Source organism: Segatella sinensis (assembly GCF_040095255.1).
Taxonomy (GTDB): Bacteria; Bacteroidota; Bacteroidia; order Bacteroidales; family Bacteroidaceae; genus Prevotella; species Prevotella sinensis.
Map to the genome: position 1 here is coordinate 57672 of NZ_JBBNGE010000005.1, position 51475 is coordinate 109146.

The 51475-nt window shown below is 45.4% G+C and carries 35 protein-coding genes, 1 tRNA gene and 1 pseudogene (1 of these 37 running past the window's edge); 18 read left to right on the forward strand and 19 right to left on the reverse strand.

Annotated elements, in window-relative coordinates:
* Positions 1–1606: the 3' portion of a family 43 glycosylhydrolase gene (locus tag AAAT87_RS02455; RefSeq protein WP_349225523.1), read on the forward strand. 533 nt of this gene lie to the left of the window's left edge; 1606 of the gene's 2139 nt are visible here — the last part of the coding sequence; the start codon falls outside the window, past its left edge; it ends in the stop codon at positions 1604–1606.
* 1 nt (position 1607) lies between these two features.
* Here AAAT87_RS02455 and porT read toward each other — a convergent pair whose 3' ends face one another.
* Complete coding sequence (gene porT / locus AAAT87_RS02460; RefSeq protein ID WP_349225524.1) at positions 1608–2354, reverse strand: type IX secretion/gliding motility protein PorT/SprT; 747 nt, start codon at positions 2352–2354, stop codon at positions 1608–1610.
* A gap of 228 nt (positions 2355–2582) precedes the next feature.
* Between porT and fdxA the strand changes: the two genes are divergently transcribed.
* The gene (gene fdxA, locus AAAT87_RS02465) at positions 2583–2750 is read left to right on the forward strand and encodes a 4Fe-4S ferredoxin (protein ID WP_006849139.1); all 168 of its coding nucleotides are present in this window, start codon (positions 2583–2585) and stop codon (positions 2748–2750) included.
* 158 nt (positions 2751–2908) lie between these two features.
* Here the strand turns inward: fdxA and AAAT87_RS02470 are convergent, their stop codons facing one another.
* The 9 genes from AAAT87_RS02470 to AAAT87_RS02510 form a co-directional block, all read right to left on the reverse strand.
* On the reverse strand, positions 2909–4330 hold the full coding sequence (locus AAAT87_RS02470; protein WP_295023829.1) for a tetratricopeptide repeat protein: 1422 nt from the start codon (positions 4328–4330) through the stop codon (positions 2909–2911).
* A gap of 23 nt (positions 4331–4353) precedes the next feature.
* Positions 4354–5313: a PstS family phosphate ABC transporter substrate-binding protein gene (locus AAAT87_RS02475; RefSeq protein WP_089544803.1), complete on the reverse strand. Its 960-nt coding sequence runs from the start codon at positions 5311–5313 to the stop codon at positions 4354–4356.
* 4 nt (positions 5314–5317) lie between these two features.
* Positions 5318–6166 (reverse strand): energy transducer TonB, encoded by an 849-nt coding sequence (locus AAAT87_RS02480; protein ID WP_295023828.1) that lies wholly within the window; start codon positions 6164–6166, stop codon positions 5318–5320.
* A gap of 33 nt (positions 6167–6199) precedes the next feature.
* Entirely contained in the window at positions 6200–6847 is a 648-nt protein-coding gene (locus AAAT87_RS02485) for an ExbD/TolR family protein (protein WP_119249028.1), read from the reverse strand.
* Positions 6848–7492: an ExbD/TolR family protein gene (locus AAAT87_RS02490; RefSeq protein ID WP_089544800.1), complete on the reverse strand. Its 645-nt coding sequence runs from the start codon at positions 7490–7492 to the stop codon at positions 6848–6850.
* Positions 7493–7522: 30 nt separating this feature from the next.
* Entirely contained in the window at positions 7523–8359 is an 837-nt protein-coding gene (locus AAAT87_RS02495) for a MotA/TolQ/ExbB proton channel family protein (RefSeq protein ID WP_153091134.1), read from the reverse strand.
* A 265-nt stretch (positions 8360–8624) separates the two neighbouring features.
* Positions 8625–9818 carry a pyridoxal phosphate-dependent aminotransferase gene (locus AAAT87_RS02500; protein WP_118311579.1) on the reverse strand — a complete coding sequence of 398 codons (1194 nt, stop codon included), beginning with the start codon at positions 9816–9818 and terminating at the stop codon, positions 8625–8627.
* A 116-nt stretch (positions 9819–9934) separates the two neighbouring features.
* Entirely contained in the window at positions 9935–11143 is a 1209-nt protein-coding gene (locus tag AAAT87_RS02505) for a bifunctional 3,4-dihydroxy-2-butanone-4-phosphate synthase/GTP cyclohydrolase II (RefSeq protein ID WP_295023825.1), read from the reverse strand.
* Positions 11144–11163: 20 nt separating this feature from the next.
* Positions 11164–13053, reverse strand: coding sequence for an LptF/LptG family permease (locus AAAT87_RS02510; RefSeq protein WP_295023824.1), 1890 nt, complete (start codon positions 13051–13053; stop codon positions 11164–11166).
* Positions 13054–13310: 257 nt separating this feature from the next.
* Between AAAT87_RS02510 and AAAT87_RS02515 the strand changes: the two genes are divergently transcribed.
* Positions 13311–13384 (forward strand) — tRNA-Met (locus AAAT87_RS02515).
* Between the two features lie 269 nt (positions 13385–13653).
* Entirely contained in the window at positions 13654–14502 is an 849-nt protein-coding gene (locus AAAT87_RS02520; RefSeq protein ID WP_349225525.1) for a helix-turn-helix domain-containing protein, read from the forward strand.
* A gap of 136 nt (positions 14503–14638) precedes the next feature.
* Here the strand turns inward: AAAT87_RS02520 and AAAT87_RS02525 are convergent, their stop codons facing one another.
* The gene (locus AAAT87_RS02525; RefSeq protein WP_349225526.1) at positions 14639–16057 is read right to left on the reverse strand and encodes an aspartate ammonia-lyase; all 1419 of its coding nucleotides are present in this window, start codon (positions 16055–16057) and stop codon (positions 14639–14641) included.
* A 281-nt stretch (positions 16058–16338) separates the two neighbouring features.
* On the opposite strand from AAAT87_RS02525, the gene AAAT87_RS02530 reads away from it, so the two are divergent.
* Both AAAT87_RS02530 and AAAT87_RS02535 read left to right on the forward strand, forming a co-directional pair.
* Complete coding sequence (locus tag AAAT87_RS02530) at positions 16339–19140, forward strand: substrate-binding domain-containing protein (protein WP_349225527.1); 2802 nt, start codon at positions 16339–16341, stop codon at positions 19138–19140.
* A 54-nt stretch (positions 19141–19194) separates the two neighbouring features.
* Positions 19195–21468 (forward strand): GH92 family glycosyl hydrolase, encoded by a 2274-nt coding sequence (locus tag AAAT87_RS02535; protein WP_349225528.1) that lies wholly within the window; start codon positions 19195–19197, stop codon positions 21466–21468.
* Between the two features lie 505 nt (positions 21469–21973).
* Here the strand turns inward: AAAT87_RS02535 and dinB are convergent.
* Positions 21974–23095, reverse strand: a complete 1122-nt coding sequence (dinB, locus tag AAAT87_RS02540) for a DNA polymerase IV (protein ID WP_349225529.1) — start codon at positions 23093–23095, stop codon at positions 21974–21976.
* A gap of 267 nt (positions 23096–23362) precedes the next feature.
* Between dinB and AAAT87_RS02545 the strand changes: the two are divergent.
* A pseudogene (locus AAAT87_RS02545) lies at positions 23363–23551 on the forward strand (hypothetical protein); the annotation flags it as partial.
* A 39-nt stretch (positions 23552–23590) separates the two neighbouring features.
* Here the strand turns inward: AAAT87_RS02545 and AAAT87_RS02550 are convergent.
* The 4 genes from AAAT87_RS02550 to AAAT87_RS02565 form a co-directional block, all read right to left on the reverse strand.
* Complete coding sequence (locus tag AAAT87_RS02550; RefSeq protein ID WP_349225530.1) at positions 23591–24121, reverse strand: hypothetical protein; 531 nt, start codon at positions 24119–24121, stop codon at positions 23591–23593.
* A complete protein-coding gene (locus AAAT87_RS02555) occupies positions 24102–26156 on the reverse strand; it encodes a TonB-dependent receptor (RefSeq protein ID WP_349225531.1) in 2055 nt (684 codons plus the stop codon). Before AAAT87_RS02555 ends, AAAT87_RS02550 begins: the two co-directional genes overlap by 20 nt.
* A 112-nt stretch (positions 26157–26268) precedes the next feature.
* Positions 26269–26655 carry a LytTR family DNA-binding domain-containing protein gene (locus AAAT87_RS02560; RefSeq protein ID WP_181976471.1) on the reverse strand — a complete coding sequence of 129 codons (387 nt, stop codon included), beginning with the start codon at positions 26653–26655 and terminating at the stop codon, positions 26269–26271.
* A 663-nt stretch (positions 26656–27318) separates the two neighbouring features.
* On the reverse strand, positions 27319–27480 hold the full coding sequence (locus tag AAAT87_RS02565) for a hypothetical protein (RefSeq protein WP_233904483.1): 162 nt from the start codon (positions 27478–27480) through the stop codon (positions 27319–27321).
* 161 nt (positions 27481–27641) lie between these two features.
* Between AAAT87_RS02565 and AAAT87_RS02570 the strand changes: the two genes are divergently transcribed.
* The 8 genes from AAAT87_RS02570 (at position 27642) to AAAT87_RS02605 (ending at position 42230) form a co-directional block, all read left to right on the forward strand.
* A complete protein-coding gene (locus AAAT87_RS02570; RefSeq protein WP_349225532.1) occupies positions 27642–29408 on the forward strand; it encodes an ATP-binding protein in 1767 nt (588 codons plus the stop codon).
* Positions 29409–29413: 5 nt separating this feature from the next.
* Complete coding sequence (locus tag AAAT87_RS02575) at positions 29414–30919, forward strand: AraC family transcriptional regulator (RefSeq protein WP_349225533.1); 1506 nt, start codon at positions 29414–29416, stop codon at positions 30917–30919.
* A gap of 179 nt (positions 30920–31098) precedes the next feature.
* A complete protein-coding gene (locus tag AAAT87_RS02580) occupies positions 31099–34212 on the forward strand; it encodes a SusC/RagA family TonB-linked outer membrane protein (RefSeq protein ID WP_349225534.1) in 3114 nt (1037 codons plus the stop codon).
* A 31-nt stretch (positions 34213–34243) separates the two neighbouring features.
* Positions 34244–35980, forward strand: a complete 1737-nt coding sequence (locus AAAT87_RS02585; protein WP_349225535.1) for a RagB/SusD family nutrient uptake outer membrane protein — start codon at positions 34244–34246, stop codon at positions 35978–35980.
* 44 nt (positions 35981–36024) lie between these two features.
* Positions 36025–37743: a DUF4980 domain-containing protein gene (locus tag AAAT87_RS02590; protein WP_349225536.1), complete on the forward strand. Its 1719-nt coding sequence runs from the start codon at positions 36025–36027 to the stop codon at positions 37741–37743.
* A gap of 162 nt (positions 37744–37905) precedes the next feature.
* The gene (locus tag AAAT87_RS02595; protein WP_296973443.1) at positions 37906–39057 is read left to right on the forward strand and encodes an MFS transporter; all 1152 of its coding nucleotides are present in this window, start codon (positions 37906–37908) and stop codon (positions 39055–39057) included.
* 49 nt (positions 39058–39106) lie between these two features.
* Positions 39107–39997, forward strand: a complete 891-nt coding sequence (locus tag AAAT87_RS02600; protein ID WP_296973446.1) for a carbohydrate kinase family protein — start codon at positions 39107–39109, stop codon at positions 39995–39997.
* 316 nt (positions 39998–40313) lie between these two features.
* The gene (locus AAAT87_RS02605; RefSeq protein WP_349225537.1) at positions 40314–42230 is read left to right on the forward strand and encodes an HD-GYP domain-containing protein; all 1917 of its coding nucleotides are present in this window, start codon (positions 40314–40316) and stop codon (positions 42228–42230) included.
* Between the two features lie 673 nt (positions 42231–42903).
* On the opposite strand, the gene AAAT87_RS02610 is transcribed toward AAAT87_RS02605, so the two are convergent.
* The 3 genes from AAAT87_RS02610 to hflX all read right to left on the reverse strand — a co-directional run bounded on the left by AAAT87_RS02610 (position 42904) and on the right by hflX (position 47798).
* Positions 42904–44562 (reverse strand): fumarate hydratase, encoded by a 1659-nt coding sequence (locus AAAT87_RS02610; RefSeq protein ID WP_298532224.1) that lies wholly within the window; start codon positions 44560–44562, stop codon positions 42904–42906.
* A gap of 110 nt (positions 44563–44672) precedes the next feature.
* Complete coding sequence (locus tag AAAT87_RS02615) at positions 44673–46529, reverse strand: DUF4954 family protein (RefSeq protein WP_349225538.1); 1857 nt, start codon at positions 46527–46529, stop codon at positions 44673–44675.
* Between the two features lie 21 nt (positions 46530–46550).
* Entirely contained in the window at positions 46551–47798 is a 1248-nt protein-coding gene (gene hflX / locus AAAT87_RS02620) for a GTPase HflX (RefSeq protein WP_089544780.1), read from the reverse strand.
* A gap of 327 nt (positions 47799–48125) precedes the next feature.
* Here hflX and AAAT87_RS02625 point away from each other — a divergent pair, with 327 nt between their 5' ends.
* The 3 genes from AAAT87_RS02625 to AAAT87_RS02635 all read left to right on the forward strand — a co-directional run bounded on the left by AAAT87_RS02625 (position 48126) and on the right by AAAT87_RS02635 (position 51255).
* Positions 48126–50126 (forward strand): glycoside hydrolase family 97 protein, encoded by a 2001-nt coding sequence (locus AAAT87_RS02625; RefSeq protein ID WP_349225539.1) that lies wholly within the window; start codon positions 48126–48128, stop codon positions 50124–50126.
* 783 nt (positions 50127–50909) lie between these two features.
* A complete protein-coding gene (locus AAAT87_RS02630) occupies positions 50910–51125 on the forward strand; it encodes a hypothetical protein (RefSeq protein ID WP_295346167.1) in 216 nt (71 codons plus the stop codon).
* Positions 51112–51255 (forward strand): hypothetical protein, encoded by a 144-nt coding sequence (locus AAAT87_RS02635; RefSeq protein WP_349225540.1) that lies wholly within the window; start codon positions 51112–51114, stop codon positions 51253–51255. The genes AAAT87_RS02630 and AAAT87_RS02635 overlap by 14 nt, the downstream gene beginning before the upstream one ends.
* Positions 51256–51475: the final 220 nt, after the last annotated feature.

A 51475-nucleotide genomic window follows, 5' to 3' on the forward strand; every position in this document is an offset into this window, starting at 1 on the left:
TGGCAAGATTTATGCCGTGCACAAGTATGGCAACGTGACAGTAACGGAGTTGAAGCCCGATTTGAGTGGTCCGGTAGAGGGCAGCAGCAAGGTGGTGATTCCGGAAGGCAATGCGATGGGGGAGGGACATCATGTGTATAAAATCAATGGTATGTACTATATCCTCTCTGCCGATTATTCTCCGATGGGGCGCATGCAGTGTGCCCGAAGCAAGAGTATCTGGGGACCTTACGAAACCTGTGTAATCAGCGAACGCGAATCGTATGGTTATGCTGCTGGATGGAGCGTAGGTAACATGGGTATCGGTAGGCCGCTTCCTGAAGATGGATATCAATTTAATAACAACAGACCGAATGGCGTGAACCTGGGGTGTGCTACCATTCATCAAGGGGGCATCGTCCAGGCTCCTGATGGCAAATGGTGGGGCGTATCGATGCTGGATTTCAATGCCGTGGGCAGAACGGTGTGCCTGTCGCCTGTCACATGGGTGGATGGCTGGCCTTACTTCGGATTGGAGAAGAACCTGGGTCGCTCGCCTCGAACCTGGTTCAAACCGAATGATGCGGTGAAGACACCACAGGCTCCATACGACAGATGTGATGATTTCTCGGGAAAGACTTTCAAGCCGGTTTGGCAGTGGAATCATAATCCGAACGACAAGATGTGGTCGCTGAACAAGGAGCGAAAAGGATGGCTCCGTTTGCATTCTATGCCTGCCAAGCAGCTGCTCTGGGCAAAGAATTCGTTGACGCAACGTGCCATCGGTCCTGTATCTTATACATCTGTCAAGCTGGATGTATCCCGACTGAAGATGGGGGATGAGGCTGGACTCGGTGCTATGAATACGCCATACGCTTCATTGGGCGTGATGAAGACGGAAAAGGGATTAAGCCTGAGATGTTACGACCAGAATACCAACAAGGAGGTGCTGAAACCGATTGCCAAGAATAAGGTGGTATGGTTGCGCCTTTGGGGTGATTATGATAAGAGTCTGCTGCAATATTCCTACTCTCTTGATGGAAAGACTTGGGAGAATATCGGAGAGCAGATGCTTTCTCCTTATCAGTTGAAGACCTTCCAGGGTGTGCGTGTAGCGCTGTATGCCTTTAACAAGGCGGGAGTGAACGGCGGCGTGGCTGATTTTGATGACTTCAAGGTAGAGGAACCGATGGCTGACAGAACAGCTAATCTGCCTATAGGAAAGACCATCCGACTCTTTAATCTTGCTGATGGTAACCTGATGAATGCTACCGCTCATGGTCTCATGCACAGCTCCTCGAACATAAAGGAGATGAGCAATGGAGTGAAATTCATCATCGAAGACCGTGGACAGGGCAAGATTGCACTGAAAACTGCAGATGGACGATATGTATATATCGCAGGTGCTGGCTTGTCGGGCGATGTGCGTCTTACTTCTGATGCCTCTCATGCTGAGGAGTTTGTATGGCAGGATATGCTTTACAACCGCTGTATGCTTCTATCACTGAAGACCCAGCGGTATATAGGCAAGCATCCTACCGACGGAAGTCCTTATTCTGCTGATTTCAAGGGTGCTGATGCCGGTATGAAGAATGGCTGTGTCTTCTCTTGGGAAGTGGTAGAGTAGGCTATTCGAAATAGAATGTCAATGCAATTATCTTACTATGAGCTCCTTTAGCTGCCAAGGCATAAGGGAGCTCATTCTTGTTTTTGATGTGCTCGGGATGTTTCTTGTCGAAGGAATCTGTCAATCCATACATAAACTTGAGTTCCGGACGAAGCTTGAAAAATGGCATGTAGAAATCGCAGCCTACGCCCAGTTCGAGAAATATTTCCGATTTCTTGAGCTTGATGTAGTCTGACTTGCTGCTGTTGAGGTTCATCATCGGATTGATGCCCGCCATCACGTAAGGTCGGTGATTATTGAACCGCTCGGCTGCGAAAATCAGGTCTATAGCGGAAGAAATATAGGCAGTCTTCATCTCCTGATGCTGCACGATGGCATTTCCGGCACCATCTTTCTCCAAGAGGTTATAAAAGGTGAGGTGGCGAGTACCGAAGTACATGGCAGGGGCTATGCGGAATTGGAAGCTTCTGTTGAGACGGAATTCTCCTAGTACGCCAACGGTGAATCCCATATCCCAACGGTCTTGATCTACAGTGACATGAGAAGGCTGCTCGATACCGTTGGCATCGATGTATTGGGTGATTCCGGTATTCTGGAATTCCATATCTTGTGCATGTGTTCCGATGAGTACACCGAAATGGAATGGGCGCAGATCGGTATATGGGCGATTTTCTACCGTCCTAAGCTGTGCCATGCCATTGATACCTGTATAAAAGGCTATTAGAGCCATCAGTATGATTCTCTTCATATTTGCTATTTGTTCTTCGTTATTATTAATAAACGGCAAGGTTGGCTTCTTATTGTACTAATTTATTTCGATAAAGTATAAATTGAGTAAAATCAAGAAAAAAGTCATACCTATTTGTAGGTATATCGAAAATAATTGTTATCTTTGCACCATCAAAAGTAGGTAATAACCTATCTCTAGATTAGCATAGATACATAAACATTATTAACATTTTAAATATTTATAATTATGGCATACGTAATTGGTGACGATTGTATCGCTTGCGGTACATGTATTGACGAGTGTCCATCAGGTGCAATCTCTGAGGGCGAGAAGTATTCAATCAACCCAGATCTCTGCACTGAGTGCGGTACTTGTGCTGATGTTTGTCCTAATGAGGCAATCAGTCTTCCATAGTTTATTATGGAAAGATACTTTTAGTTACAATAAAACATTGAGAGCGGTTCCTTTGGAATCGCTCTTTTCGTTTATGGTCTGATTCATATCACAAAAAAAGGGGCGAAAGCCATATCACATAGCTATCACCCCTTTAATTATGTTCTTATTTCGTAATTTTACTGTGCCTGCTGCTCCTCGTCAAGACCTAAAGCCTTCTTGGCGAGAGAGTTGTTTGGATCAAGCTTGATCAGCTTCTCGAAGTATGGCTGAGCTGTTGTCAGGTCCTTCTTAGAACTCCAGTAGATGTAACCGGCGTTCTTGTAAGCCTGCATCAGGTAGCCCTTCTCATCCTCATCATACTGCTTGCTCTCAAGTTCCTTGATAACCAATTCATAGTTAGCAAGAGCCTTGTCGTCCAACTCGTTCTGGAATGCGATGTTGGCAGCCTGGAGGTGAGCGTATGCCTTCAGCTGTGGATACTTCTCAGCGAAGCTGTTATATACGTTGATAGCCTTATCAACGTTAGCCTCCTTCTGATCGCCACCCTTCTGAGCCTTTGCATTGTAAATCTCTGCCATCTTTACATAGTCTGATGGTGACACGTTAGGGTTCTTATCCATATATGCCTGTGCAAATTCGATAGCCTTATCCTCGTTGCCCATACCCTTGTATGCCTCAGAGATGTACTGATATGGCTTGTAGTCTTCCTTATTTACCTCCAGAGCCTTGTTGTACTGCTCCAAAGCCTGGTCGAACTGCTTGTTGCCAGCGAGTGCCAGACCATAGTAAGAGTAGATACTAGAGTTCTTCTTGATATCGTTGTTAGCCATAATGCTGTTAGCATACTGGAGAGCCTCAGTAAAATTCTGTGTATCAACAGATGCACGCATAGCCAGAATCAAGAAAGCTGTATCCTTAGGATACTTCTGCATACCCTTCTTGCAAAGGTTGAGAGTTTCATCCTTCTTGTTCAATACGTATGTAGTGAAGCAGTACTCGTAGAAGATGTACTCTTCCATTGTATTCAAATTAGCCTTAGAGAAGTTCTCGTATGCCTTGTCGTAGCTACCGATAGAGTAGTAGTTGTGACCAGTTTCTGCCTCGATAGGGTAGTTAGGATCTACCGTTCTCAACTTGTTCAAAGCCTCTGCTGAAGCCTGTGGGTCAATCTTGCGGTAAACGTTAGCGTAGCTGATATAACCCTGAGGATTCTTAGGGTCCATAGTCATACAATTCTTATACCAAGAAGCAGCCTCACCACCATTGTCCTGCATTGCGTAGATATCGCCCTTGAGGATATAAGCATCACCACAGGTCTTGTACTTAGCGATGACAGCATCAGCTACAGCCAGGGCATTGGTGTAGTCCTTGTTGATGACGAGGGCATTACCCAAAGCAACGAGTGCCTTAGGATCCTTTTTGTACTCCTTCTGATACTCCTTGAGAACCTTGGCAAAAGCCTTGGCATCTACGTTACCAGCCTTCAAAGTTGCTTCTATTGGCTTCAGAGCATCCTTGTAGTTAACGTCCTGAGCCATTGCAGGAGCCGCCAAACCCATGACGAGCAAACCTGCTACTAAATATTTAACTGCTTTCATAATTCTACTTTCTATCTAAACTTTTAACGTTTAACATTAACTGTCTTAATCGTAATATCACCTCTGTAAGGAAGTAAGCCTGTCTTGAAGAGGATAAGCTGTCCCTTAGGATTGGAAATGTAGTTGGCAAAGCTCCAAGGCAAAGCCTTATGAGGGTCAACCACGATAGCGTATATAGTTCTTACGAATGGATATCTTCCATCCAACAGGTATGCCTGGTAAGGTTTCCAGCTGTTCATAGGGGTAGCTTTCTCCTTGATGGATACCTGCATTACATGAATATTCTTCTTAAAGGTAGTGTTGGTGGAATCGCGTCGGTCGTTCAACCAATTTGATCCGATAACACCGATAGAACCTGGATTCTGGTCAACGAAGTCGATGACCTGCTTGCTTGTTTTGGCAGCCATGATCTTCGCACCCATCTTTTCGCCGTGGAGAACGGAATCTACCACGAAGTTGGTGGTTGCAGAGCGGGTGTTGTCGAAGATGACCTCGATATCACCTCTCTTTGATCCAGGAACAATATCACTCCATTTGGTCGCCTTTCCGGTAAGGACACGCTTAATGTCATTCACTGTGATGCAAGTATCACTGTTATTCTTGTTGACAATGAATGCCAGACCATCGTATCCGATAGGGAAAACGGAAGGAATCACATTGCTCTTCGATTTCAAGTATGCAATCTCACTATCCTTCAGATTACGGGTAGTAAAGAGGAGTGCTGTTTTGAAATCCTTGATCATCTGAAGTCCAGTGACTTCATCTGTGTATTTTGGTTTGAGCTTGGCCTTTGGGTACTCGAACTCAAACTGACTTCTTTCTTCGTCAATGATAGGACTCAAACTCTCATCAGCCACAAACTCAATTGTGCCTGAAGTAGGAGTATCAGTTCTACCATCTTTGGCTTTCTTCTCGCCACAAGACGAGAAGAAAGCCATTGATAGTACTGTTAATCCTATATAAATATAAGATATTCTTTTCATTCTATTACTGCAATCTAAATACAACTGGTACAGTATACTTAACACGTACAGTAGAACCATTCTGCTTACCTGGAGACCATCTAGGCATGCTCTTAACGACACGCTGTGCCTCACGGTCAAGTGAAGGGTCAACAGAACGAGCTACCTTCACATCAGAGATAGAACCATCACGCTCTACCACGAATGAAACGATAACACGACCCTGTACGCCGTTCTCCTGTGCTACGACAGGATACTTGATGTTGCTAGCCAGATACTGCATCAAAGCGCCTTGTCCACCAGGGAATGAAGGCATCTCCTCTACAACATCGAAGACCTTAGTTGCAACCTCAGGTTTTGGAGCTGGTGGTGGAGGTGGAGCTGCTACCGCAATCTCACTTCTCACAGCTTCCACTGTACGGTCCTTCACACCTGCCTTGTTTTCTGTACCGACAGCAACCTTTTCGTCCAGTTTATCCATCTGCTTAACCTGGTTTTCCTCTTTTACGAGTTCATCCTTCTTGATGACAGGTGCAGTAAACTTCTGAGTTTCGCGAGCCACAGGTATCTCCTTCTTAGGTTCAATCTTTGGCTTCACTGGCTCCTTCTTCTTTTCTTCCTTCTTAGCCTGCTGCTGGAGTTTAGCCAACTCCATAGCTTCCATATATGCCTGCTGTTCTTCAGCTTGTTTCTGTTCGATAACTTTCCAAGCCAAGAATCCACCCACGAGAGCTGCAGCAATGACCAAGATCAGAAGAGACTTGATGTTTCGACCGGAAGTACCCTTACGGAGCTGGTATGCACCATACTCCTTGTTCTTTCCGGCGAAAACCATTTCGACCCATTTAGGATCGTAAAGATCTATTTTTGCCATTTCTTTCTTGTTTAAAATTGTTTGTTACTCATCTTACATCTTAACGTGTCTAGACTCGAGAAGCTTCTCATCGTCTGCGTTAATCTTATCGATGACGTAAGTACCAATGTTTGAAATCTGCATTTCGTCGAGAGCGTCAACCATATTCTTGTAAGAAGCGTTGTCGGTTGGCTTGATGACGATGGTCAGAGTAGGGATTTTACCATCCTTCAAGTTACCAGCCTTCAAATCGCTGAGCTTCTTCTGATAGATGCTATCAGGATACTGCTTAGGATTCTTCTGACGATCCATGTTCAACTCCTTAACAGCGAGCGAAATTCTCTCTACAGGACGTGTACCATTCTCTGTAGCGTGCTCTCTCAAGACCTTACGGATACCCTGGCTACCCCATGTTGTCTCCTTGATCCATGTAGGATCGTTGTAGTTAGGGATACCAGCACCATAATAAATCTTGTTATCAGCTGCTACGTAGAGGGTAATAGTCTCAGAAGCTTTCGCCTCGTTCTTCTGGTCATCTTGAGTATTCTCGTCATTACTTGGCATAGTCAGCTCCATAGTCTGAGGTTTGCTCAAAGATGTACACAGCATGAAGAACGTGATAAGAAGCATGAGCATATCCACCATAGGCGTAAAGTCTACGCGGACATTCATTTTCTTTTGTTTGCTTTCTTTCTTTGCCATTTATTCGTCCCCCTGTTGTTTTAACTGTGTAATCATATAGTAATGACTCTCATCCATGTCCTGGAGTTCGTTCATCACTCTCTTCACTGTCTTGTAAGGTGTAGAAGCATCTGCCTTGAGGGCTATCTTGATTTCTTCGTTAGCGTTACGAGCAGCGTCAACCCACTGCTGGAACTCGCTCATGCCACCCTTGATACTGTCGAGAGGAATACCCTTAGTCTGGAGATACTGTGGACGCTTTGCTGCGTTCATAGACAGATAAGTGCTCATGTCACTCATAGAAACACCGAATGTACCCTCGCTCTTGAATGTTTCAATCTGCTTAGGGGTCAAAGACACGCCGAAGTTGCTTGTCATTGTGCTCAGTGCTGCTCCCAACTGATCGGTATTATCAATACTCATAAATACTTGGCCCTCGCCGGTTGGTTTTCCGGCCTTGTCCTTTTCAGGACTTACCAAGATGGTCAAGACACCATTCTCAGGCACCTTAATCTCAGACACAGAACCTGGTGTGTTTACCTTCACTGGCTCATTCTTTACGAATGTAGAGGTGAGCATGAAGAAGGTAAGCAACAGGGTCATAACGTCTGACATAGGCGTCATATCGATCCAGATGTCACTCTTCTTAATTTTTACTTTACCCATAGCGATAAAATTTTAAAGGGTTAGCAAAAATTAAGCCTCTTCTGCGTGGTTAGCTTCGTATGTCTGAGCAATTGAGTAACCTACCTCGTCGAGTGCGTATGTCAACTTATCAACCTTGTTTGTAAATGTGTTGTAAGATACTACAGCACACCAAGATGTCAAAATACCGAATGCGGTGTTGATCAACGCCTCAGAAATACCTACAGAAAGTGCTGCTGAGTCAGCGCCACCACCTTCACCCATGGCCTGGAATGACTTGATCATACCGGTTACAGTACCGAGAAGACCAGTCAAAGTACCGAGAGTTACGATTGTAGCGATGATAGGCAAGTTCATTGTCAAAGTTGGCATCTCCAACTGAGTTGCCTCCTCGTGAGCCTGCTGGATCTTAGCTACCTTCTGAGCCTTCTTCAAAGATGCATTAGCACCAGACTCCATAGACTTGTAAGCGTTCAAAGATGCCAATACTACGTTAGCAACTGTACCGCGCTGCTTGTTGCAGAGCTGCTCAGCCTTAGCGAAATCGTTAGCGTTCAATGCAGACTTGATGTTTGCTACGAACTTAGGAAGAGCACCTGTACCTGTAGCTGTCTTAAGAGCCAACCAACGCTCGATAGTCATAGCCAACACTGTGAGCAACAATGTGTGGATAACTGGTACGATTACACCACCCTTGTAAATTGTACCCCAAATGTCTGCTGGGTGATCCTGGATACCTGGATCCTGGAAGTGCATGTCGTTACCGAACCATGTGAAGAACAATGTGAATGCGATGATAGCACATACCACGATGATCCAGAATGCGCCTCTTACTCCCTGAAAGCCCGCAGACTTCTTAGCTGGGGCTGCTTGTTTTGTAGTTGCCATAATTTTTACTTTTTTAAATTATTAGTTAATAAATTATTAATATGTCTTATTTATTTCTCGCTCTATTTTAGTTGTTTTGTATGCCTAGTTTGTGTTGTCTTGAATAAACACGCTTAGGTTATCCAAATTCCTTTGGCAAAGATAATAAATATTGAGAAACTATCGTCCTAATTAAGAAGTTTTAACGAGATATTGGCTCATTTTTTACCAATATCTCGCTTTTTTCTTACAAAGTTGACCTTTTTAGGACTCTTTTCTCCTATTTTTATTTCAATTTGCTCAGAGCTTCCTTGATGCGGCGGATTGCCTCTACGATGTTTTCATCGCTTGTAGCATAGCTCATGCGGAAGCAGTCTGGATCACCGAAGGCATCTCCACCTACTGTGGCTACGTGAGCCTCCTCCAGGAGGTACATTGCGAAATCTGTAGAGTTGTTGATGGTCTTCTCACCATTGCTCTTGCCGAAGTAGCTGTTGCACTTAGGGAAGAGATAAAAGGCACCCTGTGGCATATTGACCTCAAGTCCTGGAACCTCCTTGGCGAGTTTCACGATGAGGTTGCGGCGACGCTCGAAAGCTACGCGCATCTCCTCTACAGCACCCTGGTCGAGTGTGTAGGCTGCCTCAGCAGCCTTCTGGCTTACTGAGCAGGTACCGCTGGTATATTGACCCTGCAACTTGTTGCATCCCTTGATGATCCACTCTGGACCAGCGAGGAAACCGATTCTCCATCCTGTCATGGCGTATGCCTTGGATACACCATTGGCGATGATCACCTGCTCCTTCATGCCAGGCTCCTGTGCAATGCTGTGATGCTTGCCGATATAGTTGATGTGCTCGTAGATCTCGTCTGCCAACACAAATACCTCTGGGTGCTTCTTCAGAACCTCTGCCAATGCTGCCAGCTCCTCCTTGGAATATACACTTCCGGTAGGGTTGCTTGGTGAGCAGAGAATGAGCATCTTGGTCTTTTCGGTGATTGCGTTCTCAAGCTGCTCGGCTGTCATCTTGAAGTCCTGGTCGAAACCTGCGTTTACGATGACTGGAGTACCGCCTGCCAATTTCACCATCTGTGGGTAGCTTACCCAATATGGTGCTGGGATGATTACCTCGTCGCCAGGGTTTACGAGAGCCAGTACGGCGTTGCATACGCACTGCTTGCCACCGGTGCCCACGATTACCTCGTTGACTGTGTAGTCAAGTCCGTTTTCTTTTTTCAATTTGGCAACAATAGCTTTTCGCAAGTCAGGATAACCAGGAACTGGTGAGTAACGTGAGAAGTTCTCATCAATAGCCTTCTTCGCAGCCTCCTTGATATTGTCAGGCGTGTTGAAGTCTGGTTCACCTACACTCATGTTAATTACATCGATACCCTGAGCTTTCATTTCACTACTCTTCTGTGACATCGCCAGCGTTGCTGATGGTGCCAATCTGTTAAGACGATCAGATAATTGTGCCATAATTCTATTTTATTGTTAATTAATCGTGTGCAAAATTAAGCATTTTATTTCTTTTTCGGAAGAAATTTATTCGTTATTTCGCGATTTGATGCAAAATAATAACATAATTTACATTATCAGAGGTGCAAAGTGTGCCCCATGCGGTCTCTCTTGGTCTTGAGATAGCGCTCGTTGTACTCATTTGGTACTACTTCGATAGGCACATTCTCTGTGATTTCGAGTCCATAAGCCTCCAGGCCGACACGCTTTACAGGGTTGTTGGTGAGCAGGCGCATCTTGTGCACGCCGAGGTGGCGGAGCATCTGTGCGCCGCATCCGTAGTCACGCTCATCTGGCTTGAAACCGAGGTGTACGTTGGCATCTACGGTATCGTATCCTTCTTCCTGCAGTTTGTAGGCTGCAATCTTGTTCATCAATCCGATGCCTCGGCCTTCCTGCTGCATGTAGATGACTACACCCTTTCCGGCTTTCTCGATCATCTGCATCGCCTTGTGCAGCTGCTGTCCGCAGTCGCATCGCTTGCTTCCGAGAATGTCGCCTGTGGCGCAAGAAGAGTGTACACGGACCATGATAGGCTCATCTTCCTTCCATTCGCCCTTGATGAGTGCCATGTGTTCAAGTCCGTTGCTTGCCTGGCGGAAAGGAATCAGACGGAAGTGTCCGTATTCTGTAGGCATATCTACCTCTTCGCCCACCTCGATGAGCGATTCCTTCTTGAGTCTGTACTCGATCATATCCTTGATAGAGATGATCTTGAGGTTCCATTCCTTTGCCATCTCCATCAACTGTGGAAGGCGTGCCATGGTTCCATCTTCGTTCATGATCTCCATGAGGGCGCCTGCAGGATAGAGTCCTGCCATTCTGCAGAGGTCAATGGCTGCCTCAGTATGTCCGCTTCTTCTCAAAACGCCGTTGTCCTGGGCATAGAGAGGATTGATGTGACCTGGACGACCGAATGTCTGTGGGGTAGATGCCGGATCAGCAAGAGCCTTGATGGTCTCTGCGCGGTCGTGGGCTGATACTCCTGTTGAGCAGCCCTCCAGCTTGTCCACGGTAACTGTGAATGGGGTGCCGAGCATGGATGTGTTGTCTGATACCTGGTGAGGCAAGTCGAGTTCCTCGCATCGGCTCAGGGTGATAGGGGCACAGAGCACACCTCTTGCATTCTTGAGCATGAAGTTTACCTTCTCCGCGTCGATTTTTTCAGCGGCGATGATGAGGTCGCCCTCGTTTTCGCGATCTTCGTCATCTACAACGATGACAAACTTACCTTTCTGGAAGTCCTTTACTGCATCTTCGATGCTATTTAGTTTAATATCTGCCATTTGTTTGATACTTTTTATAGTTACATTTCCTTTATCTGACTGATGATGTTTGCGTTACTCTGCTTGATGGTGTTCAGGTCTCGGTAGAGTCGGATTCTGAATCGCCACATTCTCAGGTAGAGTACGATGCCCACAGGTACGATGATGGCTGCAAGGATGTTGAGCCACTGGCGTTCGAATGGGCGGGTATGAGCCTTCGTCGCAAGAATAGGGTAGAGGTTGAGATTGTGAAGGATGACCTTGTTCCTGGTATTGGTCAGATCCTCTATCACGTTTTCAAGCTCATCGCTAATGCGTTCAATTTCGTTGTCGGGCTGGTATTTGAAGAACACATTGATGAAGTTTGGAAGCTTCTTCAGCTCGTGTACCTTATTATATATATAGATATCGCTGTTGAGCTTTTCCAGTCGCTGTGCATCTTCTGTATATTTCGGCTCTTCGATGATGACCTCCTTGCCGAAGACGTGGCGTTTGATACGGAGACCGAGCAGTTTCATGAAGAACATCTTATACATCTCCATATTGAACACCGTAGAGTCGTTGCTTGCCTTGTAGGTGACGAATATGGCGATTGGTGCCAGTACGGCTGGAGCCAGTCCTTGACCGAACCAGATGGTCCAGGTTCCCAGTCTCGACATTCGGTAGCCCGTATTGTCGAGGATGTAGAAGATGATGAACACGAATACAGAGATGATGACCGGGAATCCCAATCCTCCCTTTCGGATGATGGCACCCAGTGGGGCTCCGATGAAGAAGAAGATCAGGCAGGAGAGTGCCAGCGTGAACTTCTTGATAGCTTCTATCTTGTGTTGCCTGATGATATAGTCGGCATCGCTCGTAACCATTGCCTTGAAGTTGAGGTCGGTGAGCTCCTGCTGTGCTGTCATCTGTGCATCATTGAGTGCCCGAAGTTTCTTGTCGTTCGAGAGCTTATTATATAAGGTGTCAAAATTCTCCGTTTGTCCCTTCTTGATTTCTTTCAGCGAATCTACCTTGTTTACCTGTATCGTGCGGTAGAATCGGGCATTTGCCTCCGAAAGATAGTTCTTTCCTATGGAATCATACAGTCCGTTGATGGAGTCGATGGAGTGGAAGATCTCCGACAGACTTTTTCCCTTGGCATTGTTGGCAAGCGACGAGGCATCGGTAAGGTTGAAGTCGGCATCAAAGTCGAGCACGATCTTCTTGGAAACGAAGGTCTCTCTTCTGTATGGTACGGCAGCACTGTTGCCGAATTCGCTGCTCTTCATATTCTCAAACCATTCTCCGCTGTAGAGACTCAACACGAGGTGCTTCTTCTCGGCAGTACTTTGCAGCATTCCCGAGTCGGCAAGGATGATGGCGGCATCTTCGTAGCTGTCTGTCATGCGATAGATCATGATGCCGTAGAGCTTTCCTGTATTCATATCCTTCTTCTGCACATAGAGGTTGCAGTTCGGGATTCCATCGTAGAAGATGCCTTCCGGGATTTCCAGTTCCGGACTCTTCTGCTTCATGGATATGAGGAGTTGTGCCAGCTTCTGGTTGGAGTGAGGACCTACATTATTCTGGAAGTAGAAGGATCCGAACATGATGATGACGGTGATGACGATGAGCGAGCGGAAAGCCTGCATCAGAGAGATGCCGGCAGCCTTGATGGCAGTGAGCTCTGAACTTTCGCCGAGATTACCGAAAGTCATCAGTGAGGAGAGGAGGATGGCAAGCGGCAATGCCTGAGGTACGAGCATCAGACCCATGTACCAGAAGAACTGCGCCATCACGTCCATCGAGATTCCCTTTCCGATGAGATCGTCGATATATCGCCACAGGAACTGCATCATCAGCACAAACTGGCAGATGAAGAAGGTTCCCATAAAGAGAAGTCCAAATTGCTTGGCTATAAATATGTCTAATTTCTTAATTCTAAGCATTTCTTTTTTTCTAGTAAGCTGTTTTCTCGTCATTTTGAGGTAAACAGCTATCGTTTCAGCCTGCAAAGTTACACAAAAAAAATAGAAATCCTTTCTTTTTCGCTTTTTTTATATATACAATAGGTGTAAATAGGTCGGAATTTGAGCAAAAAAAAGAAAAAACAAACTTTTTTCGAAAATTTCTCCGAAAAAATTTGGTGGAACCAAATAATTGTTGTACCTTTGCACCCGCAAATCAGAAATGACTTGTAAAGGATGGCGGGATAGCTCAGCTGGTTAGAGCGTCGGATTCATAATCCGGAGGTCGAGGGATCGTGGCCCCCTCCCGCTACATTGAGACACTAACTTTTTAGTTAGTGTCTTTTTTGTGCGCCAAACTTTTCCACATTTTTCCATAAAAGTCTTGATAAAGTTTTCCACAGGGGTGTTGATAACTGTGGAAAAGAAATATAAGTACCTGATAATCTGTTTAGCCTTGTTTGGATAACGATTGTTGATAACCGAATCTGCTAGAAGTTCTTCACATTTATTATCCATACATTTCTTGCATTTTTCAAAAATAAATAGTAAATTTGCCCCCAACTAAGAATTTGAGTCTTTATGAAGCAGCAACAAGTTTACAATTTAAAAGAGTTTGCCGCTCGCCACCATCTTGAAAGTATCTTTGGGGCTTATGCCGCACATATTTATATAGACGATCTATGCGAAAAGGATTTTATAGAGATGGCTCTAGAGCGCACCCTGTTCACGAAACTCGTGTTGGTGACCAGGGGAAGAATCAAAATGGGGGTACTTCAGCAAAATACTGAAGCCAATAATTCCGGCAGGTCGCTTTCGGCAGGTGAATTGCTGGTCGTCTCGCCCAAGCATGTCATTGCTTTTTCCGAGATGTCGAGGGATTTTGAGGCTGAGTGCATCCTGGTGGATGAGGAGATTACGGCCGATGTGGTGTATCAGTTATCGGATGACAAGCAGAAAGCTGCCATCGATATCTTTCACATCATTCGTGATATCGTGCGTCATCAGCACATCTACAAGGTAGAGATGATCCAGTCGATGGTGAATGTCCTGAAGCTTTTGGTTTCGGAACTTCCTTACGAGAATGTATCGGTGACTCGCGATTTACGTCACAAGAAGGAAGTTTATGAGATTTTCCTTCATCTTCTGTATCGTCATTTCAAGACCGAGCGGCAGATCAGGTTCTATGCCGACAAGTTGAATGTCTCTGCACCTTATCTATCTAGGATGATCAAGGATATTTCGGGAACCACCGTGAATGATCACATCACTTCCCTGCTCTATAAGGAAATCTGCAATCTCCTGAAGCAATCGGACATGACGATGGGAGAAATAGCAGACCATCTGCATTTCAGCGATCAGAGTGCTATGACGAATTTCTTTAAGATGAGAGCGGGAATGACGCCGCTGGCATATCGGAATCAAGGCTGATGTTGAAGGCTTTTGCCCTTACACGGCATTTAAGCTTTATGTATAACAAATAACCTGTAAGCTATATTCTTTTGGTGAGAATACGCTTACAGGTTTTTTGTTTGTCAGCTAATAAGCTGACTGGTTATGGAAAAATTTATTTCAGGGTAAATTTGTGTGACTGCAACATCTCCTTAGGATCGAGTGCCTTGTCAAGCTCTTCCTTGCTCAGAATGCCCTGTTCGATGACGATGTCATAAACGGAACGGCCTGTGGCGTGAGCTTCCTTAGCAACCTTAGTACTTTTCTTGTAGCCGATGATAGGATTGAGGGCAGTAACGATACCGATACTGTTCTTTACCATCTCGTAGCAGCGCTCCTTGTTGACGGTGATGCCGAGGATACACTCAGAAGTCAAAGTCTCGATAGCGTTCTTCATCCATGTCAAGCTCTCGAAGAGGCTCTCGGTGATGATAGGCTCCATTACGTTCAACTCCAACTGACCAGCCTCTGCTGCGAAGCTTACAGTAGCATCGTTACCGATAACTTTGAAGCAAACCTGGTTGGTTACCTCAGGGATAACAGGGTTCACCTTACCTGGCATGATAGAAGAACCTGGTGCCTTAGCAGGGAGATTGATTTCGTTCAGACCACAGCGAGGACCAGAAGCCATCAGGCGTAGGTCGTTACAAATCTTAGACAGCTTGATTGCCAAGCGCTTCAGAGCTGAAGAGTAGCTTACGTAAGCACCGGTATCAGGGGTAGCCTCTACCAGGTCGGTAGCTGTTTCGAAGTTTTCGCCAGTCAACTTGCTGAGGTTGGCAGCACAAAGCTTGGCAAAGCCAGGAACAGCGTTCAAACCTGTACCGATAGCAGTACCGCCCATATTTATCTCATGTAAGAGCTTCACGTTGCGCTCCAGATTGAGGATTTCCTCTTCCAGGTTGTTGGCGTATGCATTGAATTCCTGACCGAAAGACATTGGAACTGCATCCTGCAACTGGGTACGGCCCATCTTGATAACGTCTGCATATTCGTCTGCCTTGTAGCGGAATGCGCTGATCAAACCAGTCAAAGCACCTACCAGGTGTGTATTCATGCGAATCAAAGCCAAACGGATAGAGGTTGGGTAAACGTCGTTGGTGCTCTGTCCACAGTTGCAATGGTCGTTAGGAGAGCAGAACTGATAGTCACCCTTCTCGTGACCCATGATTTCGAGTGCACGGTTAGCAATCACCTCGTTGGCATTCATGTTTACAGAAGTACCAGCACCACCCTGTACCATGTCGATAGGGAAGTTCTCATGCCATTTGCCTTCGATGATCTCGCGGCAAGCCTGAGAGATAGAACCCGAAATTTCATCGTTGATTACACCGAGGGTATGGTTGGTCTCGATAGCTGCCAACTTCACGTAAGCGATAGCGATGATGAAATCAGGGTAAGCTCTCATAGTCTTACGGGAAATGTGATAGTTGTTGATACCGCGCTGTGTCTGTACACCGTAAAGTGCTTCATCAGGAACTTTGAGTTCACCTAAAAGGTCTGCCTCTACTCTAAAATTTTTAACTTCAGCCATAATATAGTTAGTTTTGTTGTTTATACTAATGTTATCTATTCTCTAGTTATTGTATTATTTTTATTGATTCTCTGTTTTCGGAAGAAGGAGTTGTTTCCTTTATCCGCTGCAAAGATACGATGATTTCTGTAGATTCTCTTTATAAAAAATGAACCTTAATTTGTAAAAAACGTACCAAATGCGCTAAAATCCAAAAAAAAATAGTAAATTTGCACCGAAACTCTTGTAGAGGCAACTCTTTTAGAGCCTATCAATCTATAAATTTAAACAATACAATATATATGAAACGATATTTATACCTTATTATATATATAGGTTTGGGACTTTCTTTGGCAGCATGCAAGCAGCAGCCAAAGAAGTTTGTCATTGGCGTATCCCAATGCTCCGAGGATATCTGGCGCAACAAGCTCAATGATGAGCTGAAGATGGGAGAATATCTCAATGATTCTCTGATTGTGAAGCTTGCTTCCTCGAATGATGACAATGTGTTGCAGAACAAACAGGTTAATCAGTTCGTGGATGAGGGCGTGGATTTGCTGGTCATCTCTCCTAATCAGCTGAGTGCGATTTCCAAGGCGGTGGAGCGTGCCTACGAGAAGGGAATCCCGGTGATTCTGTATGATCGTATCTCCAATACCGATAAATATACTGCATTCATCGGCTGCGACAACTATCATATCGGTAAGTCGATGGGTACCTTTATAGCTCAAAAGCTTCAGGGTAAGGGACGCATTGTTGAAATCTGTGGATTGGATGGATCTTCGCCTGCCATGGAGCGCCATCTTGGTTTCATGGATGCCATTAAACCATATCCGGGTATCCAGGTGATTGCTTCTGAAGGAGGCAACTGGAAGGAGGAAGGAGGCGTTCAGGCAATGAAGCGCATCCTGAAGAAGACACAGGATTTTGATTATGTCTTTGCTCACAACGATCGTCTGGCATGGGGCGCCTACGAGGCTGCCAAGCAGATGGGGCTGCAGCATCGTTATAAATTTACGGGTGTTGATGGAATGGCTACCAAGGGTGGTGGTCTGGAGCTGGTGCGTGATGGCATCTTCGAGGCTTCCTATCTTTATCCTACCAAGGGTGATGAGGTAATTGCCTTGGCGATGAAGATCCTGAAGCATCAGCCTTTTGAGCGGAAAAACTATCTCAGTACATCTATCATTACCCAGGAAAATGCGGAACTTACGTTGATGGAAGCCAGAGACGCTGAACGACAGGCTCATAATCTGAAAGCTTTGCATAAACAGGTGGATCGGTATCTTTCTGACTATAATTCCCAGAAAGTGATGTTGATAGGCTTGTGCCTGTTCTTGCTGGTTTGTATAGTCGCTGCTGCCATGATTTTCCGCAGTTATGTGGTGAAGGCTAAACTGAATGAGGAATTGGCGAGAACCAATGGAGAGTTGAAAAGAGTGAATGGGGAATTGGAAAGCAAGAACGCGGAGTTGAAACGACTGAACGAGGAGGTGTTGGAACTCACCCATTCCCGCCTGGTGTTCTTTACGAATATCAGTCATGAGCTCCGTACTCCATTGACATTGATTGCCGATCCTGTGGAAATGCTGCTGGAGGACAGTGGTATCAAGGGAAAGAGTCGTGAACTTTTAAAGATGGTGAAGCGTAATGCGGTAGCTCTGCAGCAACTGGTGAGCAGTATCCTCGATTTCCGAAAGATTCAGAACGGAAAGATGGAGTTGATTCTCTATCGCTTCGATCTGGTGAAAGCATTGAAAATGTGGGTAGGCGATTTCCAGCTTACTGCTGAACGTAAGCAAATCAAGCTCCATTTGGATATAACTGATTCTGTCGGTTCTCAGGAGGTGGTTGCAGATAAGGAGAAGATAGCTCGTGTTGTCTTCAATCTTCTGAGCAATGCCTTGAAATATACACCTGCCGGTGGCGATATTTTCGTATCTCTGAAAGATGAGGATGGAAAGTTCCGCCTGGATGTAAGGGATACCGGTAAGGGAATCTCGCAGGAAGAGGCTGGCAAGATTTTCGAGCGTTTCTTCCAGGCTAAGGGAGCAGCAAGCGGTACGGGCATCGGCTTGGCTTTGGTGAAGTCGTTTGTTGAATTGCATCATGGCGAGGCTCGTGTAGAAAGTGAATTGGGTAAGGGATCCGACTTTTTCGTGGTGATTCCTCGTGAGCAGGAGGATAAGTCGCTAGTTATCCACACGGATGTGGATAATGTGGATAACTCTGTAAATGCTTCTTTATCAGAATGTAAAACTTTGATTAGTGAGTCAGAACTGCAATATATCGACGATGGAGAGAGAATAAGTGGAAAAGTACAGCAGGTGCTGAGCGAATATGCGAATAAGCCAACCGTCTTGGTTATCGATGACAACAATGATATCCGTCAGTATGAGCATACCCTTCTGCAGGATGATTATATCGTTCTGGAAGCTGCTGATGGTAAGGAAGGACTGGATGTTGCCAAGAAGGAAGTTCCCGACCTGGTGATTTGTGATGTGATGATGCCGGTGATGGACGGTTTGGAGTTTACCCAGAATCTGAAGACCCATACGGCAACCTCTCATATCCCTGTCATCATGCTTACGGCGAAGAATCTGGAAGAGCATCGTGCCGAGGGTTATGAACATGGTGCCGATTCCTACATCACCAAGCCATTCCACAGCAAGGTGCTCCTGGCACGTATAGAGAATCTGTTGAAGCAGCGCAAACTTCTGAAGCATCTTTTCCAGGGCACTCTGGAGGCAGAGCAGGAAATCGCCGATTCTCATCTGGAAGATCGTGATAAGCAGTTTATGAAACAGCTTCACGCCATCATACAGAAGAATCTCTCGGATAGCGAGTTTGGCGTCGAGGATATCGGTAAGCAGATAGGCTTGAGCCGCGTCCAGCTTTATCGCAAGGTGAAGGCGATGACGGGTTCTTCTGTCGTTGATCTGCTCCGCAAGGCTCGCTTGGCGAAAGCAAAGCGTTTGCTGGAATCCCGCAGTATGAGTGTCTCCGAGGTTGCCTATGATGTGGGCTTCTCTGCTCCTTCTTATTTCACCAAGTGTTTTAAGGATGAGTATGGCATTTTACCGGGAGATGTAGGAAATGTATAATATGACATCATATAATTTACGTAGTTTCTAATAATAACTAATTTTCAGAAGAAAATGAAAAGAAAATCACTTTTATTACTATTTGTATGTCTCACCTTGCTGGCACATGCAGTCAAGGTGAACGTAACGAATGCCGTAGATTTCGTCAATCCACTCGTGGGTTCAGATTCCAACCCCGAGCTTTCTACAGGAAATACTTATCCAGCCATAGCAATGCCTTGGGGTATGAACTTCTGGGTTCCTCAGACCGGAAAGATGGGGGATGGATGGCAATACACCTATTCAGCTAAAAAAATCAGAGGATTGAAGCAAACGCATCAGCCAAGTCCTTGGATTAATGATTATGGTCAGTTCTCTCTCTTGCCTACCGTGGGTAAACCGGTCTTTGATGAGGCGAAGCGAGCCAGCTGGTTCTCTCACAAGGCAGAGAAGGCTATACCTTATTATTATAGTGTCTATCTGGCAGACTATGATGTAACGGCAGAGTTGTGCCCTACGGAGCGCGCTGCCTTGATGGCTTTCACCTTCCCGAAGACTGATCAGGCAAATGTGGTGATTGATGCCTTTGACAAGGGAAGTTGCATTCAGGTGATTTCTACTGAACGGAAAGTAATCGGTTTTTCTACCCGCAACAGTGGGGGAGTACCTGATAATTTCCGCAATTACTTTGTCATCGAGTTCGATCACGACTTTGATGCATTTGTCAGTGTGAAGGATGGTCAACTGATTTCTGCCAGCGAACAGAAGGGAAACCACGTGGGTGCCATCATTACTTTCAAAACCCGTCAGCGTGGAGAGAAAATTCAGGCACGTGTAGCTTCTTCGTTTATCAGCAGTGCTCAGGCTATGCAGAATCTCAAGGAATTGGGACAGGCGGATATGGATCAGCTCAAACAGCAGGGCCGTCAGCGCTGGAATGAAGTTCTGGGAAAGATAGAGGTCGAGGATGAGAGTATCGATCATCTCCGTACTTTCTATAGCTGTCTCTATCGTTCGGTACTCTTCCCTCGTGCTTTCTACGAGAAGGATGCTGCTGGCGAAATCGTGCATTACAGTCCTTACAATGGTACGGTTCAGAAGGGCTATATGTTCACGGATACTGGTTTCTGGGATACTTTCCGCTGTCTCTTCCCTCTTCTCAACCTGATGTATCCATCTGAAAACGTGAAGATTCAGAAAGGTCTTGCCAATACTTATAAGGAGAGTGGTTTCCTGCCAGAGTGGGCGAGTCCGGGTCATCGTGGTTGTATGGTAGGTAATAATTCTGCCTCTGTGGTAGCCGATGCTTATCTTTCCGGTTTGCGCGGCTATGATATGGAGACGCTTTGGCAGGCTGTGGTTCATGGTACCCAGGCTGTTCATCCACAGGTAAACTCTACCGGACGTTTGGGATATGAGTATTACAATAAGTTGGGTTACGTGCCATACGATGTGAAGATCAATGAGAGTGTAGCCCGTACCTTGGAATATGCTTACGATGACTGGTGCATCTATCAGTTGGGTAAGGCTTTGGGAAAGTCGGCTAGGGAGCTGAAGCCTTTTGCCAAGCGTGCGATGAATTATCAGAAGGTGTTTGATAAGGAAACAACCCTGATGCGTGGCAGATTGAAGAATGGCAAGTTTATGTCTCCTTTCAATCCTCTGAAGTGGGGTGATGCCTTTACTGAGGGTAATGCCTGGCATTATACCTGGTCGGTGTTCCATGATCCTCAGGGATTGATCCAGCTGATGGGTGGTAAGGATGCTTTCAATCAGATGCTCGACTCTGTCTTTATCCTGCCTCCTGTCTTCGATAATAGTTACTATGGATATACGATTCATGAAATCCGTGAGATGCAGGTGATGGATATGGGAAATTATGCACATGGCAACCAGCCTGTCCAGCACGCCATCTATCTCTATGGCTATAGCGGTCAGCCTTGGAAGACTCAGTATTGGATTCGCCAGGTGATGGACAAGCTTTATACGCCAGCTCCTGATGGCTATTGTGGTGATGAGGATAATGGTCAGACTTCAGCCTGGTATGTTTTCTCGGCGATGGGATTCTATCCTGTTTGTCCAGGAAGTGGCCAGTATGTGTTGGGAACTCCTTATTTCAAGTCGATGAAACTTCATTTGGAGAACGGCAAGGAAGTAGATATCCAGTCGGAAGGCAAGGGATGCTATGTGGATGAAATGTTGCTGAATGGCAAATCTTACCAGCATAACTATCTTGATATGCGTTCTTTGATGCAGGGAACACAGATTACCTATCGACTTTCTGAGCAACCAAACTTGCAGCGAGGTACTCATAAAGATGATGCTCCTTACTCTTTTTCAAGGAAATAACCGATAGCGATTCAAAAAATCGTTCGGGAAAGGTGCAAAAATCGTTCATTTTCGATGAAAAGAGTGCAAAGTACCATTTTTTTCTAGTTTTTGAACGATAATTATCCATGACTTTCGCTAAATCTTTATACTTTTGCACCAGAAATTTGAAGTTAATAAATTGTTTCAAGTATTTGAGGTAGTAATATTTGCAAGTTTTTAAGTTTAGGTTTTAATGGTTTATAAAGTTTAAGATTTAGTAAGTTCATAGGTTTAGTAAGTATATAGGTTTTAGTTATTTTGGTTTATAGGATTGTTTTTCAGAGGTAATTAGTTTCTTTTAGGTAAAAGATTGTTTTGGGAAAATGTTAGTTAGTTGTTTAAGATTGGTTTATGTTAGTTTTTGGAAAAAAACAGTAAAAATGAAAAAGCAGCTGCAGGAATATGCCTGTCAGCTGCTTTTCACTTTCTATTCGGGGCTTATCTCCTTTTCTTCTTTCATTTCATCTCCTTCTCATCACCTTTCTCATTCTTTCCATTCCTTAAACTCGAGTTCCAACTCCCGGTACTCAGGTTTCAGGGTACTGTTCTCCTTGTCTTCCTTCCGGGCTTCTTCTGAGGTGGCATTGCTTACGGATAGGCCCAACAGACGGATGGGACGGCTCGAAGAGTAATTTACCAGTTGAAGCAGTCGCTTGGCCAGGGGAAGGATATCGTCCTTTTTCGTCAGAATCTTCTCCTGAGAGATGCTGCGGGTAATCTGGGTGAAATCCGAGAACTTCACCTTTAGGGTTAAGGTCCTTCCTTCAAAACCGCTCTTGGCGATTCGCTCCAGCAGTTCAAGAACCGTATGGTAGAGTTCGATAATCACTGCCGACTTGGCATAGATATCCTCCAGGAAAGTCTGTTCGCAGCCTACCGATTTCCGTTCCCGGTAGGTGATGACAGGTCGTTCATCTATCCCCCTTGCGAAATCATAGAAGATGTGTCCGGCTTTTCCGAACACTTCTACCAGATGTTCTTCGGATACTTTCCTCAGGTCTGCTCCGTTGAAGATACCCATGAAATGCATCTTTTGCAGTGTTTTCTTGCCCACACCCCAGAAATCCTCTACAGGCAGCTGGGCGATGAAATCGAGCGCCTTGTCGGGATGAATGGTGCAGATGCCGTCGGGCTTGCGGTTATCAGAAGCCACTTTGGCGAGAAACTTGCAGTAGCTGATGCCAGCCGAGGCGGTGAGTCCGGTTGCCTCCTTGATACGGGTTTTGATTTCTTTGGCAATATCCACCGCCAGTTCTATCCCTTTCTTGTTGTGAGTGACATCCAGAAAGGCTTCATCAATGGAGATGGGTTCGATGAGGTCGGTATATTCCTGGAATATCTGATGTATCTGATGGGATATTTTAGCATAATAATCATGCCGGCAGGGCACGATGATGAGGTTAGGGCAGCGCTGCTTGGCTTGAGCGATGGATTGCGCCGAGTGAACGCCATACTTCCTTGCCTCATAGCTGGCTGTAGAAACCACACCACGAGGTCCGTCGAAGCCAACCGCTACCGGTTTGCCCCGAAGTTCCGGATTGTCTCTTTGCTCTACCGCAGCAAAGAAGGCATCCATGTCGATATGTATGATCTTTCGCTCAGTCATTCCTGCCTTATTTTTCCCAAAAGTACAAAAAAGATGCGTTTCCACAAAATCTAAGCTGTTTTTTATTGTTCGTTAACGTTTTCGGGTATTAGCCTACATGACCCATCGAAACAGGCTGCGTTGAGCATCTCAAGTACTTGCGTTAGCCAACTCAAGTACTTGCGTTAGCCAACGAAGCTATCTGCGTCTGCTTCCGGAGTCGTCTCCGATAGCTTACGGAACCACTTGAGTAAGCTGAACCAAACACTTGACCTCACTGATTCATGCACTAAGGAAGAGGGTAATCGTAATGTGATGCTCAATGCAGCCAGTGCGAATGGTCCTCGTGAGATTCAGATAGGCTTGCCTTCTGCCGATGTCAACGTTTTGGAGAATGGTTTGCCTGTTACTTACGCAACCAATCCTCATTCTGTCAATACCATCTGGCGTGGTGATGCAAGTTTGAGCCATCAGGGCTCAGGGGAGATTGTCCGTGGATAAAACAACCTCTGTTTCTTATTTACCGGTTTGCTGTTTCATTCCCTCAAAAAACTTTTGCTGCAATTGTTTGGCCAGTTGATTATCAGGGTTGAGTTTGAGAGCTTTCTCGTAATCCTGCATCACTTCCAGATAATAGCGTTGACCGTTTTTCCCTGGATTCTGTACGATGCGTACCATATAGAGAAAACCGCGAAGGGTACAGATGTCAGACGGGTCAGCATGCTTTATATTCTCCATCTTGGCAATGGTTTCTTCTGTCTCTTTTAGAAGATTTTCTGTTTGTGGAGCATGCGGATTCATCACGGAATAATTGAGACTTTGCAAAGCTATCTGAAACTTGGGCTGGATGCTATCAGGAAACATATCATCAATACGCTTCATCTCTGCAATACAATTAAGTATGCTCTCTGATGTCGGTTGCTGAAGTTTAGCAAGCGACTGTCCGATAAGCCCCTGCATTGTGGATTGCTGGGCATAGATAACTACAGATGTTGTCATGAAGAAGACAGACATCAATACGAATCGTTTAAAAGTTTGAAATGTCATATGCTTTATTATTTTTAAGTGAAACAAATATGCCTATATATAAAAATCTGTCTCTAGAAGGAACTATCGAACGTCCGTTAGTATTATATCCGAAAATGTTTGTACGGCCGAGGATGTTGTTCAGAGAAGAATAGATAATGACCTTGGGACTTAGCAGATAAGTAAGGTTTATATCTACGCTATTATAATGTGGTGTCTTGGCAATAAGAAAATGACGTCCGCTTGCATACGATTCAGTCAGCCCGATGATTGCTTTGCCGAATGAATATTTTGCTGTCAATCTCAGATTATGCCTTGAGACGTAGTCAGGTATTCGCTCTTCTGTGTATTCGTGATAGAATCGCTTGGAATCGTTGTAGGAATATGAAAATGCTGTGGTCAGATGTTTGAAAAGCGAATGCTCTTCTACAAAAATGTCTATACCTTTACTCTTTCCATATCCTTTCGGTTGGTAAATACCCTTTTCCCATAAAGGCAATCGCTGATATTTTTTCCAGTAGGGTTCTATTCGTATGAGTGTACCAGGCGACTTATATTGTATGGATAGGATAGCATGATCTGCCGTACTTTGTCCAAGAGATTTCTTGTTTGTTGCAAGATAGTCATCTTCTGGAGTCTGGCTATACCGACCGGTAGCAAATGAAAGCTGAAAATTCTTGTTAGGAATATAACATAGTGTAGCCCTTGGCATAAACAGCCAGTTGGCATGAGCCATATATTCTGTCCTTGTCGAAATATTCAGGAACACATGGGGCATCATCCTCCATTGGGCATCAATATGAGCAGCAAGAATATTATAATCCAACTTGTAGCAATCGTTTTCGTACTCCATGAGGCTGTTTCGCAGATAGTCCTCCATTCCTGCCGATATTTTTAGTGCATCCGAGCAAATTTTGCGTATTCCTGTTTTCAGATGTATCTCATTCCTGAAGTTGTAATATCGGTCACCAGCAATCTTCGCATCTTCTATATCGTTGAATACCGATGAGCTTGCCATACCACAAAAGAGCGTGTAGCCAGCACCCCACTGTGCCTTATAGGTTGTGTTGGCATAGATATTATTCTCTTTGAGCGAAAGGTTTTGGTTGTCTATATGCTGTCCTACAGATGTAAAATCATAGCCAACGTATGTTTTCAATATTCCGGCATTTCGGAACTCATTCTTGTATTGTGATTCGCCAGATAGTTTTAGATAAGGCTTGTTGAAATCAAGCCTTTCTGAAAATAACTGATTGTAGATTCCCAAACTTGTTAGTGCGGCATTAAAGGATAAGCTGCTGTGGGAATATGCCTTGGTGCCACCGATGTTCCAGTCAACCAATGATGCGCTGACTCCATATTTGTCACTTGTTGCAGCATCTGATGTTTCCATAGGGAGAACGGAGGAAAGTGCTTGTCCATATTCTCCGCTATATCCACCAAGAGAAAAGTTGATACCTTTAAATATAAAAGGAGAGAATCGTCCACGTACAGCAGTATTTTCAGTGTTTGTACTATATGGAACAAGGACGTGCATTCCGTTAATGAAAGTCTGGCATTCTTCGCTTTCTCCACCACGGACATAGAGCTTTCCGTTTTCTCCCACTTTTTGAGTGCCGGGTAAAGTTTGCAGGGCTGCAACAATGTCCCCGCATGAATTACCTGCCATCACAACATCTAAGGCATCCATAGTCTTGAAGTTGTCACTTTTCCCGAAACTGTAAGTGCTGGCAGATATTACAACTTCTTGGATTGCCGTAGCTTTTTCTTTCATTTGGATAGAAAGATTATGTAACTTGCAGGCATCTGTAGTCTGCATATATTCTTCAAAACCAATCATGGTAATCTTGATAGACGCTTCTCCGGTTTTTGATGTGGAAAAGGAAAACCTGCCCAGAGAATCTGTCAGGCATCCATCAATTGTGCCCATGATGAAAACATTGGCACCAGCAAGCGGTTCCTGACCGCTTTTTACCATGCCTGATATGATGGTCTGTGCAGCCAGGTTGCAGACTGAAGTCAGCAGCAATGCGATATGTATTATTCGATGTTTCATGCCGCAAAGATACTGCATGAAACTGGAGTTACCAAATTCTTAGGATATACAACTAAAACTTATGATAGAAAGCTAGTTAAGATGCCGAATAACTAAGTTGAAGGACAAATAACTATGTAAGATAAGTCTTTAACTTGGGCACAAATCTTCGGGAAACGGGTATGATGTTTGTGCAATTTCCGAGAGTCAGTTGATAACCATTTGAGTTGCCTCGTGCCGAAGTGATATTATTCACATTGACAGCAAAAGAACGGTGACATTGGAAAATGTTCTCAAACTCTTTCAACTCTTCAAGAGCATGGGTTAGTGTTGTATGGATATCAACAGCAACAACATTACCTTCTTTTAGAAAACAGACGGATACATTGTTTTTCTGTGCTTCCATATAAAGTAGATCGTTGATGGCAATCGACAGATCGTTTCCTCTTACGTTAGTATCATGGATGGTAATAGATACTTCTTCCTGTTCCTTTGTTGTATTGCGCAACAACTCTTCCATTCTCTCTCGTAATGTTCTGTTGTATTGCATTCCGATAGATAATGTCGTAAGAAATATGCCTATGATAATAGTCCAATTTAGAAACAAGAGAAACAGACCGAATGTAATCGTATAATGAAACAAGTATGAGAATAGGAGGAAATTACCGAAGGCAATGATGAAAATCAGTCCGAGTATAGCTACTCCTTCATGCCAGATACGCCAGGGCTTGATAGTTTGATGCAAATACTTCAATATCGTTGCAGCGTATGTTATGTGGCATCCAAAAGTTACCAGTCCGAATAATGTAGCAACAAAGCATTTGTTACCTTGATATAAGCAGAGTCCAAATGGCTGCAGAAAATATAAAATTACCCAAATGATGAAGCCAAAGATGCTACTATCTTTTAGCAAGTGTTTACTCTGTTTAAAAGGATATGTTCGAGTTAGAAACGACATGTTGAATCTGATTTATTTAATTAACGCAGCACTATCATTTATCTTCTTTATCAGGGTGTACCTAAGCTACTCTGTTGGTGCACCGGGATGCTTGCCATATCCAGACATTTTGTTTATTATCGTGCTGTAAAAATAAAACAAAGTTCTGAATGACACTGCAAAAGTACAAATAAAATTTGAGAAACGCACTTTTGGAGACGTTTATTTTGGTAATGAAGCATTTTCTTATGATGTCTCAGGACTTTTTTTCTTGATGACATCTGTAACTTTCTGCGCCTTCCCAGGTCCGAAGGTGTAATAGATAGCCTCTTCCTCATCACATACCTCGCCTTGCGAATTGGCAAGGGTGAGATGGATGATAACAATAACGCAACTTATATGATGCAAGGAAGCAATTTTATATTATGGGCAACAAGAAAGTCGTATGGTAGGAACGTGTGTTTCGGATAAAATATAATAAAAGCCGCAATTTGTAAACGCAAACTGTGGCTTTTTCGTTTTTTTATGCTATCTTTGCACACAGATAGTGTTTTTAAGGATAGATCATGATGGAACAGCAAGTTAAACAAGTACCTTATGGGGTGGCAGATTTTGCTACGGTAATAGAGCAGAATCTATATTATGTGGATAAGACGATGTTTATCCCAGAGCTGGAGAAGCAGCCTCGCAATCTCTTCTTCATCCGCCCTCGTCGTTTTGGTAAGAGCATATTCTTGAGTATGCTCTATTCTTACTATGACTGTACGCAGAGCCATAAGTTCCAGAGTCTTTTTGGAAATCTGTGGATAGGCCAGCATCCTACTCCTTTGCAGGGAAAGTATCAGGTGCTGTTCCTCGATTTCTCCCAGATTACGGGTAATATCGACAAGCTTGAGACGAAGTTTAATTCTTATCTCAGCATCAACCTCGATGCTTTTGTCCGTCAATACTTAGAATATTATCAGGCAGAGATGGAAGAAATCCTGGCGCAGGAAGATTTCGAGGAAAAGATGGAACTGATATTCAAGGCTGCCAAGGCGCACCAGTATCATCTGTATCTCATCATCGATGAGTATGACAACTTCACGAATGTCATACTCAACGAACGTGGTGAGAATGTGTATCATGCGATTACCCATGCCGAAGGCTTTTATCGTGATGTCTTCAAGAAGTTCAAGGGTAATTTTGAGCGTATCTTCATGATGGGTGTGAGCCCTGTAACCCTGGATGATGTGACGAGTGGATTCAATATAGGTTGGAACATTTCTATCAAGCCGGAGTTTGATGAGATGCTGGGCTTCTCTACCACTGATGTGGTGGAGATGTTTACCTATTATAAGGAGCATGGTAGTATTCCTGCCGATAGTGATATTGATGCCATCGTCAATGATATGAAGCCATGGTATGATAACTATTGCTTTGCTAAACAGGCATTGAAGAAGAAAACTCGTATGTTTAATTGTGATATGGTTCTTTATTACCTTCGCAATTATATGGATGCCGGATGTCCGCCTGAAGAGATGATTGACCCGAATACCCGTACCGATTACGGCAAAATGAAGAAACTCTTGCAGTTTGACAAGCTGGATGGAGAGCGTAAGGGCATTATCCGCAAGATAGCAGAAGAGGAGCAGATTGTTACCCAGCTTTATGAGTCGTTTTCTGCGTATCAGATTCCAAAGGCAGAGATATTCCCAAGTCTTCTGTTCTATTATGGCATGTTGACCATCAAGGGAACTCGTGGCTCTAAGCTCATTCTGGGCATTCCAAACAATAATGTCCGCAAGCAGTATTATGGTTATCTGGAAGAGGAGTATCAGGCAAAGGCTTATGTGGATGTCAACCAGCTCACCGATTACTATTATGATATGGCATATGATGGTAAGTGGGAAGAAGGATTGCGCTTCATGGCAGATGCCTATGCCAAGGTTTCATCGGTGCGTGATGGCATTGAGGCTGAGCGAAACCTGCAGGGATTCTTTATGGCTTATCTGAATCTGAATGATTATTATATCACGGCTCCAGAGTTGGAGTTGAATCATGGCTATTGTGATTTCTTCCTTTTGCCAGACCTTACCCATTATGCCAGTCAGCATAGCTACATCCTGGAGTTGAAGGTTCTTTCTAAGAAAGATTTCTCTGCGATAGTTAAAGGTGCGTTCACGGAAGATGGCAAGCCTATGACTAAGGCAGAGAAACAGTGGCGTGAGGCTCTAGATCAGATTCATCAATATGCCGAGGCTCCAAGGGTTGAGGCTTTGCGCCAAGGAACAAAACTCCATCTCATCATCATGCAGTTTGAGGGGTGGGAACTTAAACGGATGGAAGAAGTATAAATTCAATGAAAAGAATCAATATTATCTTAATAGTACTATCTTTTAGTATGCTCCTTCTTCTTGGTGCTTGCACCCAGAAGAATGTGGTGATAGGTGTGTCGCAATGTTGTAGCGGAGTTTGGCGCGAGAAGGTGAATAATGAGATGCGACTGGCGCAGTATCAATATAAGAATGTGGATTTGCTGTTTACTACTGCAGAGAATGACGGGCAGCGCCAGGCTCGTCAGATAGACAGTATGATAGCCAGGAAGGTAGATCTGATCGTTGTTGCCCCTGATAACGTGAATGATGTAACACCTGCCATCGAGCGAGCTTATCGTGCTCATATCCCGGTTATTCTCTTCGACAGAAAGGTAAAGACATCCCATTATACAGCTTCCATCGGTGGCGATAATGTAGAAGCGGGTAGGGAAGTAGCCCGCTTTCTTGTCAGGAAACTGGATGGAAAAGGTACCGTTGTTGAGATTACGGGCTTGAAAGATGCTTCTCCTGTCATTGAGCGCCATCGTGGTTTCTACGAGGTGATGAAGAATTATCCGGGAATCAAGGTGGTTACCCTGGAAAGCAACTGGAAGTTGGAGCGAGCCCAGGAGTTGATGAAACAATATCTGGATAAGGGCGGACATGCGGATGGCGTGTTTGGACATAGCGACCTAGGTGCCATAGGAGCCTTTCTGGAAGCAGAGAGACGAGGCATTGATAAGCAGATGCTGATAGTAGGCATTGATGGATTGCCTGGAGAATGGGAAGGAGTGGATAGAGTGAAGAGAGGACAGTTTGCTGCTTCTTATGTCTATCCTACCCAGGGCGAGAAGATTATGGAATTGGCGATGAATATCCTTCAGGGTAAACCCTATAAGAAGGATAATGTGATGAGATCATTCCTTGCTACCTCTGAAAACTGTGATGCCGTCGCTCTACAATATCAGGATTTGGAAGTCAAGATGAAGAATCTGGATCAGATTTCTGACAGTCTTGATTCTTATTCTGAGGTATCCCGTATTCAGAAATGGATACTTGTGGTCGCCATCGTTTTCGTCTTAGTTCTGCTCATTATCATCTTCTATATATATAAGGTATATAGAAAGAAGCTGCAGAAGCAGAAAGCCGTGGCTCGTGGATTCATCGAGAACAAGGAGGGCTGGGCTGCTGAACTGAATCACTTGGATGAGAGTGATCGTTACTTCATGGATCGTTTCAAGAAGAAGATTCTTGCGAATATGGGCAATGCTGATATGAAGATGGATGATTTGGGAGCCGAGATGCAGTTGAGTAAAGTACAGCTCTATCGCAAGGTGAAGGCTATGACAGGAAAAACGCCTGTCGAGCTCCTGAAAGAGATGCGTCTGCAGAGAGCCTATACGCTCCTGATGCAGACTGATAAGACTGTAGCTGAAGTCTCGGCAGAAGTAGGCTTTGCGTTACCGGGCTATTTCTCTTCATGCTTCAGGAAGCAGTTTGGCGTTCTTCCTACCGATTTCAGAAATAAACAGTTATCTAAAAGAAAATAGTTTTCTAACTCCTTTAAAATAAGTACTTTAAAATCTTAGCAAAAGATAAGAAAATCGTTTCATGTAACATAATTATTGTTGCAGGAACGATTTTTTCTATTTATATAACAGTCTTTTCCCTAATTTTGCGGCAGAAATCAAGCAATAACAATTTTTGAAACTTAAAATGTTATAATAGTATGAACAATCTTTCAAGATTACTAATGAGCTCTGCGCTCTGTGCTGTTTGCACCGTTGCTAGTGCACAGCAGGTAAATGTAAATGGCATCGTAAAGGATGCTGCCGGTGAGACAGTCATTGGTGCATCTGTTATGGTGAAAGGCACAAAGACTGGTACTGTTACCGACTTTGATGGTAACTTTCATGTAGAATGTGCTCCTGGTTCCACACTTGTTATATCTTATATTGGATATAAGACGCAAGAAGTAAAGGCTTCAGACAATATGGAGGTAACACTTCAGGAAGATGCCAACGACTTGCAGGAAGTAGTTGTAACAGGTTATACCACTCAGAAGAAGGCTGACTTGACCGGTTCCGTGGCTGTGGTTTCAACCAAGAACCTGAAGACAAGTTCAGAGACAGACCCGATGCGTGCTTTGCAGGGTCGTGTTCCTGGTATGACTGTTACTACCGATGGTTCTCCTATTGGTTCAGGAACCGTGCGTATTCGTGGTATCGGTTCTTTCAACTCTTCTCAGGACCCTCTTTATATCATAGATGGTGTGCCTACCAATATGGCATTGAATACCCTCAATACAAATGATATCGAGAGTATGCAGGTTTTGAAGGATGCCGCTTCGGCGTCTATCTATGGTTCCCGTGCATCGAATGGTGTCATCATCATCACCACCAAGAAAGGTAAGAAGGGTAGCAAGGTGGCTGTTGACTTCTCTGCCAACCTGACTGCACAGTTCTATTCCAACCAGTCGAAGATGAAGCTGATGAACTCCAGCCAGTATGCTACTGCGATGGCTCAGGCAGCCCTGAACGATGGACTCGATCCTGTGGCTTATGCTGCCAACTACGGCATCGACTTGAATGCTGCCTCTGGAACTCCAATCACCGTTTGGAATCCTGCTACCAACCAGTATCAGAACTATACTATCAATGGTCGATATGATGGCTACATCAATGCCAAGAAGACCATGCGATTCTCAGATACCGACTGGCTCGATGAAATCTCTCGCACAGGTTTCTCGCAGAACTACGACCTCTCTGTATCTCATGCCAATGACAAGCATAGCGCTATGTTCTCCTTGGGATACAAGAACAATGAGGGTGTCTTGAAATATACCAATTTCGAGAATATCTCAGCTCGTTTGAACACCTCTTGGAATTTAAACAAGATCGTAACCGTAGGTGAGAATTTGACATTGACTTATACCTCTCAGGTAGATTGCCATCCGATGGAGAATGCCTTGAAGATGCCTTCTATCGTTCCGGTTTACGAAGAAGATGGCAAGACCTTCGCAGGTCCTGTGGGTAGTATGGCCGACCGTCAGAACCCTTGTCGTGAGCAGTATCAGAACCGCAATAACCACCTCGACTACTGGCGCATCTTCGGTAATGCTTTCGTAGAATTGAAGCCTGTCAAGGGATTGACCCTGCGTTCTAACTTCGGTTTGGATTTCAAGACATCGTTTATCAATGCGATGACGAATACTTATCATTCCGATATCGTCAACAACGACATCGCGAAGACAACCTTGTCAAACAACAATGAGACTAACTGGACATGGTCTAACACAGCCCAGTACGTTGCCCAGATTGGTAAGCACAACATCGATGTACTCGGTGGTATGGAAGTTTCCAAGCAGTCGTGTATCGATTTCTCTGCCTATTCAGAAGGCTATGCGCTGGAAGATAAAGATTATATGTGGCCAAATGCTGCCACGGGAACGATGCGTAACTCGGGTGCAAAGTTTGGTTATCGCCTGGCTTCTTTCTTTGGAAAGGTGAACTACAACTGGGATGATCTCCTCCTGGCTTCCTTTACTATCCGTCATGATGGTTCATCCCGATTTGGTAAGGCACATCGCTGGGGTACTTTCCCTGCTGCATCACTCGGCTTCAGATTCTCTAATCTCCTGAAGAAGGATTGGTTGGATGATGCCAAGCTGCGTCTTTCCTGGGGTCAGACGGGTAACCAGGCTATCGACAACAATGCACAGTTTGGTCTTTATGTAGTGGATTACGGATTAGACCGTGTAACCTCTACTGCATACGATCTCTTCCTGCAAGGTTCAGGTACCTTCCCTTCTGGCTATCGTGCCACACAGTTGGCTAACTCTAACTTGAAATGGGAGGCTGCTACCCAGTATAACGTAGGTTTGGATTACACCCTGTTTGGCAACACCCTCTATGGTACAGTGGATGCCTATATTAAGAATGTAAAGGATATGTTGATTAATCCTGCTTATCTGGGTGCAACAGGTGAAGGTGGAAATTCATGGCAGAATGGTCCTTCGCTCCGCAACTGGGGTATGGAGTTCACCGTGGGTTATCGCAAGACCTTGGCTAATGGACTTGGCATCGATGTGAACGGCAATCTGGATTTCTTCCGCAACAAGGTTACTTATTTGCCAGCAACAACAACAGGTGCTTACGCTCACACATCTAAGGAAAACCTGGTGCAGAGTGGCAAGTCATATGGTTCTATCGTAGGTTATGTAGCCGATGGAATTTTCCAGAATCAGGCAGAAGTAGATAAGTCTGGACAGCCAAACGCACGTGTCGGTGGATTGAAATACAAGGACTTAGATGGTAAAAATGGAATTACTTCAGATGACCAGACTTGGATTTTCGACCCTGTGCCAGCCTTCTCTTATGGTTTGAATATTGCTCTCAATTATAAGGGCTTTGATTTCAGTATGTTCTGGCAGGGTGTCTATGACCAGGATGTGTATAACAACCAAAAGTTCCAGACCGACTTCTGGGCTATTACTGATGGTGGCTCTAACAAGGGAACCCGTTTGCTCGATGCCTGGAATACCAACAATACCGGTTCTTCCATCCCACGCTTGAGCACCATGAACACAGCCGATGAGGGTCGTGCTTCTACTTACTACGTTGAGAATGGATCTTACTTGAAGTTGCGCACCTTGCAGGTGGGTTACACCATCCCAAGCAGCATCCTCTCTAAGTTGAAGATGACCAGTGCCCGTGTCTATCTCTCAGGTCAGAATCTTTTGACCATCAAGAGCAATAGCCTGACCTGTTCAGACCCAGAGAATCCAAACTGGAACTATCCACTTTCAACATCCGTATCATTCGGACTTCAGGTAGGTTTCTAAAATGTTTCATATTTTTAAAGAGAATTTTACGATGAAAAAGTTATATACAATGGTGCTTGCAGCAGCACTGGTAGGAACATTCACCAGTTGTGATGATTTCCTGGATTACACCCCAACAGCTGTGGTTGATGAAGACAAGGCTTTCAGCGAGCCAGACAAGATGGTAAACAGTGCCTATGCGATGTTGGGCGACTGTTGGTATTCTTACCCATTCAACCTTTGGCCATACGGTGACCTTTCTTCAGACGATTGCTTGAAAGGCGGTGGTGGTACCGGTGACACCGGTTATCACGATGTGGAAATCTGGAGTACCTTGACCTCTACTAAGGGCGAACTCGACGAGTTATGGTATCGACTCTATTGTGCCGTTTCCCGTTGCAACCGTGCCTTGGTTTCTTTACAGCAGAATGGTGAGAGCACACTGGGTGCTGAGGTAACCAAGCAGCGTGAGGCTGAGGTTCGCTTTCTCCGTGCTCATTTCTATTTCAAGTTACTTACCATGTATCGCCAGATTCCTTGGATAGACGAGAAGGTTTATGAGGATAAAGCAACAGAAAGCACATCAAACACTCAGTTTACTTACGAGGAATTGTGGCAAAAGGTGATTGCTGACTTCCAGACAGCATACGATGTACTTCCTGCTAAGCAGAAGGATGGCGGTCGTGTCAACAAGATAGCAGCCGCAGGTTATCTGGCTAAGTGTTATCTTACCATTGCCTGGGGTGATGGCTATGAGGCAACCGATGGTGTTGACCATATTAATAAGGAGTATATGCAGAAGGTAGTAGATTACACCGATGTTGTGAAGAATTCAGACTATGGTTACATGGCAGACTTTGGCGATATCTTCCTGCCTGACAATAAGAACAGCAAGGAGTCAGTTTTTGCTGTCCAGACTTCCGACTATAGCGAGGACCATACCAACTTCGGACGTGCCAACTGGTCTAATATGCTGAATGGCTGTTGGGGTATTTGGTCTTGCGGATGGGATTTCCACAAGCCTTCACAGGACCTGGTGAATGCCTTCAAGACCAAGAACGGACTTCCTGAGTTTGATGACTACAACAAGACTTGTGATTATCCTGTAAACGGTGAGCCTAATAGTCAGAAATGGGATCCACGTTTGTTCCACACCGTTGGAATGCCTACCTTCCCATATAAATATGAGTCAGAATACACGATGACTACAGCCAACTCTCGTACACCAAACGTTTACGGTTACTATACCTCTCTGAAGGAAGTACCACAGCGTTCAAAGGGTGAAACTTACAATGGCTCTTGGCAGGCGTTTGCGATGAACGACTATGTGCTCCGTTATAGCGACATTATGTTGATGCGTGCTGAGGCTTTGATAGAGTTGGACCGTCTGGCTGAGGCTCGTACCATCATCAACGATATCCGTCAGAGAGCCAAGAATTCTGTGGATAAGCATATTGAATATGCCAAGGATCAATGTGATATAGCCCTCTATCCGGAGTCTTATTTCCAGGATAAGGAGACGGCAAGAAAGTGCCTGCGCTGGGAACGTCGTCTGGAAATGGCTATGGAGAACGGCCGCTTCTTCGACCTGCGCCGCTGGGGCATTGCTTCTGAGACATTGAACAAGTATTTTGCATCAGAGCAGAACGATAAGTATGGAGAGCAGACATACGCTCAATACCTGAAGGATGCCAAGTTTACTCCAGGCAAGAACGAGTTCTATCCGGTTCCATATAACCAGCTGTATTACATTCCTGGTCTGTATAAGCAGAATAAGGGATACGAGTAATTACCTATCGGTATTTTTAGATAATAATTTCAGACACTTAGACAATGAAAAAGATATTTATTTCGGCGCTTGTTGCTCTTTGCGGTTTCACCGCCAGTTATGCCCAACAGGCTTCCTTCTTGAGCAATAACCACTGTCTCTACCGCATCAGCCAGGAGAGTCAGAACCAGAAGTGTCTCTTGCTTCCTGTACAGGAAAATGCAGAGATAGCCAATATTAAGGTGATTGCCAACAACAAGCAGGTGAAAGCACTCAATGTGAAGTTGGCTAAAGACCACGTAGATTATTTCGTACCTCTCTATATGGATGAGTTTGCTGGCTTGAAAGGCCTGGCTCTCGATATCCATGTCAATGGCGATTATAGCAAGGAAGGACTGAATGTCCTCACTTGCTGGAAGGAGATGAAGTTCTCTGATGCTTTCGATATGAAGAATCGCGAGCAGTATCGTCCGGATTTCCATCACACTCCTGCTTACGGATGGATGAACGACCCAAATGGTATGTTCTATAAGGATGGCGTATGGAATCTCTATTTCCAGTATAATCCTTACGGATCACAGTGGGAGAATATGACCTGGGGACATTCTACATCTACCGACTTGGTACATTGGAAGTTCCAGGGTGCCCCTATCCAGCCAGATGCAATTGGTACCATTTTCAGCGGTTCTGCCGTGGTTGACAAGAACAATACCTCGGGTTTCGGAAAGGATGCTGTGGTTGCACTTTATACTTCAGCTGCAGAAAACCAGACCCAGAGCATGGCTTACAGTACAGATAACGGCAAGACCTTTACAAAATATGCAGGAAATCCTATTATCACCAGTACTGTGCCAGACTTCCGTGACCCACACATGTTCTGGAACGAGGACATCAAGAAGTGGAATATGATTCTGGCTGCCGGTCAGCACATGGAAATCTATACTTCTGATAATTTGAAGGACTGGAAACTTGAAAGCTCTTTCGGTGAGAAGTATGGCAACCACGGCGGTGTTTGGGAATGCCCAGACCTGATGAAGTTGAAGGTTCGTGGCACCGATAAGGAGAAGTGGATGCTCATCTGCAACATCAATCCTGGTGGTCCATTCGGCGGTTCTGCTACCCAGTATTTCGTAGGTGATTTCGATGGACACAAGTTTACTTGCGACAGCAAGCCAGAGGTAACCAAGTGGATGGATTACGGAAAGGATCATTATGCTACAGTTACTTTTGATAACGCACCAGAAGCTCGCCGTGTGGCTATCGCCTGGATGAGCAACTGGCAGTATGCCAACCAGGTTCCTACCCAGCAGTATCGTTCGGGCAACTCTATTCCTCGCGACTTAGGTCTCTTCGAGTATAAGGGTGAAACTTATTGCAGCGTGGTTCCATCTCCAGAGATGACAGCAGCAAGAAGCAAGAAGGCAGGCAAGAAACTCACAGAATCTTGCGAGATGGTAGTAAACCTGAAGGGAAATGCTACTATCACTTTGAGCAACGACAAGGGCGAGAAGGTAGTGATGAACTACGATGCCAAGGCAGAAACCTTCTCAATGGATAGAACCAAGAGCGGTAAGATGGATTTCAGCAAAGACTTCGCTGCAGTCACCAAGGCTCCAACCTATGGCAATATCAGCCAGCTGCGCATCTTCATAGACAAGAGCAGCATCGAGGCACTGGATGCCGACGGCAAGATGTCCATGACCAATCTCGTGTTCCCAAGCAAGCCTTACAACAAGGTTACTGTAAAGGGAAAGGGTAAGTATCAGATTTACGACATCAAGTAACCTCATCTGTTAAGAACTGAATCTATAAGATAATTGTTTCTAAGAGTGTTACTGATGTAACAATGCAACATAAATGGTAGCCGATGAACGATATTTTATGATATATTGTATCGTTTGTCGCTACCTTTGCACCTGTAAAAAGAAGCAATAACGCTAACAATTATGAATAAATCATCAAAATTAACAATCATCCCGGTGATGCTCTGTTTCTTCGCCATGGGATTTGTAGATTTGGTAGGTATTGCCTCCAACTACGTGAAGGAAGATCTCAACCTCAATGATTCGACAGCCAATCTGTTCCCATCGCTGGTATTCTTCTGGTTTCTCATCTTCTCGGTTCCTACGGGAATCCTGATGAATAAGATAGGTAGGAAGAAGACAGTAGTCCTGTCTTTGCTTGTTACCGTCATCTCCCTTCTTTTGCCCATTTTCGGCGAAAACTTTGAGTTGATGCTCGTGTCGTTCTCATTGCTCGGCATCGGAAATGCCTTGATGCAGACCTCCCTGAACCCTCTGGTTTCAGTGGTTACATCAGGTCAGAACCTGGCATCCACATTGACCTTCGGTCAGTTTGTCAAGGCGATAGCTTCCTTCCTGGCTCCATACATCGCTATGTGGGGCGCCATGGCAAGCATTCCAACATTCGGTTTGGGCTGGAGAGTTCTCTTCCCAATCTATATGGTTATCGGAATCGCAGCCACCTTCTTTCTGGCAGGTACGCCTATCGAGGAAGAGAAGAACGAGGGTAAGGCTTCCGGTTTCGGTGAGTGCTTCAAGTTGCTTGGTAAACCTATCGTGCTGCTTTCCTTCATCGGTATCATGTGCCATGTGGGTATTGATGTGGGTACCAATACCACAGCTCCTAAGATTCTGATGGAGCGTTTGGGATGGAATCTTAATGATGCAGCTTTCGCCACATCGCTCTATTTCATCTTCCGTACCATCGGCTGTTTCACCGGTACAGCCTTCCTCCGTATGATGAAGACCCGCACTTTCTTCATCATCAGCGTTGTGATGATGGCTTTGAGTATGATAGGCATGTGGGTAGGAACAAGCCATTATGTGCTCTACATCGCTATCGCCCTCGTTGGATACGGCAACTCTAACGTCTTCTCCATGATTTTCTCTCAGGCGCTGCTTGCTTTGCCTGATAAGAAGAATGAGGTGAGCGGATTGATGATCATGGGACTCTTTGGTGGTACCATCTTCCCATTGTTCATGGGATTCGCCAGCGATACCTTCGGTCAGGTAGGTGCCGTGGCAGTCATGGCTGTGGGAGTTGTTTATCTCTTCACTTATATCAGAAAGTTATAATAAAAGAACTTTCGCAATCGTTTATACTATATATAAATAAGGTGTAATTATGGAAACAAAGAATTTGAATACAAAATATTGTGTAGGTTTAGGTGAGATTCTTTTTGACGTTCTCCCTACTGGTTCTCAACTCGGTGGTGCTCCCGCCAACTTCGCTTACCACGCTGGTCAGCATGGTCTGCATTCTGTAGCCGTCAGTGCTGTGGGCAAGGATGTTCTGGGCGATACAGCTCTCCGCCTGCTCGATGAGAAGAAGCTCAAGTATGTGATGCCTGAGGTAGAATTCCCTACAGGTACTGTTCAGGTGCAGCTCGACAAGGAGGGTGTTCCTACATACGATATCAAGCAGAATGTGGCTTGGGACAATATCCCATTCACTGATGATATCAAGGAGATTGCTTCCAATGCAGGAGCTGTATGCTGGGGCTCTCTGGCTCAGCGCAGTGAGGTGAGCCGCGAGACCATCTATACATTCCTCGATCATACTCCAGAGGATTGCCTGAAGATTTTCGACATCAATCTCCGTCAGAACTTCTATACTCCTGAGGTGATTACCGAGAGCTTGAAGCGCTGCAATGTGTTGAAGATCAACGATGAGGAGTTGATTACCATCGGTCGTCTCTTCGGTTATCCTGGCTTGGACATCGAGAACAAGTGCTGGTTGATTCTCGGCAAGTACAATCTCGATATGCTCGTATTGACCTGCGGTGTAAACGGCAGCTATGTCTTCGCTCCAGGTGTGAAGTCATTCCAGGAGACTCCAAAGGTTGAGGTGGCTGATACCGTAGGTGCTGGCGATAGCTTCACCGGTACTTTCTGTGCCAGCATTCTGAAGGGTAAGAGCATCCAGGAGGCACACGAACTTGCCGTTAAGGTAAGTGCATACGTTTGTACCCAGAATGGTGCAATGCCTCAGATTCCTGAGGAATATACATTGTAAGACTCCCCATTTGGTCAGTAAGTATTAGTTTTGAATTGTTGGTTTTTAGTGAATAGTTGATATATAGGTTTAATGTTGATTGATTAGCTGCTATCTGCTTGTGAAGAGTAGATAGCAGTTTTTTATTATGGTGTGTGAGCATGATGGCGAAGTTTGTTTTGCCAAGGCATGAATAGCAACGGATATAGTTTAAAAAAGATAAATAAACCGAAAAATTTGGTTTTCTGAAAGAAAATCGATATATTTGCACTTGCTAAGATAGCATAATAAACTTAAGTAAAAGTATTTTTTGATTTTGAGGCAGTTGTTTTTTGTAATGATATTCTGGTTGGTTGGCATCCCCGTTTTCTGCCAGACCCCAGTGCGTTCCGATAGTACTGAAATCCCTGATTTCGAGAGGTGTTTCAGACTGTTGGAAGAGAATCGCAGTGTCTATAACCGATACAATGACAGCATCTTCCTGTTCAAGGACCATGTGGCATGGACCAATTTCTTCAAGCGCCGTGCCATGAAGAATACGCATCTCTTCCTGGTTAACAGGGAGATTATCAACATCGTTTTCGATTACTTCAAGCAAGACCGTAAGCAGATTCCCCATGAAGCTTACCAGCAGTTGTGCGACGGCTTGCAGCGTCTGTATATGGAGGAAAAGGTAGATCCGTTCCTGGGCAATCAACTCTGTGATATTCTTCTGGAATATTATGGAAGCGGAAGATGTCCCGAGGCATCGAACTTTGCCGGATTGGTGGATAACTTCAAGGGCGAATTCCTTTATGAAATCCATACTCTGGGTAAGGAACCTGATGCCTTGAAGAAATCCTACGAGTATCTGAAGCGTGCCGTGGCGGAAGACCGGTATCGCTCGCCTAATCCTGTGGAGTCTTCCCTGATGGCGCTTGAAAATCTGACGGTTACCAACTGGCTGATTTACAAGATGCAGACCGTGAAAGAACGTCGTGCCTATGTGCTTGAACTCAGGAGATTGCTCAGCTTGCCCCATACCTGCCAGCTGATGAGTGAGGAGGATTACGGTCGCCTGAACGAAAAGGCGAAAAATACTGAGGAAAGTCTGGTCCGTAATGTTTATCTGACTGATTCTACCGTCCTGGAAAAGCAGTTTGCCGACTCCCTGATGCAGGTGATTGTTGCACGGAATCTTGCCAATCCTCATCTGTCGGAGCTCTCCTATTCCCGTACCCTGGTGATGCAGGTGAAGATGGGACAGATCACGGCGACGGAAGCGATGGGAAAGGCTGTCAGGAGAAACCGTAATGGTATGAAGAAGAAATTCAGTACTGCCCGTTATGACTACCGTCAGCTTCAGGCCGCCCTGCAGCCTTTCATGAACTATTTCTATCTGAACGACCTGTCTGATGTTTCCTACCGCAGGAAGCGTGCTGCCGTCAAGCGGATGTATCGGGACATCATCACCATCTATCACCATCGTCTGGACCAGCAGATGGAGAATTCGTATGTGAAATATCTGAATGTCCTTGCTACCTATCCCCGTGCCATCAAGTACCTGAAGGAAGTGGAGCGCATCCGCAACTTCAATGAGTTGAATGTGGCTACCCAGGTCACCACCTATGCCCATTCCGTACATGTGGCGATGATAGCCAAGAAGCTGATGGAGGGCATTCTGGCCTATCAGCCCAATTTGTTGGGAGGAGCGCTTGGTGAGCGCCATCATGGTAAAGTCTTCCTGGATCCTAAGGAGTGTCTCAACTTCATCTATCAGGCAGCCCTCTATCATGACATTGGCAAGAATGGCATCATCTCGGTGGTGAACAACGACTACCGTCCGTTGACGGATGAGGAGTTCTCCATCATCAAGACCCATCCTTCTTTGGGAGCCGAGTTGCTGAAGATTGCTCCTTCGCTCTATGAGAAGTTTCGTGATACCACCTTGGGTCATCATAAGTGGTATAATGGCAAGGGCGGCTATCCTGAGGATTTCGACAACACGAAGTCGCCTAAGCGCATCCTGATAGACATCATCACTCTGAGCGACTGCATGCAGGCTGCTACCGAGCGCGTAGGCAGGAATTACAAGGATGGCAAGACCTTCGACATGGTGATGGAGGAGTTCCGCAGGGATGCCGGTACGAAGTATAATCCCGACCTGGTGAAGTTCATCGATTCCCATGAGGACGTGGCCCGTGATCTGGCAGTTCTCGTCGGTGATGCCTGGGTGGATATCTACTTCAACATCTATAGTAAGTATATGAGATAATGTCCATTTAGCTTCACTCCTCAGATTGGCGCCTTGTCCTCCGAATGATGGTGCAGGAAAAAATCCCGTGCTTTCTCTAAAACACAGTGCAAAGATACGACTTTTTCCCGGTACTGCCAAAAAACGGCCTGCAGGGTTCTGTTAAACGGATTTAATATTTGTGGAGAATCCTGTTAATAAAAACAAGTCGTAATTTTTAAGATAAGAAAACTATATTCTGTAAATAGTTTCTCTATGTTTTGTACATCCCAACTCTACGTTTGTCCTTTGCGCCCTCTTCCCCGATTTTCCCCCAAAAGTGGTTACGGTTACAGAAGTTACAGTTTTTCATGAGTCAGTTTCCTTTTCCCTCTTTAGAAGAAGATAATAATATATATTATATATTATTATTATCTATTATTATTACTTACAATCTGTAAGTACTCAAAATCCCTTGTACCCCCCCCCCTCCGCTGAAAACTGTAACTTCTGTAACCGTAACCACTATAACCGTCTTCGCCCACTTCCGAAAATGACGTAGAAATTTATTAATTATGACAAATTTAAAAAGTCAGAAGGTGGGGGGCAGCAAGGCTGCTTGCCCTGCCAAGTGTGGTGCGCAGTCTTATCATAAAAAAAAAGCTCAGGGCAAAACACCCTGAGCTTACTATTGTCATGATTTTTCTTAAATTATTTACTTCTGGCATTCCTTGCATGGAGTCCAAGGCTTCAACTGCTTGAAGAAGTCGTTGCCCTTGTCATCTACGAGGATGAATGCAGGGAAGTCCTCTACGGTAATCTTCCAGATAGCCTCCATACCGAGCTCTGGGTACTCTACGCACTCAATGCTCTTGATAGAACTCTTAGAGAGAACGGCAGCTACACCACCGATAGTACCGAGGTAGAAACCACCATGCTTCTTGCAAGCCTCTGTAACAACATCGCCACGGTTACCCTTGGCAATCATTACCAGGCTAGCGCCGTGATCCTGGAACTCATCTACGTATGGGTCCATACGGTTGGCTGTGGTAGGTCCCATAGAGCCACATGGATAGCCCTCTGGAGTCTTGGCTGGACCAGCATAGAGGATAGGGTGGTTCTTGAAGTACTCAGGCATCTCCTCGCCTGCATCCAGACGAGCCTTGAGCTTAGCGTGAGCGATGTCACGAGCCACGATGATGGTACCCTTCAAGTTAACACGGGTGCTTACAGGATACTTGGTCAACTCAGCACGAACTGCGTCGATACCCTTGTCGAGGTCAATCTCGATACCCTTGGTACCCTCACCAGGGTTACGGAGCTCCTCAGGAATCAACTCTGTTGGGTTCTCATCCATCTTCTCCAACCAGATACCGTCCTTGTTGATCTTAGCCTTGATGTTACGGTCGGCAGAGCAGCTTACACCCATACCGATAGGGCAGCTTGCACCGTGGCGAGGCAGACGGATGACACGGATATCGTGAGCTAGATACTTACCGCCGAACTGTGCACCCAAGCCAATCTTGTGAGCCTCTTCGAGAAGCTTGTTCTCCAGATCGATGTCACGGAAGGCACGGCCAGTCTCATCACCTGTTGTAGGCAACTCATCATAGTACTTGATAGAAGCCAACTTCACGGTAAGGAGGTTCTTCTCTGCTGAAGTACCACCGATAACGAAGGCGATATGGTAAGGAGGACATGCAGCTGTACCCAGGCTCTTCATCTTCTCTACGAGGAATGGAAGGAGGGTGCCCTCATTCTGGATAGTAGCCTTGGTCATAGGGTAGAAGTAAGTCTTGTTGGCAGAGCCACCACCCTTGGCAACCATCACGAAGCGGTACTCGTCGCCCTCTGTAGCCTCGATATCAATCTGGGCAGGCAGGTTACAACGGGTGTTCACCTCGTCATACATGTTGAGAGGAGCGTTCTGAGAATAGCGGAGGTTGTCCTGTGTAAAGGTATTATATACACCCAGGCTCAAAGCCTCTTCGTCCTCGAAGTCTGTCCATACACGCTGACCCTTCTCGCCGTGGATGATAGCAGTACCTGTATCCTGGCAGAATGGGAGAATGCCCTTCACGGCTGTCTCTGCATTGCGGAGGAACTGGAGAGCTACATACTTGTCGTTCTCTGAAGCCTCTGGGTCGCTGAGAATCTTAGCCACCTGGAGGTTGTGCTCACGACGGAGCTTGAACTCTACGTCGTGGAAACCCTGCTGTGCCAGCAAAGTAAGAGCTTCCTTGGAAACCTTGAGGATAGTCTTGCCCTCGAACTCTGCTGTGCTTACGCCTTCCTTAGAGATAAGGCGATACTCTGTCTTGTCCTCTCCAAGCTGAAACATTGGAGCGTACTTGAAATCAGGAATGTTTGCCATAACTACGTTTTTTGTATATTTATAAGTTATTTATAATGTTTATGTATATTTCTTGATGTATATTCTATCTTTGATGGATATTCTTTCATTGAAGAAGGGGCTGACGAGTCTTAGTTCTCGTATTCCACCTCCTTGTCGAGGTTGTTCACGAAGTTTCTGAATACCTCTTCCTCCACATCTCCCATCGCATACTCCTTCTCTGCATCCTTCTTGATTTCAGCAATCCAGGAGCGGCGTGCACGGATATAGTCTTCGTGAATGTGGTTGGCATCTTCCAGCGTAATCTCAGAGATTCCGTAGTAATCGCAGATCACGCTGTAGGTCCATGCCCACTGATATTCACGATAGTTGTTGTTGATTTCCTCGAAGCGTTCCAGCAGCTGCTGAATGGTCTCGATGTTGCCTTCTCTCATATCCTTCACGATGCGCTCTTCCTCGCTTACCGGCAGGAGGAGTCCTGAGAGGTCATCCCAGTCGCCCACGCCTGTCTGGGTAGATGGAGGGGTGATGGCAGGATCCCTTTTCAGCACTCGCTTCAGCACGGCGCCCATATAGATTCTCAGGGCGATGTCGTAGTATTTGATGCCCTTGTGGAGCGATGTGGCAGGGATGATGTACTCGTGATAGAGATACTGCGATACGTTGTCGCCCGTTACCTCGCGGAGACTCTCTAATATCTTCTTGCCCTTCAGGATTTCGCCCACGGAGAAAGGAGAGAGCCAGTCGAAGTTCACGATGCTCTTGCGGTTTTCGGGAGCACGGAGATCTCGCTTCGGCCACTTCTTGATGTCGCGGTACAGACCCACGGTGGTGATGTTTCTGCCTGGGATGAGGAACATCTTGTCGCCATCGGCTATCAGATAGGCGAATGGCAGGTTGCGGGTGTTAGGGTGGTGCATCAGCTTGCCGAAGCATACTGAGAACGAACCCAGGGTGGCTGGCATCAGCAGGTAGGCACCGCTGGCTGTCTTCGAACCACGCTCCAGGATGCCCCAGTGCATAGGCCCCATCTTGTAGGCATGGTTGCTGAAGTTGGTGGCTGAACCTGCATTATAGAATGAGAACATACCGCCGATAAGCAGACTGCTCTTGTGATGCGATGCTGTGAATGGACCACAGAAGGCGGCGCACGCCTCACCGTTGCTCATATAGCTGTTGGCAAAGAATACGGAGGCTGAGGCTGTGAAACCGTTGCTCAGCTGGCAGGCTTCTCCCACGAAGCAGTCCTGTATCTTCACGCTGTTGATGACGCTGGAACCCTCGGCGATGATGGAGTTCTCGATGATGACTCCCGTGCCGACATATACGTTGCCGTGAACCGAACCGAGCAGCGTACAGTCGCTGAGTCGTGAGGCACCGTTTACCTCGCAGAGGTCATTGATTACGCAGTTGGTAATCTCCTTGGTGTTCACAATCTTCACGTTGCTGCCTATCTGTCCTCTTTCCGGCGCCTTGTTCTCGATGTCGGTCTTGATGAGCTGTCGGATGTTCTCCTTCAGTTCCTTGTCGGAGAAATGCTTCACCATGAAGGCAGCCAGCTGGCTGTTGAGGTCGGAGAAGAGAATCACGTTTCCTTCGCCCACCTCGTTGAGCACGCTCACCAGGTTCCCCTCGCCGAAGGTAGCGCCCTCGGTGGTTTCCATCGTAGAGATGTTGGAGATGTAGCAGTCATCACCAATGGTGTAGTTATTGATGAAGTTGCCCACATTCTCGATGAGACAGTCGTCTCCGATGGTTACGTTTCTCAGGGTGGCATTGTTGATGCCGGAATGCTTTACGAAGCCTTGGCTCACCTCCACATTCTTGTTGAAGGCACCGATGTTTACCTCGCCATAGAGCATCACGCGATGCATGTAGTTGGGCTTGAAGTCTTCTGAAACATTGATTGAAGTCCAGTCTTCAGCCCAGCAGTCGTTGCTCTTGAGTACCTCGATTTCCTCGGAGGTCAGAGGTCTGTAGTCATTCATTGTTGATATCTTTTTAGGGAATTATTCGTAATCCTGGTACAGGAAGTCGTTGTATGGATACTTCTGTACGTGCAGTTCTCTTACCTTTTTATATAGCACCTCTCGGAACTCGTCGATGTTCTCCTTGTTCTTTGCAGAGATGAAGAGACAGTCGTCGTTGAGCTTTGCCATCCAGGTTTTCTTGAGATCTTCCAGCGGTATATTCTCCTTCTCCATCGGAGTGAGGTCGTCTTCCTCCTTCTCCACCCAGGAGTAGTTGTCTATCTTGTTGAAGATGATCATCGAAGGCTTGTCGGAGCATCCTATCTCCTCCAGGGTCTTTTCCACTACCTGGATCTGCTCCTCGAAGTCTGGGTGGGAGATATCTACCACGTGCAGCAGGAGGTCTGCCTCACGGGTCTCATCCAGGGTGCTCTTGAAGGAATCCACCAGGTCGGTAGGCAACTTGCGGATGAATCCTACGGTGTCGGCAAGGAGGAATGGCAGGTTATCTACCACCACCTTTCTCACTGTGGTATCGAGGGTAGCAAAGAGCTTGTTCTCTGCAAACACCTCGCTCTTGCTGAGCAGGTTCATGATGGTGGATTTTCCCACGTTGGTATAGCCCACGAGAGCCACGCGGATCATTCTTCCGCGGTTCTTACGCTGGGTAGTCTTCTGCTTGTCTATTTCTGCGAGTCGCTCCTTGAGCAGGCTCATTCTGCCGAGGATGATACGGCGGTCCATCTCGAGCTGGGTCTCACCCGGTCCACGCAGACCTACCGATCCCTTTCCGCCACCGGAACCTGAACCACCGCCCTGTCGCTCCAGGTGAGTCCAGAGGCGCTGCAGTCTTGGCAGCATGTATCGGTATTGTGCCAGCTCTACCTGTGTTTTGGCAGCTGCAGTCTGGGCACGCATGGCGAAGATATCGAGGATGAGCGAAGTACGGTCGAGAATCTTCACCTGCAATTCCTGCTCGATATTTCGGATTTGCTTGGCAGAGAGTTCATCGTCGAAGATCACCATACCTACTTCTCTGTCTTCCTCTTCCTCGTCCTTGATGTATTGCTTGATTTCCTCCAGCTTACCCTTTCCCACGTAGGTGGTCTGGTTAGGCGACACCACCTTCTGCGTGAATCGCTTCACGGTGACGGCGCCTGCGGTATCTGCAAGAAATTCCAACTCGTCGAGATATTCCTTAGTCTTGGCTTCGTCCTGTGTCTTGGTAATAAGACCCACCAGCACAGCGGTTTCCGCCTTGACTTCTGATATTACAAATTCTTTCATTCTTTACGTACGTATTATTATAGGTGCAAAGATAATAAAAAAAATGCTCTTATTATATATATAAGGTGAAAATTATGTTTTTTTTATGAAAGCGGCTGCAAGGCTACGGGGCGGAAATCGGTATTTGCGAACGCAGAAATCGACATGTCTGAATGCTGAAACATTCAAAAACTCAAAAGCCTCGACGTGATGTCGGGGCTTTTTGGCATTAAATCCCTTTAAATTAGCGAAAAGTGTCAAATTTTTAATGATTCTTCTCCTCTTTCTTCTGGATTTTGCTTATCTTTGCAGGCATTAAAATAAATCAAACCTAAAAAGAAAATAAATATGAAGCAAAAAATGAGTATCGCTGGTATTTTGTTGCTTGCTGCTTTGGGTATGCAGGCTAACAGCTATACAGTGAAGTCGCCAGACGGTAAATTGGTGGTGAATGTTGCTTGTGAGGGAGGCAAGGCTTCCTACACGGTAGATTACAATGGCAAGCAGATGCTGGGAACTTCGGCGCTCGGTCTGGTTGCCAATTATGGTGATTTCTCAAAGGATCTCACCATGGGCATCCTAAAGGGTGGGGAAGTGAAGCCGCTTTCTTACAAGATGACCCGCATCAAGAAGAGTGATATCCAGAAGGATGTGGTGGATGCTACCATCGGTTTCCTCAACAGCAAGAAGGATTCCATGACCCTTCATCTTCATGTAAGCAACAACGACATCGCCTACAAGTATGAGATGAGCCGTCCTAAGAAGGATAATCCTAAGTCGGTGATTATATATAATGAGGTGAGCGGATTCAATTTCCCGGAGAAGACCACTACCTTCCTCTGTCCTCAGATTACTCCGATGACGGGTTGGGAGCGCACCAAGCCATCTTACGAGGAGGAATATACTCCGGATGCTCTGATGAACGTGAAGTCGCAGTTCGGTGTGGGCTATACCTTCCCATGTCTCTTCAAGGTGGGCAGCGACGGATGGGTTTTGGTCAGCGAAACTGGTGTGTCGAGCGCTTATCCTGGTTGCCGTCTTTCTGATTACGAGCCGGGCAAGGGCTATACTGTGGCTTTCCCTCAGAAGGGCGAGAACAATGGCATCGGTTCCGAATATGCCGGTATCCCATTGCCGGGCGAGACTCCTTGGCGCACCATCACCGTAGGTTCTTCGCTGGCTCCTGTCGTAGAGACCACCATCCCTTACGATGTGGTAGAACCACTGTATGAGGCAAGTCAGACTTACAAGCCATCCCGCTATACCTGGAGCTGGCTCATCTGGCAGGACAATTCCGTTAACTATGACGACCAGGTGAAGATGGTGGATGTGGCTGCTGCTCAGGGTTATGAAGCCATCTTGGTAGATGGCTGGTGGGACAAGCAGATAGGCAGAAAGCGCATCGAAGAGTTGAGTAAGTATGCCAAGAGCAAGAAGGTAAGCCTGATGCTCTGGTACAATTCGAATGGTTTCGAGAATGATGCTCCTCAGACTCCTCGTCAGATTATGAACAATTCCATCGCCCGCAAGAAGGAGATGGCGTGGATGAAGAAGATTGGCGTGGTAGGTATCAAGGTGGATTTCTTCGGTGGCGACAAGCAGGAGACGATGAAGCTCTATGAGGATATCCTCAGCGATGCCAACGATTATGGCTTGGAGGTGATCTTCCATGGTTGCACCATGCCTCGTGGCTGGGAGCGCATGTATCCTAACTATGTTTCGAGTGAGGCAGCCCTGGCTTCTGAGAACGTATATTTCACGGATTATCATGCCAAGAAAGAGGCCTTCGAGATGACGATGCATCCGTTCTCAAGAAATGCCGTAGCCAGCTTCGACTGGGGTGGTGTGATGATGAACAAGTATTTCTCTAAGGATAACAAGAGCCGCCACCAGCGTTATACCAGCGATGTATTTGAGATGGCTACTGCCATCACCAATCAGAGCAGCGTAAACTGCATCTGTCTCTATCCTAACAACTTGCAGGATGTGCCACAGTGGGAGTTGGATTGGCTCAAGAATGTACCAACTGCATGGGAGGATACCAAGTTTATTGCCGGCTATCCTACTAAGTATGCAGTGGTGGCTCGCAAGTCGAGTGTAGAGAATGGTTCCGGTGCAGCGCTTACAGCCGGCAGATGGTTCGTGGGCGGTCTGAATGCTACAGACAAGCCTCTTGCCCTGACCCTGGATTTGCCGATGTTTGCGGGTAAGACCGTTACTTATATCACCGACCAGCCAAAGAAGAAGGGCGAGAAGTTCTTCACTTCTGTCAAGAAGACCTTGAAGGTTGGAAAGGATGGCAAGGCAAAGGTGGTAATTCAGCCTAATGGCGGTATCATTATTGAATAATCTTCATGTTTAAGGCTTCGCTTGCCTACGTGAAAATTTTACGGGCATCGCTTGCCTACGTGAAAAAGTTTTTTTCTCGAAAAAAGTATCAAAGTCTCATTTTTGCTTGAAAAATAGGCTTTAAATACTTGATATATAAGATAATAATAAAAATGAGACTTCTTGGTTTTTGAGCTGAGAAGTCTCATTAATGTATCATGGAAGTCTCATAGGCTTTTTTAATCCTATTTCACCTGTAGATGTTTTATGGTTGTGTCAATATAATCAGGATAAGTCATGGTGATGTGTCTGCTTTTTTAGTTCATCAGTTGGTCTTTCTATGCCCTCCGGTTGGTCTGCTTGTGCCCGTCACACGGGCATCCGCAGCCCACCACGTGGGCATTGACAGCCCGTGTGCTGGGCAACTATTGCCCATAGTTTGGGCAATGAATGCCCAAACATAGGACTTATTTTTGGGCAATATTCTTTAGGGCCTTTGCGCTGTTTAAACAATCTTTTTGCGATGTTTAAACTGACTTTTCTTGATGTTTTAATAGTCTTTTCTCGTGCATCGTGCTGTCTTTAATGATACTTCTACAGTCTATAATGATACTTCCATGATACTTCTTTCTGCTTTTTCCGAGAAGTCTCATTGATTGTAAATATCGATATATCAGTAATATAATATGGATTTTCCAGCGAAAAATGAGACTATGATACTTTTTTGTGGAAAAAACTTTTATGTGCGCGTAATCGGATAGATGCTATTTCTTTGTTTTTTGCGTATCTTCGCGAAAGTGCAGAGTGAGTCGGAAAAATGCCGTATCTTTGCAGCGTCAATATTATGATGGCTACCATTTCAGTGAGTATTCGGAGGATGTGTTTAATCCGTTCAGTCTTATAAGAGCATTGGCTGGTCAGAAGATTGGTGCCTACTGGTTTGGTTCCGGTACGCCAAGCTATCTCATCAAGGGTTTGCAGAAATATCATGTTAACGTGACTGATATTGAACAGAAATAAGCCATTTACCAAGAGTTATAAGTTGGGCTATCCTAACCAGGAGGTGAAGATTGGTATGGAGAAGCTTCTTGCTGTGATTTACGATAGCACTCAGCGTACTATCAGCGACTGGATAATTAAGGAGGGGTGATAAAACTGAAACCAATCCGTGGCTTTTCTGAATTTAAAAGCCACGAATTGGTTTTTGTGTTATCAAATTCCTGTTTTTTATTAAGTATTATCTATATTAATACGCCATTTTTTTATTTTTATAAGCAATTTTGATTAAAATATCCCTCAAATCCGCAACCTATAGGGTTTCGTGAGAATTTACTTGTAAAACGACCAAAATTCTTTTATTGTACATATTC

What these genes read in the sequence shown, in the direction of transcription:
- AAAT87_RS02610 (WP_298532224.1), bottom strand. Translation starts at nt 44,562, where the DNA reads ATGGCAAACATTCCTGATTTCAAGTACGCTCCAATGTTTCAGCTTGGA.
- AAAT87_RS02505 (WP_295023825.1), bottom strand. Translation starts at nt 11,143, where the DNA reads ATGGCAGATATTAAACTAAATAGCATCGAAGATGCAGTAAAGGACTTC.
- AAAT87_RS02530 (WP_349225527.1), top strand. Translation starts at nt 16,339, where the DNA reads ATGAAACGATATTTATACCTTATTATATATATAGGTTTGGGACTTTCT.
- AAAT87_RS02490 (WP_089544800.1), bottom strand. Translation starts at nt 7,492, where the DNA reads ATGGGTAAAGTAAAAATTAAGAAGAGTGACATCTGGATCGATATGACG.
- AAAT87_RS02570 (WP_349225532.1), top strand. Translation starts at nt 27,642, where the DNA reads ATGGAACAGCAAGTTAAACAAGTACCTTATGGGGTGGCAGATTTTGCT.
- AAAT87_RS02535 (WP_349225528.1), top strand. Translation starts at nt 19,195, where the DNA reads ATGAAAAGAAAATCACTTTTATTACTATTTGTATGTCTCACCTTGCTG.
- AAAT87_RS02605 (WP_349225537.1), top strand. Translation starts at nt 40,314, where the DNA reads ATGATATTCTGGTTGGTTGGCATCCCCGTTTTCTGCCAGACCCCAGTG.
- AAAT87_RS02495 (WP_153091134.1), bottom strand. Translation starts at nt 8,359, where the DNA reads ATGGCAACTACAAAACAAGCAGCCCCAGCTAAGAAGTCTGCGGGCTTT.
- AAAT87_RS02585 (WP_349225535.1), top strand. Translation starts at nt 34,244, where the DNA reads ATGAAAAAGTTATATACAATGGTGCTTGCAGCAGCACTGGTAGGAACA.
- AAAT87_RS02615 (WP_349225538.1), bottom strand. Translation starts at nt 46,529, where the DNA reads ATGAATGACTACAGACCTCTGACCTCCGAGGAAATCGAGGTACTCAAG.
- AAAT87_RS02520 (WP_349225525.1), top strand. Translation starts at nt 13,654, where the DNA reads ATGAAGCAGCAACAAGTTTACAATTTAAAAGAGTTTGCCGCTCGCCAC.
- AAAT87_RS02525 (WP_349225526.1), bottom strand. Translation starts at nt 16,057, where the DNA reads ATGGCTGAAGTTAAAAATTTTAGAGTAGAGGCAGACCTTTTAGGTGAA.
- AAAT87_RS02510 (WP_295023824.1), bottom strand. Translation starts at nt 13,053, where the DNA reads ATGCTTAGAATTAAGAAATTAGACATATTTATAGCCAAGCAATTTGGA.
- AAAT87_RS02580 (WP_349225534.1), top strand. Translation starts at nt 31,099, where the DNA reads ATGAACAATCTTTCAAGATTACTAATGAGCTCTGCGCTCTGTGCTGTT.
- hflX (WP_089544780.1), bottom strand. Translation starts at nt 47,798, where the DNA reads ATGAAAGAATTTGTAATATCAGAAGTCAAGGCGGAAACCGCTGTGCTG.
- AAAT87_RS02485 (WP_119249028.1), bottom strand. Translation starts at nt 6,847, where the DNA reads ATGGCAAAGAAAGAAAGCAAACAAAAGAAAATGAATGTCCGCGTAGAC.
- AAAT87_RS02500 (WP_118311579.1), bottom strand. Translation starts at nt 9,818, where the DNA reads ATGGCACAATTATCTGATCGTCTTAACAGATTGGCACCATCAGCAACG.
- AAAT87_RS02480 (WP_295023828.1), bottom strand. Translation starts at nt 6,166, where the DNA reads ATGGCAAAAATAGATCTTTACGATCCTAAATGGGTCGAAATGGTTTTC.
- AAAT87_RS02600 (WP_296973446.1), top strand. Translation starts at nt 39,107, where the DNA reads ATGGAAACAAAGAATTTGAATACAAAATATTGTGTAGGTTTAGGTGAG.
- AAAT87_RS02625 (WP_349225539.1), top strand. Translation starts at nt 48,126, where the DNA reads ATGAAGCAAAAAATGAGTATCGCTGGTATTTTGTTGCTTGCTGCTTTG.
- AAAT87_RS02575 (WP_349225533.1), top strand. Translation starts at nt 29,414, where the DNA reads ATGAAAAGAATCAATATTATCTTAATAGTACTATCTTTTAGTATGCTC.
- dinB (WP_349225529.1), bottom strand. Translation starts at nt 23,095, where the DNA reads ATGACTGAGCGAAAGATCATACATATCGACATGGATGCCTTCTTTGCT.
- AAAT87_RS02475 (WP_089544803.1), bottom strand. Translation starts at nt 5,313, where the DNA reads ATGAAAAGAATATCTTATATTTATATAGGATTAACAGTACTATCAATG.
- fdxA (WP_006849139.1), top strand. Translation starts at nt 2,583, where the DNA reads ATGGCATACGTAATTGGTGACGATTGTATCGCTTGCGGTACATGTATT.
- AAAT87_RS02590 (WP_349225536.1), top strand. Translation starts at nt 36,025, where the DNA reads ATGAAAAAGATATTTATTTCGGCGCTTGTTGCTCTTTGCGGTTTCACC.
- AAAT87_RS02555 (WP_349225531.1), bottom strand. Translation starts at nt 26,156, where the DNA reads ATGAAACATCGAATAATACATATCGCATTGCTGCTGACTTCAGTCTGC.
- AAAT87_RS02470 (WP_295023829.1), bottom strand. Translation starts at nt 4,330, where the DNA reads ATGAAAGCAGTTAAATATTTAGTAGCAGGTTTGCTCGTCATGGGTTTG.
- AAAT87_RS02560 (WP_181976471.1), bottom strand. Translation starts at nt 26,655, where the DNA reads ATGGAAGAGTTGTTGCGCAATACAACAAAGGAACAGGAAGAAGTATCT.
- AAAT87_RS02550 (WP_349225530.1), bottom strand. Translation starts at nt 24,121, where the DNA reads ATGACATTTCAAACTTTTAAACGATTCGTATTGATGTCTGTCTTCTTC.
- AAAT87_RS02595 (WP_296973443.1), top strand. Translation starts at nt 37,906, where the DNA reads ATGAATAAATCATCAAAATTAACAATCATCCCGGTGATGCTCTGTTTC.
- porT (WP_349225524.1), bottom strand. Translation starts at nt 2,354, where the DNA reads ATGAAGAGAATCATACTGATGGCTCTAATAGCCTTTTATACAGGTATC.